Origin of the sequence: Paenibacillus sp. FSL H8-0259, assembly GCF_037963255.1 — a bacterium.
In the GTDB taxonomy this organism is placed as follows: domain Bacteria; phylum Bacillota; class Bacilli; order Paenibacillales; family Paenibacillaceae; genus Paenibacillus_AQ; species Paenibacillus_AQ phytohabitans.
In genome coordinates this window covers 173015-230685 of sequence record NZ_CP150147.1, presented here as the reverse complement: position 1 = coordinate 230685, position 57671 = coordinate 173015, and the positions used below count along the sequence as shown (strand labels likewise).

The window sequence follows — 57671 nt, the reverse complement described above, 5'->3', positions numbered from 1 at the left end:
AGGCTGTCGCTGACTCCGCCGAAAGCCGAAGCCGTCCCCGGCGTAACCAGCGGACTGCTCATTCCTTCGCCTCTGACAATGGCCGCCAGATCATGGTCGCTGAGCTGGGCAATGAACGTATTCATGCTGACTTTGCCTTCATGAACATCTCGCAAGGTATGGCCCTGATTGCCGGTCTGTACCAATGTCTCCGGAAGATTGCTTTCAATCCGCGCTGCCATATCTACCTTGCGTACCGGCACCTCAGCAGAGATCAGTTCATAAGAACCGTCTTCCTTCCGGGCCCCCGGTTTCATTCTCTTGAAGCTCTCAGTCGGTGCCATCGCCTCTTGCAGCTGCTCTACAACCTTAAGCTCATCCAGAACATAACCTGCTTGTCCATCTACGTTAACTTCCGTCACGGCTTTAACACTGGTTCCCACGTAGAAGCGGTAGGTTCCAGCTTCCAGTACATAAGCGGAAGGGTGCCCTGTCACTCCGGCGTCATCATACGAAGCCAGAGAATGGAGCGGGAAGCTTACCGTAAGGTGCTGGGACTCTCCCGGCTCAAGCAGCTTGGTCTTCCCGAATGCCGCCAGCGCTTTGGCTGGTTTGCCCAGTTGTCCCTGCGGCGCTTCATAATATACCTGCACCACTTCTTTACCGGAGTAGGTATCTCCTGTATTGGTTACAGTTACACCGATCTGAATCTGTGGTTCACCCGCCTGGTCCACCAGCTTCGCTTCCTCCGGCGCAAGCTCAAAGGCGGTGTAGGAGATGCCATAGCCGAATTCATACTGAACCTTATCCGGACAGAAGGTCTCGAAATAACGGTATCCTACATAGATATCTTCCTCATACAGGTTCTTGAACTCATTGCCGTAGTTGCTTGTGGACGGGTAATCCTCAATGGAATACGCGATCGTATCCGTCAGCTTGCCGCTTGGCGTCACCTCTCCGGCCAGTACATCGGCAATCGCATTGCCGCCTTCCATACCGCCATGCCAGGAATAGATCACAGCAGAGATGGGATGTACATATCCGGCATCGTTAACCCAGCTCATATCCATAATATTCGAGACATTGAGCACAACAACAATCTGTTCAAAATGAGCCGTAACCTGCGTAAGCATAGCCTTCTCATCTTCCGTCAACCGGTAGCTTCCCGGTGCATCGGCATTGTCCTGATCCTCACCGGCGGTACGTCCAATCACTACGACAGCCTTGGCCGACTGGCTTCTTGCTTTCTTCACCAGCTCATCCGTAAGCGGCATTTCCTTCTGGTTCCACGGCTCAGCCGCCCATACTTTTCCGCCGTCGTCAAACGGGTTAAGTCCGATCCAATCCTCGTAAGCTGCTGCCAGTTCTTCATTAACACTGATGTTCTTCTTGCTGCGCAGACCGTCGAGCAGGTTAGTCGTATATGCAACATGAACACTTCCGCCTGATCCTGTACCGCTGCGGTAGTAATTCACTTGTATTCTGCCAAAAATGGCAACGCTCTCGCCGTTTCCAAGCGGAAGCACCTGCCCCTCATTCTTAAGCAACACCGTGCCCTCTGCGGCTACTACCCGGCTAAATTCTGCAAAACCCTCTAACGGCACTCCGATATTCTGTGTACTCAATTGGTTTCCTCCTGTTTGTTCGTTTCCCAACGTGTATTGATTCTATAGATAACACCCTCCCTTACGGGATTCACGATATCTTGAACCTTTGTTGTTATTTATATAGCATATCCTTCTAAGAATAAAAGCTACAGCCCTAATATACAAGCTCTGCAGCTTAAAAAGCAAAACCGGGCAACCGCATTCTCTTCGCCCGGAACCCCTCTTAAGAACAAAATCGCCCGGAGGGCGAATCAGCACCTTACTACATTAGATTAGTTCCTTGATCACCGTTGCCGGCTAAATTCCCATTAAAATTAGTAGTGACATACAATGGTGGTCATAGGGGTATCATGCATTCCGCATAATTAATTGGAAAAACGTATCCTAATTTAGGTTTATTCGAGAGTTAGACGTAATTAAATGGATAAACGTCATTTATTCTGTTGCATTATCTCGACTCTGATCTATTTGTAGCCTATTAAGTGCTGTTTTTCCAACTGTTGCTTGGCAAAGGCTCTTACGTTCATTAGCAAGTGGACAAAATCCATCTATTTCTGGCCGCCGCCGCAGCCCTCCCCTCCAATGCTGTTTCCATCTAAGGTTTGGGGAATGGTGTAATTCCCCAAACCATGAAAAAAGACACCTGTGCGGGTGTCTTCAAATGTTCTCGCATACAATTCGTTTCACCCGGGGAACTTACGGACTTCTATTTATTTGCGGCGGCGGCTCTTCATCATACGGTTATACATTACAAGAGCGGCAACAACCATACCAAGCATGGCGACGCTGCTTGCCGATTCCTGCGACATCCCAAACATCAGACAAATACTTGAAACCAAGGTTCTCGTAAGCAACGCAACCGCAATCAGCATGATTGGCCGCCAAATGTTGTATCCTCTCATTCCCAGCAACACTCCTAACCCAATTTTCAGAAACAGTACAGTTCTAAATGCTATGAACCATTAGAAACTATTATAGCATAATAAGGAATGCGCATACATTCTGCACGGGTAACCGGCACATAGAGATGCCTTTGACAAGAACATACGTTCGTTATATACTTTCCTCTATGAGGGGGCTTGTGATCGTGGATGTTATGGAGAAACTTGAGATTCTGACCGCTTCGGCCAAATATGATGTAGCCTGCACTTCAAGCGGTTCAGACCGCAAAGGCCAGGCCGGAAGCTTGGGCAGTACTGCTGCAATGGGCATCTGCCACAGCTTTGCGGCGGACGGCCGCTGTATTTCGCTGCTGAAGGTGCTTATGACCAACGCCTGTGTATATGATTGTGCCTATTGCATTAACCGCAAATCCAATCCCGTCCGCCGGGCGGCTTTTACCCCCGAAGAGATCGCGGATCTTACCATGCAGTTCTACCGCCGCAATTACATAGAAGGGCTGTTCCTCAGCTCAGGGATTATGCGCAATCCGGATTATACAACCGAGCAACTGATAGCAGCACTGGAGCTGCTGCGGAATGTGTACCATTTCAACGGCTATATTCATGTAAAAGCGATTCCCGGATCTGACGACGCCCTGCTGTCCAGACTCGGACTGCTTGCTGACCGCATGAGCGTCAATATCGAGCTGCCCTCGCAGGAGAGTCTCGGGGTTCTCGCTCCCGACAAGAGCAAAGTATCCATTCTGAAGCCGATGGGGCTGATTAAAGACCGGATTACGGAGAACAGCTCCGATATCGTTAAATATAATCACGCTCCCCGCTTCGCTCCCGCCGGCCAGAGCACACAGATGATTGTGGGCGCCTCGCCCGATACGGATTATCAAATTCTGAATCTAACGGAGGGCCTGTACAAGAAGTACGCATTGAAGCGCGTGTTTTTCTCTGCCTATACCCCGGTGATCGAGGATTCGCTGCTGCCCTCTTTGGACACCGAACCTCCGCTGCTGCGGGAGCACCGGCTCTATCAGGCTGATTGGCTGCTGCGCTTCTACGGCTTTCAGGCAAGCGAATTATTGGACGAAGCCGTACCCAACTTCAATCCGCTGCTTGATCCGAAATGCAGCTGGGCCGTTAACCACCGGGAGCAGTTCCCGGTTGAGATCAACCGCGCTCCGTATGAAATGCTGCTGCGTGTACCCGGTATCGGCGTAAGGAGCGCACAGCGGATAGTGAAGGCAAGACGGGCGGGAACGCTGGATTTCCAAGCGCTGAAGAAGCTTGGCGTCGTGCTCAAGCGGGCCCAATTCTTCATCACCTGCAAGGGCAAACCGCTGGAAGGGCTGAAAGTCAGTGAACATACCCTGCTTCGTTCACTAATGTCCGGCCAACAGCTGGCCCCCTATCAGCCGCACCAAGTTGAGCAGCTGACCTTGTTCGACGACCACTACGCAGCGGCCTTGCCGGCTGCAGGAGGATGGGCGGAATTCAAGAAAGGAGCGGAAGCCTGATGTTCAAGCCGTCCGCTCTGGCTTATACCTATGATGGCAGCTTTGAAGGGTTGCTGTGCTGTGTATTTGAGAGCTATACCTGGAAGGAAATTCCGCTTGCTGTTCATTCAGAAGGTGCGGAGCAAGGCCTGCTGCTGGAATCGAAGTGGATCGAAACCGACAAGGCGAAGGCGGAGAGAGTCCTTAAGTCCATTCCGCTCCGCATCTCACCGGAAGCGGAGGAACTGGTCCGTCTGGGGTTCTGGTCAAACACACCGGGGAAGGAACTGCTGCTGCTGAATTTTCTGTATCTCGGCTTCAAGCATGGCCGCAAGGTGATGAATATGCTGGCCGATGATACGGTACACGCCTTACAGAAGGCGGTTCAGCAGCTTCGGCGGGAAGGTCATCTGTATCTGGGGTTTGTCCGTTTCTCTGTATACGGTCCGGTCATGGCTGCGGTTATTGAACCGCAGGGATATATCCTTCCGGTCATTCAGGAGCATTTCTGCGACCGGTTCCAGGGCGAGAGCTTCATGATCTACGACCAGACTCATGAAGTAGCGCTGATTCATGAACCCGGACGGGAGGCCATCATTCCGTTAAGCGGCTGGACCCCGCCTGAGCCGGATGAAGCTGAAGAGGCTTATCGCCGCCTGTGGACAGGGTTCTATCACGCGATCGGAATCAAGGAGCGCCGAAACGACCGCCTGCGCTCCTCGCTGATGCCCAAGCGGTACTGGAAGCATATGGTTGAGATGAACGGCAGTAATGGCGTCCCTGCACTCGCTGCTGCGCAGCGGAAAAAGGCGTTACAGCCGGAGCCGCCGAAGACAATCGGCCCGCTCCCGGCTTCACTCAGACAAACAAATACTCATACTTAAGCATTTGTGACCTGAGCACCTTGGACACTCTGCCCAGTTCCTTATCATTTTGCTCTATGAATTGCAGTACAGAGTAGCGATTAAACCGGAGGGTTGTATCAAGTGCACGGGCCTGTTTGGAGAAATCTTTGCTGAACGGTTTGGCTTTGACGCTTCGCAAAGCAACATCTATTGGCATACTTAAAGGATAATCTGCCGTGTCTGATAATAGACTTAATCCATGATCGAAATAGGGACAAAGCTGATATCCTGAATTCCCGTGAATAAAGGCGATATTGTTCAAGTCGGATAATCAACACTATCATTTTCTCTCAAAATGCATTGGTTATAATATTATCCAGCACAAAAAGAGTGCCCCGCAGTCATTATCATGACCACCCGGAGCACTCCCTTCTTGAGAACTTACTATTTAATTCAATTTACACGTGTGAACGTTAATTAATTCAAAGCCTTCCATACCCAGTTCTCAACCTCTGGAAGATCGATGCCTTCTTCACGGATGTATTGGTTATGTTTCTTCACCATGGCATCCATTTCATCAGCAATCGCCTGATATTTGCCGGCATCCGGCAAACTCAGCACAGCTTCCTTCGTGAGGTCGAAGCGGTCCATCTGGTTGAGTACGCGCATATCGAACGGTGTAGTGATGTCGCCATTCTCGCGGTAGCCATGTACATGCAGGTTATGGTTGTGGCGGTCGAAGAACAGGTCTTTGATCAGGCCTTCATAGCCGTGGAAGGCAAAGATGACCGGTTTATCCTTTGTGAAAAATTGATCAAACTCCTCGTCAGATAAGCCGCGCGGATCGAGCTTTTGGCTTCTCAGCTTCAGCAGATCTACCACGTTGATATAGCGGATTTTCAGCTCAGGCAGCTTCTCATGTAGAATCGAGATTGCAGCCAAGCTCTCCATAGTAGGTTCTGTACCCGACGAAGCAATAACCACATCCGGCTCTCCGCCCTTGTCGGTGCTTGCCCAGTCAATGATTTTGAGGCCTTTGTCCACCAGTTCCTGAGCTTCATCTGCCGAGAACCACTGCGGACGCGGGTGCTTGGACGATACAATCAGGTTGATCTTCTGACGGTCATTCAGGATGGTGTCGAAGACAGCCAGCAAGGAGTTGGCATCCGCCGGCAGATACTCACGGATAAATTCCGGCTTCTTGTCAGCCAGATGACCCAGCAGACCCGGATCCTGGTGAGTATAACCGTTATGATCCTGCTGGAACACAGTTGATGTGGCAATGACGTTCAAGGACGGGATATCTGCGCGCCAAGTTTGATCTGTAGCCTTGCGCAGCCATTTGAAGTGCTGGGTAATCATCGAATCAACAACTCGCAGGAACGCTTCATAGCTGGCGAAGAATCCGTGACGTCCGGTCAATACATAACCTTCGAGGAAGCCTTCCGCCTGATGCTCGGATAATTGGGAATCAATGACACGGCCGTAAGGAGCCAGGAATTCATCCTGCGGTTCCTGGATGGAATCCATCCACTGGCGTTTCGTTACCTCAAACACAGGTCCCAGACGGTTCGACATCGTTTCATCCGGTCCGAAAATTCTGAAGTTGCGGTTCTCTTCGTTGAGCGTTACAACCTCCTTCAGGTATTTGCCCAGTACAGCCATATCCTGCGCGATCACTTGACCCGGTACGGAATTATCCAGTGCATAGTTGCGGAAATTCGGCTTGTGCAGATCTTTAATCAGGTTACCGGCGTTCGTTACAGGGTTCATCCCCATACGTCTGTTACCAGTAGGCAGAATCTCAGCCAGATCAGCGTTCAAACGGCCATTCTCATCAAATAATTCTTCAGGTCTGTAGCTGTTCAGCCATTCGAGCAATGCAGGCGCATGCTTCATGTTCTTCTGATCTACCGGAATCGGCACCTGATGGGCCCGGAAGGAGCCTTCATTCGGCACACCGTCCCACGCTTTCGGACCGGTCCAGCCTTTAGGCGTACGGAAGACCAGCATCGGCCAAGCCGGGCGTGTGGTATCGTTATTTTCACGGGCATTCTTCTGAATCGCTTCGATCTTCTCAATAATGGTGTCCAGAACCTTAGCCATTTCCGGATGCATCAGATCAGGATTCTCGCCTTCCACGAAGAACGGTTCCCAGCCGCTTCCTGCAAAATAAGCCGTTAACTCTTCTCTGGACATCCGGGACAGAATGGTCGGGTTGCTGATCTTGAAGCCGTTCAAATGCAGAATCGGCAGCACCGCACCATCTGTAATCGGGTTAATAAACCGGTTGGAGAACCAGGAAGCCGCCAGAGGTCCGGTCTCTGCTTCGCCGTCACCTACAACAACTGCCGAGATCAGGTTCGGATTATCCAGAACTGCGCCCACACTGTGAGACAAGGAGTAACCCAGCTCGCCGCCTTCATGAATCGATCCTGGTGTTTCTGGGGCAGCATGGGAAGCCACTCCGCCCGGGAAGGAGAACTGTTTGAACAATTTCTTCAGTCCAGGGATATCCTGAGTGATCTGCGGGTAGATTTCGGTGTAGCTTCCGTCCAGATAGGAGTTCGATACCATAACCTGGCCGCCATGGCCCGGACCTTCAATATAGAACATATCCAAATCATATTTAGTAATTACGCGGTTCAGATGCGCATAGATAAAGTTCTGCCCAGGGATTGTGCCCCAGTGTCCGATCGGCTTCACTTTTACGTCTGCGTCCTTCAAAGGTTCTCTTAACAACGGGTTATCCTTCAAATAGAGCTGACCCACGGAGATGTAGTTCGTTGCGCGCCAGTAGGCGTCAAGCTTTGCCAAATAAGTTTTAGAAGAATAATCCACCTGTGCGATTGATAATCCCATTTCTTCCACTCCCTAATTTTTATCTTTGTATTTTGAATGTATCACTTCTACAGTTACATCATACTCCTGACTTTAATAAATTCAATCTTTTTAGCAATTGATACGGTCCAATATTGTGAAATTTTGAACATAGTATGAAATCGGGAGCAATAAATTTATATATAACCTTTATTTTATGATTTATGTAAATAAATTCTAATCAAATTTTCGATGAAAAAACTTCTAAAGCATCTCCCTTCTGGACATCACCATTCCAAATACGGTATCATTTTGTGGGAATTACTTACAAGTTTAAATCATAAGCATATCACCCAGCTGCTATCAGGAAGGAGAACAGATATTCGTGAGAACTTCATCCACCCCCTCCCGATCCCGTATTACGGTAAAAGTGACCCTTACAGGACTTATCCTTCTTGCCGCAATCGGCCTGTGCCTTTGGACAGGGTTCGGTTTATTCTTGGCCAAAAGCGGGTACCTTTATCAAAAAGGAATCGTCCGGGCCTTAAATGCAACCTATCAATCTGAATTTGTTATCGTGTCTAAAGAAGGATTAAATGAGGACGGGTATCAGGTGTTTAAGGCATCGCCGGCGAATGACCGCAGCTTGGTATTTACGGTAAGCCGCACCAACGGCCATGTGGATGGCGGTCTTCCGCTTAGGAGACAGCTCAGCAACAATTATGAGGAAACCGCTCAAAAGAAGTATTATCCTCTTCTGGTTAAGAAATATTTTGGCATTGAGCTGCAGGATATTCCTATGTCTATTTATCGGGGAACCCGTTCGTCCCGGGAGATATCTGATGAAAATTACGTAGCGGTGAACCGGGCGAATCTGGACGAGATCGCCTCCAAAGCCAAAGCATTCTTCAGTGAAGCAGAAAGCCACCGTCTAAAACAACTTTTTCTCCGCTTTGAAGATGACTTGGGCGTTTCCTCCGAAGATGCAGGCATAGCTATTCAGCGGCTTGAATTGCCGGGCTTTGATTTTAAAGTAGGAGAGCACTGGAAAAAAGGATTCCGGCTTTTGAGTGAAGAGGAGCTTAAACAGAAAATCGTAAGTCAGGCTGGACGGGGGATTGCCGATCGGGTGGCCTATACTTTTGATACAGAATATCCGGACTTCAGCGGGAATTTCGCAATAAAGTTTACAGGGAATGACCTGAACAGCTTTGAAGCCTATGTGTCCGCCCACACAATAACAGCAGAGAAAAGGGAAGATGCTCTTGCTGAAATTTATGAGGCCTACACCAGGGTGATTATGTTTATCCCTAAGCTGCCTCTTAACATGACCGCTCTTCACCTGAAGTACGAAACCAACACGGAGACAGAGTCAGTAACCCTCAAGAAAGAAGAGATAAGTAAAGTCAGCAGCCTGGCTGCCCTGAAAGAGCTGTTCAAGCATTCCCAACAAACCGTAAACCCTCGCTAAACCGAGGCTAAATTATATGCAGACCCCAAAAAGACCGGGAAATTCCCCGGCCTTTTTTTCGTTAATGAACAGACACGAACGTGTTGAATTTCAGATACTGGTAATGAAAGCGCATATGCGAGAATTCAAACGGCGTCCCGTTATCCAGGAAGAAGATCCCTTCCATGATTCCAACAGGCTCATTCTCCTTCAAGTGGAGCAATTCCTGATCACTAGGCAGGGAAGGCTCGGCAAAAATAGATAAAAAAGATTTGGTAACCGCCAGATTGCGCGACTCCTCCAGATAATGAAAGATCGATCCTTCGATAATCGCCATATCGAGATCCTGTACGATTTTAATCGGAATATATCCGGTCTCAATCATAAAGGGCTCCTCATCAAACAGGCGCAGGCGGACAATTTTATATACAAAATCATGGGGCTGCAAGAACAAATCACGCTGAAGCTCTTCTGTTGGCCGGATAACCTCGAAATTCAGTACTTTGATCTCCGGCTTCTTGCCATGCATCTGGAAGTTGTCGGAGACCCCCAGATTAGAGCCTTCGTAATTAAAAATCGAATCGTTTTTTATGTACAGCGGGTTAATAAAGGTTCCCGATCCGCGTTTCTTGAAAATAATGCCGTAGCTCTCCATCTTGGTCAGCGCACGCTTAATTGTACTGCGGCTAACCTGATACGTTTCACTGAGACTACGCTCATCCGGCAATCTCATATCAGCAAACCGTCCCGCAAAAATCTTCATTTTGAGGTCATCAATAATTTGCTTGTAGACAAATTGTGTCATGTAGTACTCCTTCGTCGGGTCGAGCCTAAACTTCAATATTAAATATATCATATTAGGATGAATGATAGCGCTCAAATTTCAAACCTGAAACCCCGCCTGTCAAACCGCGTACATAGAACTGGAAATAAATATATTACCAGGGGGAAATACAAAATGAAGAGAAAATTTGTTATCGGACTTATTATTGCTTTTATGGCACTAACGGGCTGTAGCTCAAATAAAAACACGGCAGAGCCATCGGCGACTACAGCAGCTGCTCCGGCAGAAACACAGGCATCCTCAATTCCTACCGAGGCGCCAACACCTGCACCAAAAAAATTGTCTGATACAGAAGCTGTGGCGCTTGACTACGTTAACATTTTCTTAAACGGATCGGATAGTGAAGCAAAAAAAACCTTCATTACAGACAACGTCTATCCGGATGCCCAGCCGCTGTTTCAAATGATTCAATCCGTAGAAACACCTGATGACCAGAAACTTAAGAATCCCCAGGTTCTCGAGTCTACACATTATTCTGATGAAGGCGGTATGAAAGTTGAGGCCGTGTTAATCCAAGGCCAAAAAGCCTCTAACCTCAAAAGCGAATTGATCGTTCTTATCAGTGACCTGAAAATTATCTGGGCAACAGATTCATCAGACCAGGAAACATTCGGCGAAGCAAGAAAGGTCTTCAAAGAGCCAGTCCCGGAAGCTTCGTTATCAACCGTACCTGCTCCTAGCGAAATGTTAAGAGAGATCCGGAATTTCGTAATCTCCGACGTGTGGAACGAGGGATTTGTTGACATCCATTCGTATATTAATAGCGGGACCGGCAGTACAGGACAGAGTCTGGATATCAATTTCACCGTTGAGCAGCTGGCCAAGACCATGGATAAGAAAAAGGAATACGACAGCTATATCACCGGTCTTGATTCCAAGTATGATTCTCTTAAACAGGTCTGGACGAAGCTTTCCTCCGAAACTGATCGTCTATACAGCCTGGTTCAACAGAATCCGCCCAAAGCCAACGATACCACCGCGAATTTTGATACCGGAATCTTCAATCAGTATTTGGAGGCCTTTGAGAAGGAAGTAGACGCCGCAATCAAATAATTGCTAATTAAAAATGCAGTCCATCTCCTTGGGGGGAAAGGACTGCATTTATCTATAGATGCTTATTGATCAATGCTCCCCATAATCATATCCATGAGATTACCCGGTTCCAATATAACAAACACCTATAAAAATATTATATTGTTTGCTTTTTACACTAAAAATTAGGGTTTCTTAGTAGGCCGAAACTGTCTTATAATGAGATTGGGCGGGAAATTCCAACCGTTTGTGAACGCGTGTTTACACTCCTGCCTGTCATCCACTTTGTAGGAGGAATGGTTATGCAATACGGTCATTTTGACGAAAAGAACAAAGAGTATCTCATCACGAAGCCTAATACACCTGCCCCTTGGGCCAACTATCTTGGCTCGCCGGAATACGGCGCGATTATCTCAGGAAATGCCGGAGGCTACAGCTTCGTGAAGTCCGGGGCCAACGGACGGCATCTCCGCTACCACTTCAACTCTAAGGACGAGCCGGGACGCTACATTTATGTAAGAGACCTGGAGAACGGGGATTATTGGTCCGGCTCCTGGCAGCCAGTGGGTAAAGATCTGGAACAATACCAATCGGTATGCCATCATGGAACCGGATACACGAACATCGTCTCGGATTACGATAACATCCATACGGAATCGTTATACTATGTGCCGCTGAACAAAACCTATGAGGTATGGCGGATGAAGGTGCGTAATGACGGCACCAAACCCCGGAAGCTGGCTCTCTTCGGATTTGCCGAACTGACCAACAATAACAACTACGAGCAGGATACCGTCAACCTGCAGTACACCCTGTTTATCTCACGCACCTACTATAAGAATAATATGATCCTTCAGGTCATCAACGAAAATATCCCCGAAGAGCAGAGCTGGAGATTCTTCGGCGCAGCCGGCGCGGAAGTTACCGGTTACGACGGCGACCGCGATACCTTCCTGGGCGATTACCGCAGCTACGGGAACCCGGCTTCCGTTGCGAACGGCGAATGTTCCAATTCACTCAACTACAATACCAATGCCTGCGGCGCCCTGCAGATCAATGTGGAGCTGCAGCCGGGAGAAGAGAAAGAAGTCGCCTTCCTGCTGGGACAGTATGATGAGCAAGGTGCGTCTGAGATTCTGAGTCACTACAAAGATTTGTCTGTGGTAGAGAAGGAGCTCGAAGAACTGAAGGCGTTCTGGCACAGCAAGCTTAACCGCTTCCAGGTTCAGACCCCGAGCGACAATCTGAACAATATGATCAACACCTGGAATGCTTACCAGTGCTTCATTACCTTCATCTGGTCGCGTGCTGCCTCCTTCCAGTACTCCGGTCTGCGTAACGGGCTCGGCTACCGGGATACCGTGCAGGATATTCAAGGCATTATCCATCTGGATCATGAGATGGCCCTTGAGCGCCTACGACTGATGATTTCGGCCCAGGTATCCAATGGCGGCGGACTGCCACTCGTCAAATTTGATCATAATCCGGGCCATGAAGGCACACCGGACGACCCGGAATACGTGCGGGAAACCGGACATCCCCATTATCGTGCGGATGACGCCCTGTGGCTGTTCCCGACGGTTATCAAATACTTAAATGAAAGCGGTAACTGGGGCTTTACGGATGAAGTAGTTCCTTATTCGGATAAAGGCGAGGATACCGTATATGGACATCTGCGCCAGGCCCTGCAGTTCAGCCTGGACCGCATGGGTGCACACGGGATGCCGGTTGGGCTGCATGCCGACTGGAACGACTGTCTGCGGCTTGGAGCCAAGGGAGAGTCTCTGTTCGTTGCCTTCCAGCTGTACATGGGCTTCAAAATATTCATGGAAATTGCCCGGAATAAAAACAAGCCGGAAGATGTAGAGTGGGCACAGGCGCTGCTCGAAGAGCTGGACGGCAATATTCAAAAGCATGCCTGGGAGAATGACCAGTTCGTCCGCGGGTTCACCGAAGACAACTATACCATCGGCTCCTGGGAGAACGATGAGGGCAAAATCTGGCTGAATCCGCAAAGCTGGGCGGTTCTCAGCGGCGCTGCCCGTCCGGAACAGGCCAAGCTCTCCATGGATAAAGTGTACGAGAATCTGCGGACCGATTACGGCTCTATGATTTTCTATCCGCCGTTCCGTAAATACGGTCTGCCTGTAGCGCTAATGGCCCTCTTCAATGCCTCCACCAAGGAGAACGGCGGGATCTTCAGCCAGCCGCAGGGTTGGCTGATTCTGGCCGAGACGATGATCGGCAACGGCGACCGCGCGTTCGAGTATTTCCTGAACTGCAGTCCGGCCAGCATGAACGATCAAGCCGAGGTCCGCAAGCTGGAGCCATACGTACATGGCCAGTTTGTTGAATCCAAGGACAGCCCGTACCAAGGCCGGGCACATGTCCACTGGCTCACCGGCACCGCCTCGACCGTTATGGTCTCTCTGGTAGAGGGCATTATGGGGGTTCAGCCGCAGAAGGATGGCCTCCGCCTGAATCCGTGCGTCCCTTCCGAATGGACAGAATTCTCTATGGTGCGGGAATTCCGCGGCAAGAAGCTGAACATCCGGGTTGAGAACAAGAACGGCGTGCAAAAAGGAGTATCGCATATCGTCATTAACGGCGAAGAAATTCAGGGCGACCTGATTCCGGTTACCCAATTGGCGGCAGAGAATGATGTGCTGGTTGTTATGGGATAACGTTTAGGGATAGACAAGGAGAGCGGACCGGTTACGGACGCTCTCTTTCTTTTTGCGGTATAGCAGACATTTCCTCTGTGGCCCCCGCAGACTCCGGTCTACTTCAATATCTTATTCAACTCCGCAGCTTGTTTCTTACTGTTCAATCTGGCATAGAAGTAGAACGCAATTGTATGCAGGACAACGGATAACAGCAGCATTGCAGGCAGCCATGGTCTGATATGGTTGAACATATCTACAGAGAACAGCCACACCATCCCCATTCCGCCTGCTATACTGAGGGTCGAAGAAATAAGAATGTTCCACAGCGGCCGTAGCGTGAAATGATTCCACAGCACATTGTACATAACTCCGAAGATCCCCGCAGCAATAACAGCGATACCCGCAAGCCGCCAGAGATACAGCATATCCAGCGATTGCTCCCGGAAGAAGACCGTAAGCAGCAGCATGATCCATAACGAAGTTAAGGTGAACACCTGAAAAAACGACTGTTTTAATTGATTAGCCATGATAACTCCTCCTGAAATTATTCATATAGTAACGGCTGACATAATAATATGAACCATCTGTCAAATTCACTTTTATCCGGGCATTATCTGTGGCTGAGAATTCTTTAATGTAGCTGGTGTTAATGATGGTCTGATTATTGATTTTCATGAACCGGGGTGAATCCAGCACTTCCAATGCGAATTTCAACCGTGTATTCAGCAGAAACATTTCACCGGTAATGACACGTACACTGCACATCCGGCCTTCCGGCTCTATAACTGCAATAGTGTTGGTCACAATCGAAACATTCCGGTCATTCTTGGCGTTGATTACCACGATCCGTCTCTCCGCCGCCTGAATGGCTGCTTCGATATTTCCCCATTGCCCCTGTTCAGCCGGGTGGGTGACTATTTTCGCAATTCCTTGCCCCATACCTGATTCCGCTTCAAAAATAATATCCAAGCTGCACTGCCTCCTCTCAGATTTCATATTAGTATCAAAAAGGAGCAATGACCACCATTCTACGTTTTCTTGCATATATTCGTCGGTTTGTTTCAGGAGAGATATTCCCCCTGCTCCCCAGACACAAATAAGACCGCCGGGATCTTCCCGGCAGTCTGTCTCACCTCCCGCTACAACCGCGGGTCCATCTCCTTCTCCTTCGTTACCTCAAACAACAGGTTGGCCGCAATCTGCTTGTAGACCTCGTTCTCAGCCGAAATCTCATCCAGCTTCACTTCCAGCAGTTGTCTGCCCAGCCGGTGCTCGGCTAAGGACGTGCGCAGCTTGGGAACGATATTCTTCTGCTTCATCAGCTTGGCATATTTATGCGGGAACTTGTAGTCATACCCGTAGATGATCGACAGGTAGCCGGGATTACGGACCTTCAGGTAAGGGACTACCCCTTGCTGCTCCTGCTCAGGCTTAATCACAATACCCTCCATACCCTTTTCCACCGTTACTTTTGCAAAATACGCCTCTGCCTTGATGTAGGCATCCGGCTCATTCAAGTCGAGCACCAGAATTTCGTCGTCATTTAGGAAACGGTATTGTTCCGAAGTCAGGCCGTCAGGTATCCGTTCATCTCCACTTTCCAGCACTTCCTTCAGGATGGCAAAAGGTTTATACTCCAGCTCCGCGTCACCCGCATACAGCTCCAGCTGCTGCTGGTATACCCGGTAAGCTTCGTCCCGCTGGTCCAGGTCCACGTAGGAATCTCGTATGTCACGGATATGCTTATACGTCTGGTACACATGAGCTCCATAGCTGCTGTTAAGCGCCTCTTTGGTCAGATGATGCTGATCCTGCTCAAATCCGCTCGCCTCATAATCCTGAATCAGCTTACCCAGCGACTCTTCGAACCCGTGTTGTCTTAAGAATTCCAGCTCTGTCTCCAGCGCCTTGCCGATCGGCTTGAACTGGCGTTCAATCAGCCCGTCGCCAAGCGCCTTCCACGGCAGCAGCTCCCCATCCAGCAGAAGCACACGAATGCCTTGCTCAGCCATATACGGTCCGAATTTCTGCAGCAGACCTTCGTAGATTGGAGCCAAGTCAACCGCCTTGACCTTATAGCCGTTACGGCTGACTGCATAACACTGCTCTATATCCCGGTAGAGGTACACACTACAGCGTGATCCCATGTACTTGGGCTGCAGGACAACTTCAGAAGCGCGCCGGTCAGCGAAATAATCCAGACCCTTACGCAGCGACTCCAGCTCACCGGCAGCCACATCCTTGTCCGCAGGTGACATCGTCCCGGAGATAAAGTTCACCCGGTTCCTCGAGGAATATTGCAGTCTGCGCACAGCTTCGTAATCCAGCTCCTGCAGCGATACGGGCTGCTCTTCATGGAACAACGTCGGCAGCTCTTCCTGCAGCACAATCTGGTGGGATTTATGGCTTTTGTAGAAAGGCTTGAACGACATGCGGACAGACGTCAGCCCATTTCCCTGTACGGCTCCAGTGTCGAGGTGGAGCTTGTTCTTGATCCGGAACGTCTGCTTGGCGGCAATGTGACCAAAGAGATGGAACGGGTGATTACTCACCGCCTCCTGCTTCAGGAAGTCAAGCTGCTGCTCATACGCAGCCTCACGGTCCAGCCGGAAGTTACGCTGATGGCGCAGCGAATTCGTATCCAGCTTCCCGATGTACTTATTGCGGCAAGGCGCGTGCGTAACATAGAAGGAAGGACCCTGCATACCGATATAGCGGTAAAAGGGCTTGGAATCCTCCACCAGTACCGAGAATTTACGGAAGAGCTCAGCGTCCTCTTTTAAAGCCCGGGTCGAATCGAAATACGTTCTTAGCAGCTCCGGATCGGTCCCTTGAATCTCACCCCGCAGGTATTTATAGACGAAATTCTCATGGTTGCCCATCACCAACAGGAAATGCTCACGATTCCCGTACAGGAACTCTATCGTCTCCCGGGTCTGCTTGCCCTTATCTATCCAGTCCCCTACAAGAATAATCTTTGTGTTACCCAGCTTATCTGTAGCGCTTAACTTACCTTCTTCTAGCTTATATCCATAGCTGCGCAGCAGCCCCTGAAGCTCTTGAACACACTCATGGACATCGCCGGCCACAATATACTCTTGATCCTGCGGAAGTACCGAGGCTGCGTAAGTCTCCCAATCCTCAATATTCACCCGGTAATCCGGGTTTGGCAGCCCTTGACCTTCAGCCTCCCCTTCCAGGAGGAAATCTTTGGCGCGCACCTTATGGATCTTGTTGTAGCCTTCGCGGGACAATACGGGCAGCACTTCTTTTCTCAGCCGGTTCAGATGGCCCGAAATCAGCTTCTTTGAGCGCTCCGAGGCATAATAATCCTCCCGCTTACGGTAATCGAACAGAATAACCTCGAGATTGTAATTATTCTCCTGGGCAATGGCGCGGACTTTACTGCGGTAATCTTCAGCCAGTCCTATCGTATCCATAATCACAAACTCCGCATTAATCGGCCAGGAGGTCACCAGCTTCAGCCGCTCAAACAGCAATTGAAACGTATGCGAGCTCGCCTCCAGCATCACCTGATCATATTTGTCGTAATCGTAACCTAAGATGTCCTGCCGGATGCTATCCGAGGACAGGTACTGCACATTCGTGCGCAGCCCTTTGGAGTTATCCGCAAGCTTCAGCTGCGGGATCAGGACTTCCTTGGCAAATGTCGTTTTTCCGCATTCCGTTGCCCCCACCAGCATGAATATCGTGTGTACCCTGGTTTGAATGTCCACTGTCTATTCCTCCTTTCTGCGCACAATCGCGCTTTGCGTCGTCCGGATCTCATCTACCCGGTCACCGACCATCCCGTACTCCGCCTCAACGGCCAGGCCTTGAATTGTATCTGTAAACCAATCACGGAACGCATCAATACCCATTTCCCACTTATGATCCTCATGACGGAATCCCTCCAGCTCATAATAGCGGTTGAAGTCGGCATTCGGCGTGGTCACAATCAGCTGTTCGAAATCCACACTTCCGATAATTTGCCGGATCAGCGCAGCCGCTTCATCCTCGCTCATATGCTCTACCACTTCGGTCAGAATCACATCGACCTGCTCCCCGTTATACGACTCCAGAAAATGATCCAGCGAGCCGAAGGTAGCGATGTTATCGATTTGCTTGGCCTTTGCCTTCCGGTTCACAACCTCCAGCAGCTCTGCATTGATATCCACGGCGTAGTAGGTACTCTCGATCTTCCCGGCAAATGGAATGGCATAGAAGCCCTCCCCGCAACCGATATCCAGAACCGGCTTATTAAATGGAAGCACACCTGAGATAAACGTCCGCCGCTGCATCGCCGTACCGCCATACTCCAGCCCGATGGAAGCCTGCTCCGTTTGCTCAATAGAGGCTTTGTAGCGCTTGAACAGCTCCCGGGTAGTAAGGAAGCTCCGTGCAAACAGACTGCGGATATAAAAAGGGGCATCAATCACATTCAGGCTGCGGATATATTTATCCAGAATGCGATCCGAAATATCGATATACTCATCCCCAAATATGGATAAGAACAGGGACAGCACCTGAGTCACATGCAGGAGGTGATACAGGCTTTTATGCGTGGTAATGGTCAGTGAGTAGCTCTTATGCGCCTGATGCTGCAGGGAGAAGGTATAATCCTTCAGATGCTTGTTGAAAAATTCAATATAGTGCAGCCGCTCCACCTGAACCATATGGATATAAAAGGTATGCTCGTAGCCTTCAATGTCCCGCTCGTCCTGCGCCTTAACAGGCGTGGAGAAGAACTCATTAACCGCATTCAGCGGAAACAGCGGGGTGTTATACCGGGAGACATTGAGATACTCAAAGCTGTCACTGTCGTTCTGCTTATAGGAGAGTTCATTATCTGCATCCTTGAAAAAAACGTTATAGGTCATATCATCCGAATACCAGCCATAGGCTATTCCTTTGCGGACCGGGCGAAGCTGCATGCCGCTCTGCGGATTCTTTTTGATCAAAAAGGTGAACTTCGGATTTGTAGATTTCAGTTGTACAATAGCCACTACGATCTTCCTCCTGTCAGTCGTTCTGTCTCAGTCACTTTCCCCATACTTCCTGCAGCGCCTCCCGGAATAGGGCATCCAGCTGCTGGTCCCGGTTATCCTCTTTGATACTCAAGGCCGCCGCTGCCACCTTCTCCAGCACTTGAAGCTGCTCTTCCAAATAATCGTTAATGGCGCTTAACCGCGGCTCAACATCCAGTTCTTCACCGGATTTCTTCCGTGCCAGCAATTGCTGCACTACCTGCCACAGCTCTCCATCCTGCGGAATCAGCCGGTCTACCAGCACATCGAACTCCATCGGCGGCATCTCTTCATAACGGTTAATCCATTCACAGGCCAGAACCGGGCGCAGCACATAAAAGTATTTCTTGATCTTGACCTGCCCGCCCTGCAAGTAATCGCGGTAATTGCCTTTAGCCATATTCAAGTAATGGTACATACAGGATTTCGGTGAAAAGGTATACGGCGATATCCCTCTAAGCTGTCCGGCTACACTGAATTTCTCTGCATACTGAATCGGCGATTGCAGCCACTCCAGCAGCGGCGGATTGGACTTACGGAATAAATTAAGCGCCTTACGTAAATCCCAGCCGTTGATATCCAGCATATTGTTAATCGGACGCTCTATGACATCCCGTTTATCGTAGATAGATAAATACCATTCCGGCTTATGCAGGTATATGAACCGCACATCATAATCACTATCCTGCGAGGGGAAACCCCACGCCCGGCTGCCTGATTCACAGGCATACAATATGGCAACCTGCTCCTCCTGTTCAATCTGTTCCAGCTGGCCGCGGATAAGTTTGTTTATAGGGGTCATTGTTATCACTCCAGTTCAACTCGGCTTCATGAACCTATCTTCCCTCATTTTCCCATTCACGAACAGGGCGGAAGTATGGCGGCAGGCAAAAAACCTTCCATTTTATTCAACTCTGGTGCTTAATATAAGTAGGTACTATCACTTCTAATGGATGCGCTACAGGCTGGAGGAATACAAATGGCCAAGGAAAGTTTCGATAAAGAAATTCAGTTTCTTCGCATGCTGTCTTTAGCCGGGGGAGCCTACAGCAGACAACAATTCGCCGACCGGCTCGGCATTTCCGTACATACCTACGACAAAACGCTGCGCAACCTGAAGGAAATGGTTACTGTCCTGCAGCAGGATCTGCCTGCTGAACAGGGAACCGAGCTCTCCGAGTGGCTCCGTTACAACTACTATGAATCTGCCGATCCGCTGCTGCTCTTCCTGTTCCGGGCGAAGTCGCTTAAGGAAACGGAGAGCATCCGGCTTACTCTACTCTTAACAGCACTCCAGACCCAGGAGCGGACTGCCAAGGATCTGCAGGATCTGTGCAGTGAGCAAATGCCCGCCGATTCGCCGCTGCCTGATGAGAAAACCATCCGGGGCGATCTGAAATATCTGGAGGAAGTCGGCGTCATTCTCCGTGTCAATGAGCGGCGTCCTTACCGGTACAAGGCTGCCAACGACCTGATTGACCAGCTAACAGATGACCAGCTTTTGGACCTCTATGACTACGTGGATGTCATCGCCAATACACAGATTCCGTCTGTACAGGGCTACCTGCTGCGCGACACCCTGAAGAAGGTTCTGCGGAAGCGGGGATTTAACCCCGAAGCTACAGAGACCCATAGATATAAATACAATTACCATTCACGTATTCTTGATGAGGCTCATCTCTACACGATATTCGGTGCTATTCAGCAGCGCCGGAGAATCCAGTTTCTCTATCTGTCCCCGAAAAAAGGAATGAACTACACCTCCCAGAACACGAACCCTCTCTTTGAGCGGGAGTCTGCGGGTATTACAGATAGTATCCTTCCGCTACGCGTCGTCTACGACCATCAGTATGGGCGGTGGTATTTAATCGGACATCATGCCCGGATGGGGATCAAGAAATTCCGGATGGAAGGCCTTACGCAGATTGAAGAGGGCGAACCCGTGGAAGAAGACGAATATACGGAGAAGCTTAAAGCTCTGGAAGCGCAGATGAAGAACAGCTGGGTTACAGATACCAACCGTGCGGTTAAGGTAGCTGTCAGATTCTATAACCCCAGCGGGTCCGGCGCTAATTTCATCCGGGAGCGGGTTGAGGCGCAGGGGCAATGGGGCGTGATTACAGAGGAGTCCGATTCAACGTTCCTGTACGAGATCGAAGTGAACGAAATTTATGAAATCAAGCCCTGGTTACGGAGCTTCGGTTCGAGCTGTGAGATCTTAGAACCCCGCTGGCTTCGTAAGCAATTTATTGCAGAATGGAAGGAGCTCCGGAGCTACTATGAATCCATTTGAGAAAATATTCAATTTCCAGATCATCTCACGCCTTGATGAAGCGGGGTCGCTTGCGCTGACCTCCCAGGAACGTTCCTGGCTGAAAACGATGTTAATACACCCTGCTTCAGAGGCGGCTTTTACACCGGAAACCTTAAATAAATTAAACTCTCTACTGGAGGCTGAAGCATCCATAGAAGTGCGGGAGATTATTATGGAGAAGGCCCGCAGTAAAGAGCGCCAGGTCTATCATCCGCTGCTCCGCACACTCCGCCGCATGATTATGCAGAATAAAGGCATCCTGATTACTTATCAGATTAAGCATGGCGGCGAACGAGCGGATCAGGCCGGTTTCCCTCACAAGCTGGAGTACAATATGTATAAGCGGGAGTGGTATCTGCAATGGTACAGCACCCGGCAGCGTTCGCTCATGTCCACCAAACTGCGCAACATGGTGTCGGTCGAAGTATTCCCCATCCCTGCCAAACGGATTGACGACCTGAAGGCACGGATAGCGCGCTTATTAGACGGTCTGAAAGAATCTGCCTGCATTCAAGTGATGCCTGTCTTTAATGCGGAGCTGTCACGTATCCTGTCTGCCTTCTCCTGTTTCGATAAGTCCGTGTCTTTTGATGAAGCCTCCGGCATCTACCGGATCCATGTCAACTACATGAGAGACGACAGCGAGTTCCTGTTATCCCGAATCCGGTTCCTTGGGTTACGTGTGAAAATTACCCAGGGCGAGCAGCTTAAGCGTCGTATGCTGAAAACGGCTGATATGGCGATTGAGCGGTATGGGGAGGATGTGAAGTGAATGTTGACTAGTCACGCATTGCTAAGCATCTACAAGGACTTCGATCATCATCGCCGTCCCGGCCTTAAACCCGGACACAAATGCAGCTGTCATCTCCAGCCCCTGTATTTGCGAATACAGTTCTAATAAAGACTCCAGCTCCTCAAACTCGCCTGCGGACAGCTTCTGCTTCCAAGTCTCTAGAGACTCGGTAATTTGCCTGTTGAGCGGTCGGTAATTGGAATCCTTAGAGATAATATCCTCGTTAGGGAATAGACTGCCATGATATAGTGATTCGAGTATGTTTGGCATAAGAGCCTCCTTTATCGGCTACATAATTATATTCGATAAAATCAGCGTAGCATATTTGCAGAGTGTACGTGGTACGCTTTGGCGTAATATCACAAAAATAAACAAGGATCAATCTTCGTGATTCTTAGGATAAATTTAAAAAGACACCTCTAAGGGTGTCTTTTATTTATGATTTTAAAACTATCTACTCCACCTTCATATAATACAAATTCGCAGTACTATCCTTCGTAATCGTATGCGCACCCGCTGCAACAGAGACCGTAGCAATACCATTCGTGATAGTATAGCTTGTTCCATCTACTTTTACTTTGGTTCCTTCGGAGTTGAACACTAATGTTAAAGTCGAGGCTTTGGCTGCTGTGAATCCAATGCTGGTTGCGCTCTCGATTTTCAGACATTGGGTTAAGGTCAGACCGCCATATACTACAGTTCCTTTACTCGTGGAGAGATTCCCGGAAATAGAGAAGAAGCTGCTCGTTGTTCCGGATGTGGTGAAGTTATGAACAATTGCCCCAGTAGTGGGCGTTGCAGTCGGCACCGGAGTTGCCGTTGGTGCAGGCGTTGCTGTTGGCGCAGGCGTTGCTGTTGGCGCAGGTGTTACTGTTGGCAACGGAGTTGCCGTTGGTGCTGGTGTTGCTGTTGGCGCAGGTGTTGCTGTTGGTGCAGGTGTTGCTGTTGGAGTTGGAGTCGGTCCTACCGGACTGGAATTACCTCCTACTGATACAAGACCCGTAATATAATTTCTGATTGCGGACATCAGTGCGGCATTCAGCGCATACGATGCGTCATCCACAGCGTCATTGAAAGCCCATGTGAAGTCTCCACCGCCCTGGCGTCCGGCTTCTGCCGTAACGACCTGTTCCACAGTGCTTACACTATCAGCATCTGAGGCACTAACTCCCGTATCAACGCTCGTATCGAAGTTGTTATACGCTGTCCCACCCACTAGAGCTTTGTATGAGCTTGGGACGGTCTCATTTCTCGAAGAAGCTAAGTAGGCATCAAACGAGGTAGCATTCGCCGGAGCCGTTCCGGTACTGGAGTTGGCATAGATCAGACTTGCCGCACCAGTAATACTGTTGTTGTAGGCTTTAATCACACCCCCGTTTTCGCCGGAGAACGTTCCTTCTTCCCCTATAGCATCCGTACCTTGCAAGGAACTAAGCATTGGATCTTTAGTATTTCTGAACACATTCGATTCTACAAAAGCCGAAGCTCCGGTTGTAACGCCGACACCATATTTCGAGACCCCATCATAGAAGTTGTTATAGACATGAACAGAAGCCACTCTAATCCGCGGATGACGGGAATCCGAATGATCGAACCAGTTATGGTGGAAGGTAACAAAGAATTCTGCAGATTCACTAAGTCCGACCAGAGCCGCTTTTCCGGAATCAAAATAGTGGTTGTACGAGATAGTGATATACGTTGAGCCTTTCTTGAGGTCCGTAGAACCGTCACCCTTAGCCTGGTCCGCGTCACCTCCTGCAGAGCCGTAGAAAATATCGTTATTATGCACCCATACATTCGCATTGCCTGTATCCATGGAGATACCGTCGTCAGGGAATAACATCACGCCCAGATTTCTGACTTCGACATTCCCGGTATATCTAAGCAGCATTCCCCAGCCGTAGGCATACGCATCTTTCCCGATACCCTCGATGGTAATATTCATTTCCGTATAATTGTTTTTACCTTTGACTTCAAGATAACCGCTGCTGTTGAGCTGTCCGCTTAGGTCAGCCGCTGTAACTTTTCCGATAATCCGGATGGCCAGCGGTGTTGTATCATAGCCTTTTTGTCTCAGTGTCAGAATTCCGCCAAGACCAACCCCGGTCTGTACGGTACCCGAGCTGCTGGTCTTCACGCCGAGCGTTACGGTTTGCGCATTCTGGGAGGTGATATACAGCACCTGTGCCCCGCTTTTGAGCGTCCCATTATCATTATAAGCACCTGAGCCTGTACCAAATTGCGAATTGGCTGAAAAAGCAAATCCGGACCGGTCATACGGCGCTACCGCCAGCGTTCCTGAGACTGCATTTGCCGTCACTGCGCCTGACGATACGGCCTCAACCTTCATTACATAACTTCCGGCTGCAAGCCCTACCGCATCAGCTCTCCAATAGGAAGAATACTTGCGGATCAACTCGTTATTAATCTGCTGATACTGGGAGTCCGCTGCGCCCGCTGCTTTAACATATACATTATATCCCGATGCATTGCTTACTGGTGACCACTCCACATAAGCAGCTTCATTTCCGCCTCCACTGCCCGTTATCGTAAGACCCGCAGCGTGTGCTACCGTAGTTCCCCATCCGCCGGCGATCAGAGATAGTGCAAGAGAAAATAACAAAACTATACTGGTTACCTTTGCAACTGTCCTTTTCATTTCATTGCCTCCTAATTTTAATTTGTTGCAGATCCTTCTGTAACCGCTTGCAATAATCTGTGATGCTCCTCTTGCACCTCCTCTTGTACCGGCTAATCCGAACCGTTGAAGCAGGATGAGATGAACCCTCTCGGACAACCCGAGCATATCAAATGTGAAAAGGGTGCTTAAACAATCATTTGCTCATATTGGCAGTAATTCTGCGGTATTATGAGTTAATGATTATTTCGCAGTGAGATGATACCCGGCATAAGCTTTGTTGAGCTTACAAGGGGCCGTTAGAGCCAGATTCGCATAAACAAAAAAGACACCCCCTAAGGTGTCTTTTTCTGAAATTTATTGAAATTTTGTATTGACGCGAATGGGGATGCTTTGTTGCTTGACTGGAGGTTTTTCGGGTTCTTGATTTAAATTTTGCCCTATTTCCGAAGCGTTTTTTTTGAATGTCTCTGTCACAGTCTGAATCACTTCACCCACATTGTGCGCAGATTCAAAAATCGGATCTATCGTTTTGATTTTACCTTTCACATCCCTGGTAACCTGATTAGCCGTATGAATGAGTTGTGTAGCTTCTCCTGTTAAGCCATGAATCGCATTTCTTACGTCAACCAGCGTCTTATTGGTCTCTGAGAGTGTAGTCATTCCTTTGCGCAGCGTAAGAATCAAGAAACCAACCAGACAGATAAAAGCAACTGCAGCCAAAGCAATACTAAGTTGGATAACCATGCAACACCTCCTGTAGTTCCACTGTATGTCCAACTTGTTGGGTTCATTCCTTCAATTGCCCTCAAGCAGGTTTTCCCGGCGAAATTTGTTCTACTTTCTATTCCTGATCCTTCGCTGCGAGCATTCTGAGCAGAACCGTGACCGTTTCCGCCCTCGTCGCGGCATCTTTCGGGAAGAAGCAGTTATTACCCTTACCCTGCATAATCCCCAGATTCTTCATCTCGGCTGCCGCTCCAACCGCCCAGACCGGGATGTCGCGGTCATCCGCGAATCCAGCGGAATGAGCTTTGGGTACAAGGTCTAATGCTCTCGCCAGCATTACGGCCATTTCCGATCTCGTCATAGGTGCATCGGGACGGAAGTTACTATTGTTATCGCCCTGGATAAGCCCCAGGCTTACAGCCCGTGCAACGGCTGCCTTGGCCCATTGCCCGATCCGGTCAGTGTCCTTGAAGGACAGGAGTGCTTCTTCATTCTGAAGCTTCAGCGAATTCGCCAGCATCACCGCGAATTCAGCGCGCGTTACCGTGCGATCGGGCCGGAACGAGCCGTCTGGATAACCTCTGATCATTCCCCTCTTCTCTGCTTCCAGGATATTGGCTTCGGCCCAATGACCGCCAACATCCGCGAAGGCATGACCGGGTACCGGAACGTCCGGTGTGTCCGAACCGCCGTTTGGATCATCGCTTGGATTAACGTTCGGATTATTGGGAGTTACCGGCGGACTCACGGGAGCTCCTCCTCCCGAATTACCTCCGCTTCCGCCGTTTGAACGTTCGTTTACGGAAACGTTTATTTTCCCCGTAACGGACGGATTTGCGGTCAAGACGGCTGTAATCGTCACTTCTCCTGCTACGGAAGGCGCCGTAAAGACCATGCTGAACCGGCCGTTCGCATCCGTGATTGTCTTTGAGCTTTGGAAGCTGCCCGACGAAGCCGCGACTTCGGCCTCCACGCCGGAGACCGGAAGATTGTCACTGTCGTAGACGATTCCCGCAACGGATACATCGTCTCCCACCGTCACGGCAGACGGCGTCGCTTGGAGTTCGATTAGAACGGGTACTTGTGCAGCCTTAATTACGGAGACGGTAATCTTATCCGTCACGGCCGGACTCGCAGTCAAGACGGCTGTAATCGTCACTTCTCCGGCTGCGGAAGGCGCCGTAAAGACCGTGCTGAACCGGCCGTTCGCATCTGTTACTGCTTTGGCACTCTCAATGCTCCCTGACGAAGCCGCAATTTCGACCTCTACGCCCGGGACCGGAAGATCGCCGCCGTCGTAGACGAGTCCCGTAACAGACACCTTGCCTCCAACCATCACGGAAGACGGTACCTCCTGGAGTTCGATCCGGGCGGGCACTTGTACGACCCCTTCTACGTAAACGGTAGTCGTCCCGCTCACAGACGGATTCGCGGTCAAGGCTGCTGTAATCGTCACTTCTCCGGCAGCAGACGACGCTGTAAAGACTGTGCTGAACCGGCCGTTCGCATCCGTTACCACACTGGCGTCATTGACACTGCCCGATGCAGACGCGATCTCGACCTCTACGCCGGATACCGGAAGATCGTCACTGTCGTAGACGGCTCCCGTAACGGACACGATGCCTCCGGATGTCACGGAAGACGGCGCTGCCTGAAGTTCGATTCGGGCGGGCACTTGTACGTCCTGGTTCACGGATACGGTAACCGTATCCGTCACGGTCGGACTTGCAGGCAGGACAACCGCGATCGTCACTTCTCCGGCTGCGGAAGGCGCGGTATAAACCGTGTTGAACCGGCCGTTAACGTCCGTTACTGCTTTAGCCGTTTCGATGCTGCCCGATGCAGACGCGATTTCGACCTCCACGCCGGGGACCGGAAGATCGGCGCCATCGTAGACGACACCTGTAACGGACACTTTGCCTCCAGCCGCCACGGAAGATGGCGTCGCTTCTAGTTCAACCCGGGCCGGAACCTTTTGTACGTTCTCTGGACCATACACTTTAAATTCCCAGAGCGAGTAGCCGTACGTGGTCGCTCTTTTCGTACCATACATCCGGACGTATCTTGCATTCACCGGTTCGAAGGAGATCTCATCAGTTTCTCCGTCTCCGGTGGTGGTACTGTATACTGTCGTCCAGTCCGCCGTGTTGTCAGAAACCTGGATTTGGTACTCCTTCCCATACGCACTTTCCCAATGCAGCATGACCTTCGCGATGGGCTGGCTGGAGCCAAGATCGGCGTAAATCCACTGCGGATCAGCATAGTTAGATCCCCAGCGGGTCGTCAATGACCCGTCAACCGCATTACCGGGAGACACGTCGGCGGCTCTGGCCGAGCTTGCCGTTACCTTCATGCCTTCGGCGAGATTGGGTGCCACCGCCTCAAACACATTAAATTCTGCAAGCGAATAGCCGTCCCCGGTGCCCTGCTGAACGCCAAGCATCCGGACGAACCTGGCATTGACCTTACCAAAGGAAAGTTCGTCGATTCCGCCATCCCCCATAGAAGTTGTATAAACGTCCTTCCAGGTGACAGCATCCTCCGACACTTGAATTTTATAGCTTTTTCCATACGCCTTTTCCCAATTCAGCCTAACTTTATGGATCATATATTGATCTTGCAGATCGACATAAATCCACTCGTTGTCCGAAGCACTTGAACTCCAATAGGAACTTCTGTATAGATCGGTTGCATTCGAGGCAAATTGCTTGCCTTGGCTGGAGGAAGCGGTCGCCCCTTTACTGTAAGCGAGATCGAACCCTCTGTCGTCGAGAGAGGTTCCCTCGTTTAGGGTCATACTCCGGCCGGTAAACGTATCCTTGCCGAGTCTATAGGTTGTTGTGGTTTTTTCTCCGTTACGGTTCAGCGTTACGTTCACTGTAATCCCCGGGGTTTCGGGATTAGCAACCGAGATGCGGACAGGTGTCACGGATTCGTCAATGATCACCATGGACGGTTGGTCAGCTGTGACCGTCAAGCCGTCTCTTAGCGTCACCGTCCCGGGTTGATAGAACAGCAATTCCGCAATGCCAAGGGAATTGTGCCGGACTGCCTGAACCGACGGTGTATTCGCAAGAATACTGACCGGGCTCGGGCTCACGCTTGCGTAGCTGCTGACCTCTTCAGGGGTTTTATTCGGCAATACGATATATTCATAGGAAGCGTTAGTCGGTTTCACGCCATGATAGAGCCATATTGAAAAAACCGGCTTGGTGATCGGCTCCGCCGAGCTTCCCGTGATGACATCGCCCCATTTTCCCGTCTTCGTCTCCCGCTTCACTTGAAAGCCGGTAGGATTCGGGAAAACATAGCCGGTCTTATCGTTATATGCCCAGCGCCCGTTAGCCTGCACCGTTCCGTCCGCTATTACTTTTCCGTCTACGAGCACATCCCCTGCCGCCAGACTTTGGTTCAATGTTGTATGGACCGGCGCAGCGTTAGTTGAAGCGATACCTGTGCCTAGCGCCACCATTTCATCATCGAAAAAGAAGTAGCCTTTTTTGCCGCTTGTACTCAGCTTGTTGAAATCAAACGCTGTGGCTCCATAACGCTCGTTGGTCACGCCGCCTACAAATGTTTTGGGATTGTTGAAATTCGCATCCTTCGTGAGTACATACGGTGCCGTCGTACCTGGAACATGAGCCCAGTCCATCAGCGGATAAACAGTCCTGTATTCATCCCCGGTTCTCTGAATGGCAGTGGCTCCTTGCGGCGTCCAGTAGAGCAGGTTATATCCGCTAGGATTAATGGTTCTCCACTCGCCGCCTTTGACCGTGCTGGAAGACATCTTGACCGTAATTCCATAATCATCCCGCATATGAGAGGAGACTAGCGTCTGCCATTGCGTCATATTGCTAGCATCCAGTCCGTTGCTCGTGCTCGTACCAATACTGCGGATGTTCTCAAGAAAACCCGCAAACTCGGCAGCGCGCTTCGGATTGGCCGCCTGCATCCACTGCAGCGGATCTTCATAGAAGGTCAAGGCTGCACTCGCATAATCCGGCCACTCTGGTCCATTCATCCCCATACCCAGATCGGCCACATCGCCTCTCACGAGGTACCTGGTGCCATCCAGCAGGTAGGACGATAACGAATCAATCGCCGCCTTGCTGTACGAGAATGAGGTGCCCGAGGTTACATATGCCCAGAATGACATATCTCTGGCAAAGCTTCTTCCATAGCCCGTCGTATAATTCGTTTTGCCATGCATGAAGAATGACATGTCTGACTGGATTCCCGTCACAGTCGCCGTCACATTGGACAGCACATTAAACGCTTCCACAGCGTTCCGGACGATCTGGGCATCCTCCAGCAATAAGCCGCGGATCATATAATTCTGATTGTACCAGGATGAGTTGGCTCCATCGACAGTGTGCGGGCTGCTGTCCAGCGTGCCGATTATATTGGAAGCTTGCGCTTCTGTTAAATAGCCTTCACATAAAAGCGCGATTTTCCCCAGCCTTAATTGCTTGCCGATTCCGGTCTCCCACCAGTTGGTGGAAGTGGGCTTCACCGTAAACCAATAGTCCAGCCCCTTTTGAATGCCTCCTAACAGGGTTTCATTATGATAGTATGGACCCTTCGGGTCAGCAAACGCCTGAGCCATCGACTGCAGCCGGTCTAATGCGAGATAAGGCGACCAGGCCCTCCCATTGGCACTGGAGGCTGTACTCGCATAATCTACATCTCCCCAGCTTCCATTGGAATTTTGATTGGTTAAGTACGTGCCGGCCTGAGATTTGTAGGTCCATTCGACCCGGCCGTTCGTTCCGTCGTTGATGATATCTTTGGAGACATAAAATGCCGCCGTCCGGTTTTTCATCAATTTTATTTCAGCGATCTCTGGAGAAACGTTGGCCGCCCCGGGCGTACTCGCCGATACAGGCGAATATAACCCTATGGATGATATCAACAAACAAACAATACCAAGACATGTCCATCTCTTTACAAACCTTTGCCTTTTGTCAGTCATGTACATGCGCTCCTTTGTCTATCTAAATTCAATCGTTTATGATAGCGCTTTCCTATATACGGATTGAAGAAGGCAGCTTGCACTGCCTTCAGCCTTCTACACTAGCATATTAAATATATCCTCCAGCGGTATGTCCGCCACTGCCATCACTTCGTCTGCGGCACCGTAATACATGCGGACCGTCTGATCCAGCAGCAGGGCTCCGCACGAAAACACGACCTTACCGAAGAATCCATTCACCTCATATGCAGCTTCCGGCTCCAATACAGGTACACGGGATCTCGCAATTACCTTGGCAGGGTTCTCCAGATCAAGCAGCACCGCGCCCATACAATAACGGTGCTTACTGTCCGCTCCGTGGTACAGCGCAAGCCAGCCTCGTTCGGTTCGAATCGGAACCGCCCCGCCGCCCATACGAGCCGAATCCCAGCCTTGTTCGCTTAGCCCCATCAGGAAGCGGTGATTCCCCCAATGGTCGAGATCGGGCGATTCGGCGATCCACATCTCGGGAGAGCCGAACGACTTGGGCACCGGACGGTGCAAAGCGTAATATTTGCCGTTAATTTTATCCGGGAAGATCATGACATCCTTATTCTCAGGAGCCAGCATAAGTCCGCGGCGTTTGAATGTCCGGAAATCCCGGGTCTCTGCCAGGCCGGCGCCAACGCCGCGGGCAGAAGCAGAGCTGTAAGTAATATAATAGATATCCCCGATTTGGGTCACACGCGGATCTTCAATTCCCCACGCTTCCAGGGCATTTTCCGGAAATAAGGCCGGATGCGGCTCCACATCGAAATGAATGCCATCCTTGCTTCGCGCCACCCGGAGATGAGATAAGGAGGTGAGCATGACCGTTCGTCCATCCTTTGCAACGAAGCGCGAGTCGGAGAAATCATAGCCCGGATCGGTCTTGTCGTAACGTTCTACAAGTACATCCGTACCCTCTTCATTCAGCCTGGGGACGAGCACTTCGTTCGCCCGGTCCGATAACGGCGCTTCTGCAATACGCAGTAAAAGGATCGTTTCATCCTTTAACTGCGCAACACCTGCATTAAACGCACCCAGCACCCGAAAATCGGGGCGGGAGGGGGCGACATCCCGGGCCCGTATAACAGGATTTTGCGCACTGCGCTGTATGTTCATATGAAGTACCTCTTTCAGTATTTTAAGTGCTTTTATTTACCGGCTGTGACCGCATCGATTTGCGCCTGAATTTCCTCGATTACTTTTTGTCCACCGAGGCTCTCCATTTTTTTGTTCATCATCTTCTTGCCTTCCTCAGCAGGCACCAGGCCCTGGCTAAACGGCAGGAAGGTCGAATCGTGAAGCGGAGTGATTTTGGCATATTCCGTCTTCACCTTTTCAGCATTAAAGTTGAAGCCCGCCGTTGGACTAAGTGTGAAATTGGCCGGGTTGGTAGAGAAGTCGAACCACTTCTTGTCATCCTTCATCATCGTGTCCGGCGTGCGGTTCAGCGTTGGCCGCCAGGTTAGCACGAACCCCGGGAATGAATAGCTGGACAGCACCTTATAGCTCGAATCCCCGACCGGTTCCCAGTCCTTCCCTTGAATGCCGTATTCCATCAGATCGTGGTTTTCCTTAATGGACAACCAATTGGCTACATCCATTGCCAAATCAGCGTGCTTGGAAGCAGCCGGGATACACAGGAAATTCCATTGCTGGAAAGCGGTATACGGCTTGGCTTTATCCCCGTTCGGAATGAAAATCTCAAGCTTGTCGCTGCCGTCTTGCAGCATTTCCGAATATTTCAATCCCTCCACACCATCCGCCGCATAATAAGTGGCCGCATATTTCCCCTGCTTGAACAGTGTCTCTGCATTCTGCTCCTGTGCGATGTTTTTGGAAATGATGCCATCCTTGTAGTATTGGGTGACGCGTTCATAACCATCAGCAATCACCGGGCTGGTCCATTGGCCGATTACTTTCTTGTCCTTGATGGAATAGGCAAACATGTTGACACCGATTTCGAGCACTTCATCCAGCGCCAGATTAGCAGATTCGCTCAGGATAAACGGAAGTTTATCCGCTTTGATGCCGTTAATGACGAAGGGTTTGACATCCTTCTCTTGTTCCTTGACCATATACAAGAATTTCTCCAAATCACCCAAGGTTTTCAACTCGGGAAGTCCATACTTCTCGCGCAAATCTTTACGGATCAGAAGACCATATAGCTGGCCCTGGGTGGTACCGAGCGGAATCCCCATAATTTTTCCGCCGAATTTGTTATACTCCCACATTTCCTCGGGAATAGATGCTTTGAGCTCCGGACGTTCGGCCACCGCGGCATCCAGTTCCATTAAAGAATTGCCCTCGATCATCTGATTCATGGATATCCATGGGGCATCCAAGTACATATCGAAATCTTCCCCGGCAGACATCTTCACGGATACCGCATTCCCGTAATCGGTCCACGGCAAGAAATTGATGTTCAAGGCCGCTCCGACGTTATCCGCTTTCAATTTATCATTGACCGCCTGTAGCACATCGTCAAAGCCCACCGGTTTATCCCCCGGAAAATAAGCTTTCAATGTCACCGTTTCCTTAGATGCGGGTGCAGCACTTTCCGTATTCTTCGGAGAACTCCCTTCATTGCCGCCAGTCTTCGTATTGCCTCCGCAGCCTGCCAGGATCAGTGAAGATACCAATACCGTTGCTGTTGTCGTGCCAACCCATTTTTTTAATCTCATTCCGTTACCCTCCCATATCTATGAACAAAATTCTGAAATTAACTGGGTTAGTCCGGTTAATCCCGGACATCCCCGTTTATCCTTTTACGGCTCCTACCGTTAGACCTTTGACGAAATACTTCTGAAGCATGGGATACAGCAGGACAATCGGGCCGATCGTCAGCACAGTTGTCGCCATCCGCACACCATAGGTCGGTGGAGTCACTGCAATTGCCGCTCCGGAGGGAATGAGATTTTTGGCAGCTTCCATATTGGATACCATCCGGCGAAGAATTAACTGCAGCGGGTATAACTTCTCATTATCCACGAACATCAATCCCATAAACCAGTCATTCCAGTAGCTCAGAGCATAGAAGAGACCGACGGAAGCCAGAATCGGCTTGGAGATCGGGATCATAATTTGATAGAAAATTCTCATTTCATTCGCTCCGTCTATTCTTGCGGCTTCCTCCAGTTCCTCAGGAATGGTGCGGAAGAAGCTCACGAGTAAAAATACGAGGAACGGCTGGCATAACATAGTTAAAATGAGTACCCAGATGGTATTCTGCAAATGCAGCCACTGACTGACCACAATATAAAATGGAATGATACCCCCGGAAAAAAGCATAGGCAGGTAGCAAAAGAACAGAAAAGGTGTTTGCAGAACATTCCGTTTGTTAGCCAGCGAATAGCCAAGCATTGCGGAAATGCACAACGCGCTTAATGCACCTACGACGGTGATAAAAATCGTGACCGCATAACCGTTGAATAACACATCCGATTGCAAAACCGCCTTATAAGCGTTCAGCGATAATTTTTGCGGAATCAAAGTATAGCCGTGCGCAATCAGTTCCTGTTCATCCGTAATAGAGCCGATAATCATCAGCAGAAAAGGAAACACACAAAATAGGGTGAACAACAAAATGAACGTATGGGCAAATATCGTAAACGTTCGATCCGCAGCGCTCTGTTTCTGTCTCATAGTTATTCTCCTAGAATAAAGCAGATTCTTTAGACACCCTTCGGGTTACCCAGTTGGCAGCAATGACGAATATCAGACCCATCACCGATTGGAACAGGCCGACTGCCGAAGACATGCCGAAGTCATGCAGCTGTCTCATGGAGCGGAAGACGAAGGTGTCAATGACATCGGTAGTCGGATAGAGCGATGAGTTGTCTCCAATGATGGCATAGATCATAGCAAAATCGCCATTGAAAATCTTGCCTACGGCCAATAAGGTCATGATCATGATGGTAGGAACGAGCAGCGGCAGCGTAATACGCATTACAATCTGCAGCTTGGATGCCCCGTCAATCCGGGCAGCCTCGTACAAATCCTCCGATATGCCTGTAATCGCGGCCAGAAAAATAATCGAAAGATAACCCGCACCTTGCCACACGCGGATAACGGTCAGAATATACGGCCAAAGCTTCGACTCAAACATCCAGTTGACCGGCTCCATACCGATATTTTGCAGCCAGTTATTGACCATCGGCTCTTCCCCGCCGAATAAGGATTGGACAATCATTCCTATCACAATCCAAGACATAAAATAAGGAAGAAAAATGAGAGACTGCGATATTCGTTTGAAATACTTATTGCGGATTTCGTTGAACATAAGCGCAATTAAAACGGCTGCGGCTGTAGTAAAGAAAATGAACAGTATGTTCAACACCAGCGTATTGCGCAGAATGGTCCAGAAATCACCTGAAGTAAAAAAGTAATCGAAATTTTTAAAACCGACCCAATCACTTCCTGTGATACCCTTGGCGAAATTATAGTCTTTGAAGGCAATCATAATCCCGTATATGGGAAAATAACTGAACACTAGAAAAAACAACAACCCCGGCACGGCCATAACATAAAGAAAAGGATTTCGGACAATATGCTTCAGTTTAGACCTTTTACTGGTGTTAATTGGGTATTGCATCTTTTTATATCCCCCCTTTCATCAAGACCGGCAATTGCATTAGCACGCCGTTATCTATGCCGTCACCTTATCAAGCCCTCACTGCTACGGCAATTCCGAAAAGCTCTAATCCTTCCTGCAAGCGCAGATTTACAAACTTCCCAAAAACAACACTATTGCGAAAACAAACGATTCTGAAGACGAAAATAATCGGTATGCTATAATAAATCTACAATTTATGAGCTCGGCAGTTATGATTACGGAGGTTCCAGCAATGAAATTCAGACGTCCACTCCTCGCATCGCTGAAGCAGCATCCTACTTATATGAAGCTTATTTTTTATTTCGTCAGTGCAAACGTACTGGTGCTGGGTATATCATTTGCGCTGCTCTATTGGCAGTCCTCCAAGACGCTTCTGGAAGAGATCGGCGATCATTCCGAATCCTTGCTGGTAAACAGCGCCCAGAACACCGCACGGCTGATGGAATGGGCCCTGGAATTTAGCTTCTCCTCCAGTGATGACAGCGCCCTCAAGGTATATGCCCTTTCAGATCAGTACAGCGATTTTGAGACTTTTGAGGTATGGAGCCGGCTTATGGACATCAAGAACGCCAATCCGTCTATCGATTCGGTATACCTCATTAACGATTACACGAATACGGTTGTTGATTCCAGACTTGGATTGAATGATGCGGAAACTTTCTACGATCAGGATATTATTAAGCGTTTACAGGATCCGGTTACGGCGAACCATAGCGTGCTCATTCCCAGAACCTTGTCCCTGCCACTTACCGGGAATACGCCCAAAGAGGTGATGACCATCATAAGATTTTACGAAAGAGGCAGTTCTATTTCCGCTTTCGTTATGAATGTAGATACAGATAATCTCATGACCCTGCTTCAGGACAATTCGAATGATGGCGACAGGTCAGTTGCGGTTCTGAATGACCGGGAGGAGACGGTTTTTAGCAGCACTTCTTTGAATCAGGAACAAACTGCGGAGCTCAGAAGCCACGTGATTAAGGGCGAGAGCGGATGGAAGCTCTTTCATCCCCGTGATCAGGGAGAACAGCTAATGGTTTACGCAGGCATCTCCATCAAAGGAATCCAGGATTGGACCTTTATCGAAACGATACCGAAGTCTGTCATTTTGGATAAAATTACGGTTCTTCGCAACACTAGCCTGAGCTTGTTCATTGCCCTGTTCGCAGCCTCCTGGACCGTTATCGTGCTGATCTCCAAACGGGTATACTCGCCCATTCAAGAACTGATTACCAGAGTAATGCGGCAGCATCAAGCGGAAAAGCCCGGTCTGGGATACAGCACATATGAACTTGACTACTTATCCAATGTGTTTATAGCCCAGCATAATCAGATTAACGAACTGACCGAGCAATGGCGGCTTAATAAATTTTTAGGCAGAGAGAGGTTTTTACGGGATTTTCTGGGGGAGACTTACCATTCAGCAGAGGAGATAGGTTCTCAATTTCTGGAGTGGGGCATTGACCTGCCGGTAGATCAGCTGTCGGTGGCCATCTTGCGGATTGACCACTTCTCGGAATTCTCGGAGACCTACCCGGAGAAGGACCGGCGTCTGCTCCGGTTCGCAATGTCCAATATTATTCAAGAGTCGCTGCAATCGTCCAAGCACAAGCTGCAAACGGTGGATATGGGTGACGATCACGTGGCCGTTGTCCTATCCGCCCCCTTGTCCGAAGAATATGCGAGGAAGCTGCAAGGCTCCCAACAGTTAATAGAGCAGTATTTGTCAGTTGGAACGACTGTCGCCTGGGGCAGGACGCTGCCCGGCCTGACCGACATGCATGAGATATATATGGAGACGTATGAACTGACGCAGGAACGGTTCAGGTTCGGACACAGATCGCTCATCGTGAAGGAATGGCTACCCGATGCGCCAGGAGAACTGTACCATCTGCCTGCGAACAAAGAGCGGCAGATCGCTCAGGCTCTTCCCAAGGGGAATGCAGATACGGTTCTGGAAGTCATACGCTCAGCCGTAGTCAAGCTGCGGGAAATGCCCTATTTTGAATGTAAAATGTCATTGATTACCCTGTTTATGGATATACGCAGGCTCATGCAGGAGCATTCCGCTCAGCCTCTGCCCAGTTCATGGGGGCTGACTTCTATTGAGAAACAGATTATTCAGCAGGAGACGATGGACAAGGTGGTGCCATGGATGGAAGCCTTGGTCACCAAGACACTCGAAGACATTGTAGCTGCCCGCGGGCTGTCCAAGAATGTGACTCTGATCGAGCAGGCGGACCGGTTCATTGAAGAACAATTAACCGATCCGAACTTGTCCGCAAAAATGCTTGCTGATCATTTGGGGTTATCCGTTAATTATTTCCGCAGTTTATATAAAGCGGAGACAAACCAGTCCATTACGGACAAAATCTCGGAGAAGCGCCTAAGCTTCATCTGTCAGGAGCTCATTGCCTCCGACTCGCCGATTGAGCCCATCGTCCAAAATTTCGGATTTTCATCGCTTAACACGTTTTATTCCAGCTTCAAAAAGGTGTACGCAATGACACCGGCCCAATACCGGAAGAAGTATAGAGGTGGCAATAGCATCGAGAAATAAGAATGCAGCTGCGACAAAAAAGCGATGGGGAAACATCCCTCATCGCTTTTTTCACATTACTGAAGCAACACGTTAACAGCAAATCCCCTGGCAGAATAAGGGTTATGCACTCATTCGCCCTTATAAGCCTTATGCAATTCCGCAAGCTCAAATTTCTTCATCTTAAGAAACGCCTCTGTAACACGCGCAAGCTGCTCCGGCGTACCCTTCTCCATCATCTCGTCCATTTCGGCCGGAACAATCTGCCAGGACACGCCATACTTATCTGTCAGCCAGCCGCATTGCTCGGCTTCAGGAACCGCTGAAAGCTGCTCCCAATAGGAATCAATCTCCTCTTGCGAGTCGCATTTCACCATGAAGGAAATGGCTTCGTTGAAGCTGAATTTATGATCATGTGCACTATCCATTGCGGTGAACCACTGATTCTCCAGCATGAAGTCAGCGAACATAATCGTTCCCTCTTGATCAGGTTGCATTCCAGTCGGGTAACGGGCTATAAGTCCTTGCCGAGAATCTTTGAATATGGACAAATAGAAGGACATCGCCTCTTCTGCCTTGCCGCAGTTATTACCGATGAACATAAATGACGGTATTATAGCAGGCCGCTCTTCACCTTCCGGATTGGTAAGAATCAACTGCCATGAGACGCCATACTTGTCCTGAATCCAGCCATACCGCTCACTGAACGGATATTTATCGAGCGGCATCAAAGCCATGCCGCCATCGGATAATTTGTTCCACACCTCATCTAATTTCTCTGCTGCGTTCTTATCGCGTGAGGGATCAAAATTAACGAAAAAAGACACGGACGGATTCAGCTTAAAATACGGCCCTGCACTGATCGCCATAAACTTCTGCCCCCAAATTTCAAAAGAAACCTGATCGCAGTCGCCTGACGGAGTGTCATGAAGTGTTGTAACACTCGTAACTTTGGAGTCCGGGAACACAGAAGCGTAAAAATGGGCAGCTTCTACCGCCTCCTTGTCATACCATATATGCGGAACGATTCTCTGATTGATGTTTGCCACAAGTTATTCCTCCCCGGGGACATTCACTTGAAAAGTAACGCCGAACTTGTCCTTCACAATTCCATACAAAGGGCTCCAATCCGTCTTCTGCAGAGGCATGATCACTTGACCGCCGTCTTCCAGTGCAGCAAAAATCTCCCGTGCGTCTGCTCTTCTGCAGGATGAATGGCAATCTGAACCGTATCCCCGTCCGCCTGATGTGACGTGCCCGGAAAAGTATCGGAGAACATGAGATCTGCATTACCGACCTTCAGATGCGCATGCATCACAAGCGTTTTCATCTCATCGGTGAGCGGATGCTCCGGATCTTCCGGCAGGTCTCCGAACGTCGTGATTGCGACTACGCTGCCATGCAGCGCTTTTTCATAGAAATAAAGCGCTTCTCTTGTGTTTCCGTTAAATACAAAATACGGGTTCAAACGGATTGACATCATTCTTCATCCCCTTTGGAATAAGCTTAACAGTCAGCCTTATTATACACCAAATTTGAAGAAAATATACGGTTTTTGCGAACGTATGGTCTTATTTTTATTTTGCTGTAGGCGACCCAACTTCTGGCCTAATCAGGAGCAGCTTATTACAAATACAATTCCAAAGCCGCCTAGCCCATTATCATCTAAAATCTCAATGCGGACTTCAGGTTCATTCTTTTCTATTCCCGTATTCTAAACATAAATTGTAAAATATATCCAAAACAAGACTTAGCGAAAGAACCATTTATTAAATTTGGCATATACCTATCTTGTGAATAAAATTACAAAAGAACGAAAAGGAGCTACGTTAATGAATCAATATCATAACCACTATCATTTTCACTATCCCTCAAGACCGGATCAGCCTGGAGATTCGCAATACTATTTACCACAAGAAACTTTAACGGAAGAATTTGATCTAGGTAGAGTGGGTCATTTTTATAAATCCGGGACCTCTACGATGGGAGAATTCACATTTCAATTTTTAGGAATTTCGCGTAATGGCATGGTTTCAATGAATATTTTTGATACCACAGCTACCCCGGTGAAATTTTTAGGCTTCAGAAAAATACATCGTTCTGATCTTGTCGGGCTAGAATATATTGGTCCAAACCTGACCTAAACAAAAACAGTCCGAAATAACCCACCTTTAATCCTTCATATAAAAGTCAGTCACAAACCCTGCTCCCTTGAGCGGAAATCAGGCGGCCCAATCTGTAATATTGCGTATTAAGCAGTAATATAATCTGCAACAGTCCTCAAGCCCACCGCCTTCGAAAAGCTGCTATAAACGAGAACAAGGACATGGATGAGCCCTCCAAAGTCCTTGTTTTTTATATGATCGATTGAAAGAATAGGAATGCTAAAAGCACTCCCTATGTCCAAAGCCATACTCCATGGCAATCACACAATCCTAACTGGTTAAATAATGCGTCCGTATACGCTACTTAGGGTCTTCTTCTTCCAGGTATCCTAAATAATCGCTATACAACTCCATCATCCCATCTCCGAACCCCAGATTTTTCATCATCTATGTCTCCATATGAAAGAGTAAAGTCTACTCCACATTCCACTGTAAAAATCATTAGCTCTGCAATTTGCCCTTTATTTGTTGAGACATTACTAAAGTCTTTTATTGCTTGCTTCATAATCTGGTATCGCAGAATCTCTCCCTTGTGGACCAATTCCTTCTCAATAATTTTCTTGTACTTGTCTAAGACTTCCTCACTATCAGGAAATAGTATTGAAAAATAGTGCTCCTGAATGATCGGATATATCTTGGTCATATTCAAGATTTCAGCCTCAAGCTCTTCCCTCGTTAGATTCTTTAAATGCTTTTTAATGGTTCAGTTACTTAGTTTCAGCATTACTATGATCTCCTTAATCCGGTTATAATCCCCAATATTATTACTCAGCAACTTACAAGGTATAATATAAATAAAACGCGAGGACCAATCAATGGACAATATCGAGGACAAATATAATGCAGCTCTGGCTCATATTGAGGAACTTAAGCTGGAAGTCACCCGGTTGAGAGGTCTACTATAAGCTCGCCCTGTATAAAAGTTATTTTCGCGGCAGAGACGATGTTTATCCGATTCGTTGGAGCAATAAACAAGGAAAGTCCGGGTATTCTCCGGCTTGCGCCAATGAATGGACTTCCGTTTGCAAGAAACCTAGAGTGAAATGCTCCGTTTGCAAACACCAGAACTTCATGCCCCTTACAAGCGAAGTGCTGTCAGCCCATTTAGATGCAAGGCAAGACCGGACGATTGGTATCTATCCCATGCTGCAGGACGAGACCTGCTGGTTTTTGGCTATGGATTTTGACAAACACGATTGGAAGCAGGATGTTACTGCCGTGATGGAGCTATGTAAAAGCCTTGAAATCCCCGCACTCTTAGAGCGTTCGCGTTCCGGCAATGGGGCGCATATCTGGATTTTCTTCAGTCGAAATATCGAGGCGGCTACAGCCAGAAGATTTGGAATGACCCTGCTGAGTCTTACCATGAACAACAGATATCAGATCGGCATGGAATCCTATGACCGCCTGTTTCCCAATCAGGATACACTGCCCAAAGGCGGATTCGGCAACCTCATTGCCCTTCCTCTTCAAGGCGGGCCGCGTAAGCAGGGAAACAGTGTTTTTGTTGACGAGCGCTTTGAGCCCTACGCTGATCAATGGGGATATTATCCGAACTTGGCAAGATGGGCGAAGACCAGGTGAAGCAATTTATATACACGCACGGGGAGCGTGGACTTTTTAGCAATGACAGAATTACTACGGGATCAGACCACGACTCAGATGGATTAATCTTATTACAAGGGAATCCGACTCAGATTGAAGAGGTTCTAATGGAATCTTTGCCTGCTGAAATACAGATTTTGCAATCGGATCGCCTTTATATCCTCAAGTCTGGACTTCCCTCAAGTGCAATTCATGCGCTGATCAAATTAGCTTCCTTCTCCAACCCTGATTTTTATAAAGCACAAGCGATGCGGCTCTCCACCTATGGTAAACCCCGGGTCATCTCATGCGCCAAGGATCTGGAGAATTACGTAGTACTGCCAAGGGGATGCTTGCCGGATTTGTTATCTTTTTTCGAGCAAAATCAGGTTAAGGTATCGCTTAAGGATCAACGTTCGTCTGGAACTTCTATCGAGGCAGAGTTCACCGGTACGCTGAGTACTCTTCAGGACACAGCAGCCAGAGCTATTCTAAGCCGGGATATAGGCGTTCTCTCAGCGGCAACCGCATTTGGCAAAACTGTCGTAGCAGCCAGCATTATCGCTTCAAGAAAGACAAATACCCTCATTCTGGTTCACCGACGGGAGCTTATGGAGCAATGGCAGGAACGTTTGCAAACCTTTCTTGAAGTTCCTAAACAAGCAATCGGTACGATTGGCGGCGGTAAAAATAAACGAACCGGCATCATCGACATTGCTGTCATTCAGAGCCTCAACTATAAAGGAAACGTTAAACCCTTCATAAGTGAATACGGCCAGGTGATTGTGGATGAATGTCACCACGTATCAGCCTACAGCTTCGAACAGGTTCTGCGGGAAGTCAAAGCAAAGTATGTATTTGGCTTAACAGCCACCCCTAAACGGCAGGACGGACAGGAAGCCATTGTACGGTTCCAGCTTGGACCTGTGCTATTAAAGGTGGATGCCAAAAGCCTAAGCAGCTCTAGAGGATTTTCATTAAGGGTGGTCCCCCGCTATACTCACTTTCAGATCAAGTCAGGGGAACAGGTTGCCGGAATTCAGGACATCTATCAGCAGCTTGTAGACAATGAGGAGCGTAACACGCTTATTTTTGACGATTTGTTAACCTGCTTAGATGAAGGACGTTCTCCACTGCTTCTGGTTGAACGGACCGCTCATGCTGAATATTTTGCAGAGAGATTACACGCCTTTGCCAAAAACGTAATTGTGCTTAGGGGCGGAAAGGGGAAAAAGCAAAGAGAAGCTCTACGCGCCCAAATTGCTTCTATTCCAGACGATCAGGAGCGTGTAGTCATCGCTACGGGTAAGCTAATCGGTGAAGGCTTCGATGACGCCAGACTGGACACCTTGTTCCTGGTCCATCCCATCTCCTGGACAGGCACCTTACAGCAATATGCTGGCCGCCTGCACCGGAGTCATGCGAATAAAGAAGAAGTGAAAATATATGATTACATCGATCTTCAGGTTCCAATGTTAATGGCGATGTTCAAGAAACGAGTGAAGGGATATCGTAAGATGGGGTACCGGGGGGCGGAGTTGTAGGAAAGTGCTTCAAAATAGAGTGGGCATGCTTAACTAGTTGTTTATATCCCAACAAAGAACGTCAGTTTAAGCTCCTGCCAATAGGAAAATTAATAACCGAATCACAAGACATCTACAAAAGATCAAACGGGAGCATCCGCTCATAGGATGCTCCTGCGTTTTTTCTTTCTCAAAGCATTGATCCCCTGCTCCGTTAACCTAGCAGCCTTCTATTATCAGCATAAAACAATCATTATAAATGAAAAAAGACACCTTAGGGGGTGTCTTTCACTGATACTCCATATGGAGCCGAGGGGAGTCCGCCCCCCTGTCCGAAGATAACGGCACATAAGATTCTACGAGTGTAGTTACAGTTTTGATGTCACCCGAGTATCGCCCCGTAACCGGCTATACGTTGGGTCAGCCTGATTGTCTTCTTCAGCTCACCCCAGGCGGAGATGAGACAGCGTATCCCACTACTTGTTAGCCCCTATCCCTGTCACATGGGCAATGCAGAGTAGAAGCACGCGCACAGTTTCTTAGGCTGCGAAAGCGTAGTTTGTTTGTTGTTTGCCGTTTAATAGGCTTTAGCGTTGATGAAACTTCTATCACTAAACAGGCAACATATTAAAGCTTGATAGACTTGATTTCATCTTCTCTAAGCCCTGTCGCCTTCGCTACAGCTGCATAATCCATCCCCATTGCCAGCAAGTTGCGAGCCACTTGAAGCTTACCCTCGATAATCCCAGCAGACTTTGCCCCTTCAACCATGGACGCTTCATCATGCAAATACTTCTGTCTAGCCTCATACAATCGTCTAGCATCCGAATCCTGACTCAAATATTGCAAGGTATCCATTGCCTTCTCCAACCCTGGCTCATTCATCTTCAGCACCTCCCATTGTGATGTATCGGCACCTTTCAGAAACAGTAACCAATTGATCAGTCCGCCTTCAGACGGAATACTACGTTCATCCAGCTTCGGCAATTCCAAGAAATGAACCTCGATGTCGTCAATCAAGGATATCCCTGTCCGGTCTTCCCGCAGATGAAATACGTTATGATATTGCTCATTCTTCAAGAACGCATAGTTTAGAATGTTAATCGTTACGCATTTCTTAAGCTCTGGATACTTCTCACCCTCACTGAGTTGACTTGCATACCGTTTGCTCCAATAAAAAAGCGTTCTTTTCTCTATGTCGTACTTATTAAACAGCTGCATCTCTATATCAATCAGTTTACCTTCAGAGGTCTTGGCGTAAACATCAAAGATGGATTGTTTGTCGAGCGGATCGTCTTTATCCGTATAAGGATTCATCAGAATGATCTCCGTCAGCGGCGGCTCGCCCGCTTCTGTGAAAATGCGGTTAAGAAACGCCAGCAGCACATCCTTATTGTTCTCGCTGCCAAATATCCGTTTGAATACAAAATCCACACGCGGGTCTAGCAAATCCATCGGCATCAGCTCCATTCATTATTATTATAGCATTTATCAATGGTTTTGAACCTTTTAAGGAGGTATAAGCCCTTCAGATTAAACTAACTATTATCAGCGTAAAACAATCATTATAACGAAAAAGACACCTTTCCAGGTGTCTTTCAATTTACTCCATATGGAGCCGAGGGGAGTCGAACCCCTGTCCGAAGATAACGGCACATAAGCTTCTACGAGTGTAGTTACAGTTTTGATGTCACCCGAGTATCGCCCCGTAACCGGCTATACGTTGGGTCAGCCTGATTGTCTTCTTCAGCTCACCGCAGGCGGAGATGAGACAGCGTATCCCACTACTTGTTAGCCCCTATCCCTGTCACATGGGCGATGCAGGGTAGAAGCACGCGCACAGTTTCTTAGGCTGCGAAAGCGTAGTTGTTTTGTTGTTTGCCGTTTAATAGGCTTTAGCGTTGATGAAGCGGACGCGTCCCCACTACTCGCTACTCATGCTCGAACTATCCCCGTCGAATCCAAGAACGGCCCCTCATTAGAAAGGGCGCTTCGGATTAACGGATCAATGATAAGCATAAATGCTGATCCGGTTCACAGCTATCTTGATCAAGATGGCTGTTCAGAAGCAATAAGTTTACTTACACAGTATAGCACATTTATCAACACTTTAACACGTAGGTTAAAGGAATTGAAGGTCGAATCTGGAACAATTGGGCGCCAGGTGGTTACCAGTCTAGCGGGCGATCTTCTGCTTGTCGCGCAGCACACGCTGGATATCACGCTGAGCATCACGCTTCGCGGCGGAATCGCGCTTGTCGTATTCCTTCTTACCTTTACCAAGACCGATCAGCAGCTTGGCATAGCCATTGCGCACATAAATCTTCAGCGGCACAATCGTGAAGCCATCCCGCTTCGAGGAACCAAGCAGCTTGTGAATCTGTTCCTTATGCATGAGCAGCTTACGTGTACGCGTCGGATCGGTAGGATTGGCACGGTTCCCTTGTTCAAAAGGGCTAATATGCATATTGTGAATATGAATCTCACCATTACGGATGGTAGCAAAAGCGTCCCCGATGTTAGCACGGCCGTTACGCAGCGATTTGATCTCTGTACCCGTCAGAACCAAACCCGCTTCATACGTATCCTCAATAAAATAATCATGGGAAGCTTTTTTGTTCTGGGCAAGCACTTTCCCGTCTGCTTTTTTACCCATGAAAGTCACTCCTTGAATCGAATTCCCGGCATCTTATGAACGGACACCAGGTCTATATTGTATCAAAAGCCAAGCAGGCTGCGCAAGGAAGGATCACCCTGTCCCGCAGCAATCATTTTGACATACGGGTGTCAGGAAGTGCTACGTTTCAGTTGAATAGAAGCACTTATATTCTAAAAAAGCACTGTCCCCCTAAAGGAACAGTGCCCTCTATTAATTCAGCCTAGGCCTGAGGTTTCTTCTTCCGCTTTCTGCGGCCGCCGCCTTCCGGATTGCCGCTCTTGTCGCCAGCGCCTGCCGGTGCCGGATTGGTGGTCTCCACGTTGCCTGGAGTCACAGAAGTGCCGATGAAGACGCCGCCTTTCTTCTTCTTGCGGCGGCTCTTGCCCTCCGGCGCCGCGCCTTCGCTTCCGAAGCCGCTGCCGAGGTCTTCGCGGCTGCGGAACCGTGTGCTCGCGTCCACGCCGCGCAGCTCACCGCCCGCCTGCTCGGCTCCGCCCCCGCTTGGCGCGCCGTAGCCGCCCTTGCCGGAGCCGAAGCCGAAGGCAATGCCGCGTCCCCCGGCACTGCCTCCGCCGTCTCCGCCGCGGCCTCTGCCGCGCTCACGCTCGCGCGGAGCACCCGAACCGCCGGCTTCGCCCCGGCGGTCCGCCTTCGCAGCGCCGCCCGCTGCGGAGGCGGCGGCAAGTGCACGCCGCGCTGCCGCTTCCGGCCCGCGGCCGCGCTTACGGCCGCCTGCTGCGCCGCCGTCTTCAGCCGGCGCTACGCCTGCGCGCGGCTCTTCACCAGCGCCAGCCTCAGCGGCGCCGCCCTTAACTGCCCCGCCAAAGACACCGGCGCCAGCGCTGCCGCTCTTGCCTTTACCTTTGGCGCCGAATCCAGCCGCACCGCCGTTCTTGCCCTTCCCAGCGCCGCCTTTACCCGCACCGACAGCCGCGCTGCCTGGTTTGCCTTTACGGCCCTTGCCCGCACCACCGCCGGCCTTACCTGCGAACGGCTTGCTGGCGCCGCCGACACCAGGGCGCCCGCCCTTGCCGCCGCGTCCGCCGTAGTTCCGGTGGTCGCCAGCCGCGCGTGGCTTCATATCAACCAGTTCGAAGTCGATCGTATGATCGTCCATGTTGACCTTGGCCACACGGATCTTCACCTCGTCACCGATGCGGAACACTTTGGAGGTACGCTCACCGATAAGGGCCATGTGCGCTTCATCGAAGTGGTAATAATCATCGCTCAGCGCGCTGAGGCGGATCAGACCTTCTACGGTGTTATCCAGCTCGATGAACATTCCGAAGCTGGTCACGCTGCTGATCATTGCATCGAATTCTTCGCCTACCTTATCCTGCATGAACTCCGCTTTCTTCAGCTGCTCAGTGTCACGTTCAGCCTCTACCGCTACACGCTCGCGTTCGGAGGATTGCTGGGCGATATCCGGCATCCGCGATGCCAGATACTCATGACGTTTCTCAGTCAGAGCTCCGCCATTCTCAAGCACCTCACGCATGACGCGGTGAATGACAAGGTCGGGATAACGGCGGATCGGTGAGGTGAAGTGGGAATAGAATTCTGCCGCCAGTCCGAAGTGGCCTGTACTCTCGGCATCATATTTCGCCTGCTTCATGGAGCGCAGCATCATCGTGCTGATCACCGTCTGCTCTTTGGTGCCTTGAATCTGCTCCAGCAGATCCTGCAGCGCACGCGGATGGACGGAATTGCCGCGACCCTTGACGTGGTAGCCGAAGTTAGCGGCGAAGGCCATGAAATTCTGCAGCTTCTCCGGGTCCGGATCTTCATGAATCCGGTACAGGAATGGCACCTTCAGCCAGTGGAAGTGCTCCGCTACAGTCTCATTAGCCGCGAGCATGAATTCCTCAATAATCTGCTCCGCCACGGAGCGCTCACGCTTCACAATATCGATAGCCTTACCTGCTTCATCCACGATGATTTTGCTTTCTTCAAAGTCGAAGTCAACAGCTCCGCGACGCATCCGGGCATCGCGCAGCTTCATCGCAATTTCCTTCATCAGGCGGAAATCACCGATCAGCGGAGCGTAGCGCTCCAGCAGCTCAGGATCTTCATCTTCAACAATTTTGCGTACATCGGAGTATGTCATTCTCTCCTTGGTACGGATCACACTCGTGAACACATCATGCTTCACAACCTTCATGTGCTCATCGAATTCCATTTCACAGGACATCGTCAGCCGGTCTACCTGCGGGTTCAAGCTGCAGATCCCGTTCGACAGCCGGTGCGGCAGCATGGGAATGACCCGGTCAACCAGATACACGCTGCAGCCGCGGTCATAAGCTTCTTTATCCAGCTCGGAGCCTTCGCGCACATAATAACCTACATCGGCGATATGAACGCCCAGCTTATAATGCCCGTTCTCCAGACGTTCAACGTTCACCGCATCATCCAGGTCCTTGGCATCCGCGCCGTCAATGGTCACAATGTTCAGTCCGCGCAGATCGCGGCGGCCCTGCTGGATAATCTCCTCGTCGGTAATGGAATCCGGTGCCTGCTCCGCTTCCGTCATCACCTCAGCCGGGAAAGCCTCCGGCAGCTGATGCTTGCGGATAACCGACAGAATATCCACGCCCGGATCATCCTTATGACCGAGGATCTCGATAATTTCACCTTCAGCCGCAGCACGGCCTTCCGGATAGTTCACAATGCGGACAACGACCTTTTCCCCGTCAACCGCTCCCTTGAAGGACTGCTTCGGAATGAAGATATCCCGGTTAATCCGCTTATCATCAGGCAGCACGAAGCCATACGTCTCCAGGCTCTGGAATACGCCAACCGTCTGCGACACGCCTCTGATCAGAATCCGCTCGACTTCGCCTTCCATACGCCCGCCGGACGGGCTTTTCGAGGTAATCCGTATCAATACGATATCACCGTTCATGGCGCCCTTCAGATCATTGGCATGGATGTACACATCCGGATGATCACGGTCATCGGGTATCAGAAAAGCAAAACCCTTCGCATGGGCCTGCAGCCGTCCGCGCAGCAAATCCATCCGTTCCGGCACGCCATAACGGCTATTCCGGGTAAGAATAATCCGGCCGTCCTTCTCCAGCTCAATCAGCAGGCTCTCAAAGGCTTTGAACGCCTCGCTGTCCTCTATTGCGAAATGGCTCACCAGTTCTTCATAAGTCAGCGGTTTATAAGCGGTCTCCCGCATGAAATCAAGTAGAATTTCTTGTGTTATCATCTTCGTCACCTCGGCCCTCCGCAGCATTCACATGCCGCTGGCATATATGTATGTCTTGTCCTATCTCACATCTAATAAATCCAAGTAAAATTTACCTTTATATACTTCATACCCTAGTATACACGAAATCAATCCCGGGCATCCCTGTTATGATGTGCAAACACTCAAATCTGCATACAAAAAAGCCCCCGCCTATTCCATTCAGAACAGAGCGAAGGCTTACTGTAGGCAAACTAATCAATAACAATGGCCACAACGATTGACATGATGAAGAATCCTGCAGCCAATCCAACTGTTACACGCTGCAACACAAGCTCCATACCGCGTGCTTTTGTTTTACCGAAGAGATGCTCAGCACCGCCGGAGATGGCACCGGAAAGACCCGCGCTTTTCCCTTTTTGCAGAAGAACGACCGCAATCAGACCTACGGCAAAAATCAGAAGCACCACTTTCAAAAAGATATCCATTCACTTCCACCTCCTACGTCCAAGCATCACTATCTATGCTAAATTGGAATTTCCGTTTCATAAACAGCATTCTTATTTTATCATAGCCATAGATTGAATACAACCTTACAAACCGCATTCTATCAATATGCTACTATTAATGTTCTCAGGTTTGTTTTCTATAGGAGACAAGAACGAGCAGCAACAGACCAGAGATTAATAATATAGGCACAGAGAAGAAGGCATACCCGATCCCCTCCCAGCCTCCAATTACAGTGAAACTTAGAACCAGCAATATCATACTGCCCAGTAAACCAGTGATCCCCGGATAAAAAACAGCTCTGCTCCGCATGCGCCCGGTCCGCGACAGCACCCAGCTGAGAATGATTAGAAATATCCCCACACCTATACCCGCAACAATAGCGTTCATGCCCACTCTCCTTCCAGTTATCTACAATTATAGAATAACCCACTAGAAGCATCCGAGGCAACCTCGCTGATCGCATTGCACTTTCGGATCTAGAATCCAAAAAAAAGACCTGCCGAAGTTCGGCAGGCCCTTTAAATATAGGGTCAAAAGAAATTATCTTTTGAGGTTGTAGAAGGATTTCAGGCCGTTGTATTGAGCCAATTCGCCCAGTTCATCTTCGATGCGAAGCAACTGGTTGTATTTAGCAACGCGGTCTGTACGGGAAGGAGCACCCGTTTTGATCTGGCCAGCGTTAGTCGCAACAGCGATGTCTGCGATTGTGCTGTCTTCGGATTCACCGGAACGGTGGGAGATAACTGCTGTGTAACCAGCACGTTTAGCCATTTCGATAGCATCGAAAGTTTCTGTCAGTGTACCAATCTGGTTAACCTTAACCAGGATGGAGTTACCGATACCTTTTTCAATACCTGTAGCAAGGCGCTCAGTGTTAGTAACGAACAAGTCGTCACCAACCAATTGGACTTTGTCGCCCAATTTTTCAGTAAGCAATTTCCAGCCATCCCAGTCGTCTTCGGACATACCGTCTTCGATGGTGATGATTGGGTACTTCTCAACCCATGAAGCAAGAAGGTCAACATACTCAGCGGAAGTGTAAGATTTACCTTCGCCTGCAAGTGTGTATTTACCGTCTTTGTAGAACTCAGTGGAAGCAACGTCCATACCGAGGAATACGTCAACGCCTGGTTTGTAACCGGCTTTTTCGATCGCTTCGATGATGGTAGTGATTGCTTCTTCATTCGAACCAAGGTTTGGTGCGAAACCGCCTTCGTCACCTACAGCTGTGTTCAGGCCTTTGGATTGCAGTACGGATTTCAGGTTGTGGAAGATTTCTGCACCTGTACGAAGAGCTTCTTTGAAGCTTGTAGCGCCTACAGGAAGAACCATGAACTCTTGAACGTCGATGTTGTTGTCGGCATGCTCACCACCGTTGATGATGTTCATCATTGGTACTGGAAGAGTTTTAGCGTTGAATCCGCCCAGGTATACGTACAAAGGAATATCCAGAGCTGCTGCAGCTGCACGAGCTACGGCCATGGATACTGCCAGGATTGCGTTAGCGCCCAGCTTGCCTTTGTTAGGAGTTCCGTCCAAAGTGATCATCAATTTGTCGATGCCCACTTGGTCAAGAGCGTCCATACCGATTACTTCTGGAGCGATAATTTCATTTACGTTCTCAACAGCTTTCAGAACGCCTTTGCCCATGTAACGGGATTTGTCGCCGTCACGAAGCTCTACAGCTTCATGAGCACCAGTGGAAGCGCCGGAAGGAACGATAGCGCGGCCTTTAGCACCGGATTCAAGATAAACGTCAACCTCTACTGTCGGGTTACCGCGGGAGTCAAGGACTTCGCGAGCATACACATCAGAAATAATAGTCATGTAAGTTTAATCTCCTTTTAACTTTGGTTTTAGTGTAACAATGTAACTTAGGGTATTACCTATTTGCGGCTGGCAATCATGGATTGTCCGGTCATTTCCGCAGGCTGCGGAAGTCCCATCAGATCTAAGATTGTCGGTGCTACGTCTGCGAGAATACCGGATTCGCGCAGTACTACATCTTCAGTCGTAACAATGAAAGGAACAGGGTTGGTAGTATGGGCTGTGAACGGACGGCCGTTCTCATCGAATACCATATCCGCATTGCCGTGATCGGCAATGATGATTGCAACGCCGCCTTTGGCAACCACTGCATCCACAACTTTACCTACGCATTCGTCCGTCACTTCAACTGCCTTAATAGTAGGCTCCAGCATGCCGGAGTGTCCAACCATATCAGGGTTAGCAAAGTTCAGGATAATGGCATCTTGTCTGTCTGCTTCGATCTCCGCTACGCAGGCCGCCGCCACTTCGTATGCGCTCATCTCAGGCTGCAGATCATAGGTTGCCACTTTCGGTGAGTTAATCAGGATGCGTGTTTCGCCGGGAAGCTCCTCATCACGTCCGCCGCTGAAGAAGAAGGTAACATGCGGATACTTCTCAGTTTCCGCGATACGCAGCTGCTTCTTGTTCTGCTGAACCAGCACTTCACCGAGCGTGTTGTCCAGGTTCTTCGGGGAGTAAGCCACGAAGCCTTGAACCGTCTCGCTGAAGGTTGTCAGACATACGAAGTGCAGACCTTCAGGGAACTTAGGGCCACGGTCGAAACCGCGGAAGTCAGAGTTCGTGAATCCTTGCGACAGCTGAATGGCACGGTCAGGACGGAAGTTAAGGAAAATGACAGAATCGCCGCTTTCCACTGTCGCAACCGGGTTGCCCAGGCTATCTACAATCACACTTGGCTCTACAAATTCATCATACACAGAATTCTGGTAAGATCCAGTGATTGCCTGAAGTGCATCGGTATATTTAGGACCTTCGCCATACACCATTGCACGATAAGCCTTCTCTACACGTTCCCAGCGTTTGTCACGGTCCATGGCATAATAACGTCCGGATACCGTAGCAATCGTACCTACGCCAACCTCTTCGATCTTGGCTACCAGTTCCTGAATGAACTTCTGTCCACTGTCGGGTGGTACGTCGCGGCCATCCATGAAGGCATGAATATAAACTTCATGCAAATCTTCTTTTTTGGCCAGATCGAGCATCGCGAACAGGTGGTTAATGTGACTGTGCACGCCGCCATCGGATACAAGTGCATAGAGGTGAAGCTTTTTGCCGGTTGTTTTGGCGCTTCTCACCGCAGCAACCAGCGTTTCGTTCTCGAAGAATTCCCCATCACGGATAGACTTATCGATGCGGGTCAGATCCTGGTATACGATCCGGCCTGCGCCGATGTTAAGGTGCCCTACTTCAGAGTTACCCATTTGTCCTTCCGGCAGACCTACAGCTTCACCGCAAGCGGTAAGTGTAGTGTTCGGATATTGTTTCAGGTAACGGTCGTAGTTCGGTTTGTTGGCTTGGGCAACTGCGTTGCCTTCATCCGTATTACGCAAACCGAAACCGTCCATGATGATTAGAGCTACAGGTTTTGGTGCTGACATTCTTATTTCGCCCCCTCAACGAGTGAAACGAAGGAAGCAGGCTGCAGGCTGGCACCGCCGACTAGAGCGCCGTCGATGTCGCTTTGACTCATGTACTCCGTTACATTCTCAGGCTTTACGCTACCGCCGTATTGGATACGGACAGCTTCAGCAGTTGCTTCATCGTACAGGCCTTTTACAAGGGTACGGATGTAAGCAATAACTTCATTAGCATCCTGGGAAGTAGAGGATTTACCTGTACCAATAGCCCAGATAGGCTCATAAGCGATAACTACGCTTGCTGCCTGTTCCGCGCTAAGTCCGGCAAATGCCGCTTCAGTCTGCACTTTGCATACATCTTTAGTCTGGTCCGCTTCGCGCTCTTCGAGCTTTTCGCCTACACAGACAATTGGAGTAATACCATGGCGGAATGCCGCATGCATTTTTTTGTTGACGATTTCGTCCGTCTCGCCGAAGTATGCACGGCGTTCGGAGTGGCCGATAATAACGTATTCCACGCCGAGATCTTTCAGCATTACACCGCTGATCTCGCCTGTGTAAGCACCGTTATCTTCGAAGTGAAGGTTCTGAGCACCAATTTTGATGCTGGTGCCTTGTACCGCTGCAACAAGGGCAGGCAGGTTAGTGAATGGTGCGCAGATTACAGTCTCTACGCCTTCAACTTCCGCCTGGCCTTTGATTTCAGCGATGAAGCCTTCGGCTTCCGGAACGGTTTTGAACATTTTCCAGTTGCCGGCAATGATAGGTGTTCTACTCATAGTAATGGAATGCCTCCTTCTACCTTCTACGTCTTACTTGTCGTTCAGTGCTTCTACGCCTGGAAGTGCCTTACCTTCCATGAACTCGAGTGATGCGCCGCCGCCAGTGGAGATATGATCCATTTGGTCTGCGAGGTGGAATTTCTCAGCAGCTGCCGCGGAATCACCACCGCCGATAACTGTGTAGCCTTCGGTAGTTGCGCAAGCCTGGGCTACAGCAATTGTACCTTCAGCGAAGATATCAATTTCGAATACGCCCATAGGTCCGTTCCAAACAACCAGCTTGGAGTTTTTGATGATATCGGCATAAATTTCACGGGTTTTAGGACCGATGTCCAGACCTTCCCAGCCAGCAGGAATTTCAGTCACATCTACAATTTTGGTGTTGGCATCTGCGCCGAACTTGTCAGCGATAACTACGTCAACCGGAAGCACAAAGTTTTTGCCGAGTGCTTTGGCTTTTTCGATAAATCCAAGCGCAGCATCGATCTTGTCATTGTCTACCAAAGAATTTCCGATTTCGTAACCTTGTGCTTTGGTGAAGGTGTAAGAAAGGCCGCCGCCAATCAATACGTTGTCAGCCAGAGTCAGCAGGTTGTCGATCACGTCAATTTTGTCTTTAACTTTGGATCCGCCGATGATCGCAGTGAAAGGACGTTCAGGATTGGACAGGGCTTTGCCCAGAACGGACAATTCCTTCTCCATCAGAAGGCCGGATACTGCAGGCAGGAAGTGAGCGATACCTTCTGTCGAAGCATGGGCACGGTGAGCCGCACCGAATGCGTCATTGACGAACAGGTCAGCCAGTTCAGCGAACTGCTTAGCCAGTTCAGGATCGTTCTTTTCTTCACCTTTATAGAAACGGACATTCTCAAGCACAAGCACGTCGCCTTCGTTCAGTTCAGCGATTTGTGCTTTTACCGCTTCGCCAATCGCTTCATCAGCTTTGGCTACCGGTTTGCCGAGCAATTCGGACAGACGTACAGCTGCGGAAGTCAACCGCATGGAATCGACGAATTCACCTTTAGGACGGCCCATATGGCTGGCCAGAATGACCTTTGCACCGTTCTCAATCAGGTATTTAATTGTTGGAAGGGTTTCGCGGATACGGGTATCATCAGTGATCTTACCGTCTTCCACTGGCACGTTGAAATCCACACGCACGAATACGCGTTTGCCTTTTACTTCTACATCACGGACACTTTTTTTGTTCATGATTAACATTTCCTCCACACCCAAAATTGGTTCATTCACGAATCCATTTCATTTAGAAAGAGCGGAAACAGACTTTCATTGTTTCCGCTCTATTGTACTGCCTATATAAAATCGGTATTATTGAGCAAGTTTAGCGAATTTTTCTAGAGTACGAACGAGCTGTGCAGTGTAGGACATTTCATTGTCATACCAAGCAACGGTCTTAACCAGTTGTTTGTCGCCAACAGTCAGAACTTTAGTTTGTGTAGCATCGAACAGGGAACCGAAAGTCATACCCTTGATGTCGGAAGATACGATTTCATCTTCAGTGTAGCCGTAAGTTTCCGGATCGGAAGCTTCTTTCATGGCTGCGTTGATTTCTTCAACAGTTACGCTCTTATCCAGAACAGTAACCAGCTCAGTCAGGGAACCCGTAGCTACAGGCACACGTTGTGCTGCACCGTCAAGTTTGCCTTTAAGTTCTGGAATTACCAGGCCGATTGCTTTTGCAGCACCGGTAGTGTTAGGGATGATGTTCTCAGCAGCAGCGCGGGCACGTCTGAAGTCGCCTTTAGCGTGTGGAGCATCAAGTGTATTCTGGTCACCTGTGTAAGCGTGGATAGTAGTCATCAAGCCTTCGATGATACCGAATTTGTCGTTCAGAACTTTGGCCATAGGAGCCAGACAGTTCGTTGTGCAAGATGCGCCGGAGATTACTGTTTCGCTACCGTCAAGGATGTCATCGTTAACGTTGTAAACAACAGTCTTCATGTCGCCTGTAGCTGGAGCGGAAATAACTACTTTCTTAGCTCCGCCTTTAAGGTGCTTTTCAGCTGCTTCTTTAGTTGTGAAGAAACCTGTGCATTCCAGGACGATATCAACGCCAAGCTCTCCCCAAGGAAGTTCTTCAGGGTTGCGGTTCGCCAGAACCTTAACATCTTTACCGTTAACTTTGAAGAAGCCGTCGTGAACTTCAACATCGCCTTGGAATTTACCTTGAGTTGTATCATATTTAAGCAAATGAGCAAGCATCTTAGCGTCAGTCAAGTCATTGATTGCTACCACTTCGATACCTTCTACATTTTGAATACGGCGGAATGCAAGGCGTCCAATACGTCCAAAACCGTTAATACCAACTTTTACACTCATTGAATAGTTCCTCCTAGATTTCGTTTTATTTATTCAAGACAAGCCGTGAGGCTCGTCAAGACAACAAGGTTAAGTATAATGCATAATACCTTTGCGCGCGTCCCATAAAATGGAATCTATAGGACCTCTTGCAATTGTTTGTCGATTTCTTTGCCGATTTCGATAGCAGCCGCCTCGTCTGTCACGAGAATATCCTCTTGGCCGAACCGCAGCATCGCATGAATGGCCTTAGCCTTGCGTTTGCCGCCGGCAATACCGATGACGACTTCTGTACGGATAATGTCTTCCAGGCGCAGCCCCATGGTCAGCATGGTATGAACCACCTCGCCATTCTCATTGAAATAATATCCGAACGATTCGGCTACCGCACCCTCGTCCTGAATCTCTGAGATTGTACCGGGGTCCAGCTTGCGGCGGTGAGTCATTTCAATGGCATCGCCAATTCCATGCACAATAATACGCGATCTGCGGATAATCTGCACAATCTCTCCAATATTGGAGTCCAGTGCGAGCGACTGATAGGCATCGCCGCTGAGCAGATCAGGCACATGCAGCAGACGGTAATTGGCACCAATCCGTTTGGCCATGGTCGAAGCAATGGTGTTGGCTTGGATCTCCATGCTCTCTCCCAGTCCTCCGCGCGCCGGAACTACCCAGGCGTTCTTATAGGAAAGGGATAGCGGCGGGGTCAACTGATCGGCCATTTCGGCCAGGGTCGATCCGCCTGTGACGGCAATCGTATCGTCACTGCGCAGTACACTGAGCAGTGCCTTCGAACCTGCACGCCCCAGTTCACGTTTGGTGAACAGCGAGGTCTCGCAGTCGCCAGGTACAACAACTACTTTACTGAGACCGTACGTAGTACGAATTTTCTCTTCCAGATCATCCAGGCCGAAGAGGCTCTTGGCGATCGGCTCCAGCAGGTCAAGCAGTCTGCGACCGGCTTCGCTAATGCGCATGCCGACGCTCTCGATCTCAATGAGCCCTTGCGATTTCAGAAGATCCGTCTCGGCGCGCAGCACCCGCTCGGTCATATCAAGCGAGGCGGCAAGCGTTCTGCGCCCAATAATATCGGACAGCATGATCTGATGTAGAATCGTATACCGTCTCTTAAGGGTTTCCATGAGATCAGGCAGAAGCTGCTTTTGGATTTCCAATAAATTACGCATGCTTTCACTCCTGCAACTTCGTCTTTCTCTTTTCCCTTGTTCGTGGTCTCAAAATGTCCCGGGTTAACTTTTTAAGTCCCACCCATATTCTACCCAAAACTGACGCCGAGTGCAAGTGTTCCGAGACTATAATTCTCAGACCCGTTTCATCTTATACATCTGCCGGTCTGTGAGAGGTAACCACGCCCTTAAGCACATGACTGAAAACCTCCATCACCTGACTGTCAAGTGGGAAGCTATCATCTGCCTGGGAGCCGGAAAAATATTTTTTGCACAACGGGTTTTACACGTTGCTTTTATGCAATAAGTGTATTATAATAATTTCTGTTGCGCCCGTGGTCCAATGGATATGACGTAGGCCTCCGAAGCCTGAGATCCAAGTTCGATTCTTGGCGGGCGCGCCATTATTTTCACTTTTGTACATAATTTAGCAATGCTTATATTATATTTAACCAAAGAGCCGCTTGATGGCTCTTTTTTTTGAATCTAAGTTTGACTTTCTTTGACTTTTTGTTTGAATTTGTTTATCATGTGGTTAATACGGTAACAGTAAAAAATGAACACATTCGAAGCACCAATTTCAAGGAGGTTTTCCACGTGAGTTATATTCCTATGGTAGTAGAACAGAGCAACCGCGGTGAGCGCGCTTATGACATCTATTCCCGCCTGCTGAAGGACCGCATCATTTTCCTTGGAACGGAGGTTAATGACGTGGTAGCCAATTCCATCATCGCACAAATGCTCTTCCTGGCTGCCGAGGATCCGGATAAGGATATTCACCTGTATGTAAACAGCCCTGGCGGTTCCATTACGGCGGGTATGGCTATATTTGATACAATGCAGTACATTAAACCGGATGTATCCACCATCTGTGTTGGGATGGCCGCTTCCATGGGAGCCTTCCTGCTGAACGCCGGCGCCAAGGGCAAGCGCTTTGCCTTGCCGAACAGCGAAATTATGATTCACCAGCCGCTCGGCGGTGCCCAGGGTCAGGCTTCGGATATCGAAATCCGCGCCCGCCGCATCATCAAGCTGCGCGAGAAGCTGAACCGTATC

The 57671-nt window shown here is 49.4% G+C and carries 42 protein-coding genes, 1 tRNA gene, 1 other RNA gene and 1 pseudogene (2 of these 45 running past the window's edge); 13 read left to right on the top strand and 32 right to left on the bottom strand.

The window, feature by feature from the left end; all coding sequences use genetic code 11:
• Positions 1–1604: the 5' portion of a glycoside hydrolase family 3 C-terminal domain-containing protein gene (locus tag NSU01_RS01090; protein WP_076243445.1), read on the bottom strand. Its footprint begins 1183 nt before the window's first position; 1604 of the gene's 2787 nt are visible here — the first part of the coding sequence; it begins with the start codon at positions 1602–1604; the stop codon falls past the left edge of the window.
• A gap of 692 nt (positions 1605–2296) precedes the next feature.
• Positions 2297–2488 carry a hypothetical protein gene (locus tag NSU01_RS01085; RefSeq protein WP_039296893.1) on the bottom strand — a complete coding sequence of 64 codons (192 nt, stop codon included), beginning with the start codon at positions 2486–2488 and terminating at the stop codon, positions 2297–2299.
• A 194-nt stretch (positions 2489–2682) separates the two neighbouring features.
• Here NSU01_RS01085 and NSU01_RS01080 point away from each other — a divergent pair, with 194 nt between their 5' ends.
• Positions 2683–3996 (top strand): putative DNA modification/repair radical SAM protein, encoded by a 1314-nt coding sequence (locus NSU01_RS01080; RefSeq protein WP_231575387.1) that lies wholly within the window; start codon positions 2683–2685, stop codon positions 3994–3996.
• Positions 3996–4859, top strand: a complete 864-nt coding sequence (locus NSU01_RS01075; RefSeq protein ID WP_076243566.1) for a TIGR03915 family putative DNA repair protein — start codon at positions 3996–3998, stop codon at positions 4857–4859. The genes NSU01_RS01080 and NSU01_RS01075 overlap by 1 nt, the downstream gene beginning before the upstream one ends.
• A 438-nt stretch (positions 4860–5297) precedes the next feature.
• Here the strand turns inward: NSU01_RS01075 and NSU01_RS01070 are convergent, their stop codons facing one another.
• On the bottom strand, positions 5298–7682 hold the full coding sequence (locus NSU01_RS01070; RefSeq protein ID WP_076243444.1) for a phosphoketolase family protein: 2385 nt from the start codon (positions 7680–7682) through the stop codon (positions 5298–5300).
• 343 nt (positions 7683–8025) lie between these two features.
• Between NSU01_RS01070 and NSU01_RS01065 the strand changes: the two genes are divergently transcribed.
• A complete protein-coding gene (locus NSU01_RS01065; protein ID WP_076243443.1) occupies positions 8026–9111 on the top strand; it encodes a hypothetical protein in 1086 nt (361 codons plus the stop codon).
• A gap of 61 nt (positions 9112–9172) precedes the next feature.
• Here NSU01_RS01065 and NSU01_RS01060 read toward each other — a convergent pair whose 3' ends face one another.
• On the bottom strand, positions 9173–9895 hold the full coding sequence (locus NSU01_RS01060) for a GntR family transcriptional regulator (protein WP_042132808.1): 723 nt from the start codon (positions 9893–9895) through the stop codon (positions 9173–9175).
• 153 nt (positions 9896–10048) lie between these two features.
• Between NSU01_RS01060 and NSU01_RS01055 the strand changes: the two genes are divergently transcribed.
• Positions 10049–10987, top strand: coding sequence for a hypothetical protein (locus NSU01_RS01055; RefSeq protein ID WP_076243442.1), 939 nt, complete (start codon positions 10049–10051; stop codon positions 10985–10987).
• Between the two features lie 281 nt (positions 10988–11268).
• Positions 11269–13650: a glycosyl hydrolase family 65 protein gene (locus NSU01_RS01050; RefSeq protein WP_076243441.1), complete on the top strand. Its 2382-nt coding sequence runs from the start codon at positions 11269–11271 to the stop codon at positions 13648–13650.
• 98 nt (positions 13651–13748) lie between these two features.
• On the opposite strand, the gene NSU01_RS01045 is transcribed toward NSU01_RS01050, so the two are convergent.
• The 5 genes from NSU01_RS01045 to NSU01_RS01025 form a co-directional block, all read right to left on the bottom strand.
• A complete protein-coding gene (locus tag NSU01_RS01045; RefSeq protein WP_076243440.1) occupies positions 13749–14159 on the bottom strand; it encodes a hypothetical protein in 411 nt (136 codons plus the stop codon).
• Positions 14152–14601, bottom strand: coding sequence for a LytTR family DNA-binding domain-containing protein (locus NSU01_RS01040; RefSeq protein WP_076243439.1), 450 nt, complete (start codon positions 14599–14601; stop codon positions 14152–14154). The genes NSU01_RS01045 and NSU01_RS01040 overlap by 8 nt, the downstream gene beginning before the upstream one ends.
• Before the next feature lie 170 nt (positions 14602–14771).
• Positions 14772–17369 carry a metallophosphoesterase gene (locus NSU01_RS01035; RefSeq protein WP_076243438.1) on the bottom strand — a complete coding sequence of 866 codons (2598 nt, stop codon included), beginning with the start codon at positions 17367–17369 and terminating at the stop codon, positions 14772–14774.
• A gap of 3 nt (positions 17370–17372) precedes the next feature.
• Positions 17373–18638 carry a class I SAM-dependent methyltransferase gene (locus NSU01_RS01030; RefSeq protein WP_076243437.1) on the bottom strand — a complete coding sequence of 422 codons (1266 nt, stop codon included), beginning with the start codon at positions 18636–18638 and terminating at the stop codon, positions 17373–17375.
• Between the two features lie 34 nt (positions 18639–18672).
• A complete protein-coding gene (locus NSU01_RS01025; protein ID WP_039296876.1) occupies positions 18673–19461 on the bottom strand; it encodes a nucleotidyltransferase domain-containing protein in 789 nt (262 codons plus the stop codon).
• Positions 19462–19638: 177 nt separating this feature from the next.
• Between NSU01_RS01025 and NSU01_RS01020 the strand changes: the two genes are divergently transcribed.
• Both NSU01_RS01020 and NSU01_RS01015 read left to right on the top strand, forming a co-directional pair.
• The gene (locus NSU01_RS01020) at positions 19639–20952 is read left to right on the top strand and encodes a WYL domain-containing protein (RefSeq protein WP_042132803.1); all 1314 of its coding nucleotides are present in this window, start codon (positions 19639–19641) and stop codon (positions 20950–20952) included.
• Entirely contained in the window at positions 20939–21745 is an 807-nt protein-coding gene (locus NSU01_RS01015) for a WYL domain-containing protein (protein WP_076243436.1), read from the top strand. The genes NSU01_RS01020 and NSU01_RS01015 overlap by 14 nt, the downstream gene beginning before the upstream one ends.
• A gap of 21 nt (positions 21746–21766) precedes the next feature.
• Here the strand turns inward: NSU01_RS01015 and NSU01_RS01010 are convergent, their stop codons facing one another.
• From NSU01_RS01010 to NSU01_RS00975, 8 genes are all read right to left on the bottom strand, one after another.
• Complete coding sequence (locus NSU01_RS01010) at positions 21767–22036, bottom strand: DUF6809 family protein (protein ID WP_076243435.1); 270 nt, start codon at positions 22034–22036, stop codon at positions 21767–21769.
• Between the two features lie 184 nt (positions 22037–22220).
• Positions 22221–24425, bottom strand: a complete 2205-nt coding sequence (locus NSU01_RS01005; protein ID WP_076243434.1) for a pectate lyase — start codon at positions 24423–24425, stop codon at positions 22221–22223.
• 336 nt (positions 24426–24761) lie between these two features.
• Positions 24762–25151, bottom strand: coding sequence for a DUF948 domain-containing protein (locus tag NSU01_RS01000; RefSeq protein WP_052421618.1), 390 nt, complete (start codon positions 25149–25151; stop codon positions 24762–24764).
• Between the two features lie 97 nt (positions 25152–25248).
• Complete coding sequence (locus NSU01_RS00995) at positions 25249–29955, bottom strand: polysaccharide lyase family 8 super-sandwich domain-containing protein (RefSeq protein WP_076243433.1); 4707 nt, start codon at positions 29953–29955, stop codon at positions 25249–25251.
• Positions 29956–30201: 246 nt separating this feature from the next.
• The gene (locus NSU01_RS00990) at positions 30202–31248 is read right to left on the bottom strand and encodes a glycoside hydrolase family 130 protein (protein WP_076243432.1); all 1047 of its coding nucleotides are present in this window, start codon (positions 31246–31248) and stop codon (positions 30202–30204) included.
• A 32-nt stretch (positions 31249–31280) separates the two neighbouring features.
• A complete protein-coding gene (locus NSU01_RS00985; protein WP_076243431.1) occupies positions 31281–32813 on the bottom strand; it encodes an extracellular solute-binding protein in 1533 nt (510 codons plus the stop codon).
• A gap of 76 nt (positions 32814–32889) precedes the next feature.
• On the bottom strand, positions 32890–33774 hold the full coding sequence (locus tag NSU01_RS00980) for a carbohydrate ABC transporter permease (protein ID WP_039296857.1): 885 nt from the start codon (positions 33772–33774) through the stop codon (positions 32890–32892).
• A 10-nt stretch (positions 33775–33784) separates the two neighbouring features.
• Positions 33785–34723 carry an ABC transporter permease subunit gene (locus NSU01_RS00975; RefSeq protein WP_076243430.1) on the bottom strand — a complete coding sequence of 313 codons (939 nt, stop codon included), beginning with the start codon at positions 34721–34723 and terminating at the stop codon, positions 33785–33787.
• Positions 34724–34976: 253 nt separating this feature from the next.
• Here NSU01_RS00975 and NSU01_RS00970 point away from each other — a divergent pair, with 253 nt between their 5' ends.
• Positions 34977–37304, top strand: a complete 2328-nt coding sequence (locus NSU01_RS00970; RefSeq protein WP_076243429.1) for an AraC family transcriptional regulator — start codon at positions 34977–34979, stop codon at positions 37302–37304.
• 110 nt (positions 37305–37414) lie between these two features.
• Here the strand turns inward: NSU01_RS00970 and NSU01_RS00965 are convergent, their stop codons facing one another.
• Positions 37415–38332 (bottom strand): VOC family protein, encoded by a 918-nt coding sequence (locus NSU01_RS00965; RefSeq protein ID WP_076243428.1) that lies wholly within the window; start codon positions 38330–38332, stop codon positions 37415–37417.
• A gap of 3 nt (positions 38333–38335) precedes the next feature.
• Positions 38336–38763: pseudogene (locus NSU01_RS00960) on the bottom strand (VOC family protein).
• Between the two features lie 352 nt (positions 38764–39115).
• Between NSU01_RS00960 and NSU01_RS00955 the strand changes: the two are divergent.
• A complete protein-coding gene (locus NSU01_RS00955; protein WP_042132795.1) occupies positions 39116–39427 on the top strand; it encodes a hypothetical protein in 312 nt (103 codons plus the stop codon).
• Positions 39428–39788: 361 nt separating this feature from the next.
• Here NSU01_RS00955 and NSU01_RS00950 read toward each other — a convergent pair whose 3' ends face one another.
• Positions 39789–40097 carry a hypothetical protein gene (locus tag NSU01_RS00950; RefSeq protein ID WP_076243427.1) on the bottom strand — a complete coding sequence of 103 codons (309 nt, stop codon included), beginning with the start codon at positions 40095–40097 and terminating at the stop codon, positions 39789–39791.
• A 422-nt stretch (positions 40098–40519) separates the two neighbouring features.
• Here NSU01_RS00950 and NSU01_RS00945 point away from each other — a divergent pair, with 422 nt between their 5' ends.
• Together NSU01_RS00945 and NSU01_RS00940 are read left to right on the top strand one after the other, a co-directional pair.
• Positions 40520–41032: a hypothetical protein gene (locus NSU01_RS00945; protein WP_076243426.1), complete on the top strand. Its 513-nt coding sequence runs from the start codon at positions 40520–40522 to the stop codon at positions 41030–41032.
• On the top strand, positions 41029–42576 hold the full coding sequence (locus tag NSU01_RS00940) for a DEAD/DEAH box helicase family protein (RefSeq protein ID WP_339302390.1): 1548 nt from the start codon (positions 41029–41031) through the stop codon (positions 42574–42576). Before NSU01_RS00945 ends, NSU01_RS00940 begins: the two co-directional genes overlap by 4 nt.
• 606 nt (positions 42577–43182) lie before the next feature.
• Here the strand turns inward: NSU01_RS00940 and NSU01_RS00935 are convergent.
• The 12 genes from NSU01_RS00935 to NSU01_RS00880 all read right to left on the bottom strand — a co-directional run bounded on the left by NSU01_RS00935 (position 43183) and on the right by NSU01_RS00880 (position 56615).
• Entirely contained in the window at positions 43183–44010 is an 828-nt protein-coding gene (locus NSU01_RS00935) for an Rpn family recombination-promoting nuclease/putative transposase (protein ID WP_083705455.1), read from the bottom strand.
• Positions 44011–44165: 155 nt separating this feature from the next.
• Positions 44166–44530: a transfer-messenger RNA gene (gene ssrA / locus NSU01_RS00930) on the bottom strand.
• A 201-nt stretch (positions 44531–44731) separates the two neighbouring features.
• A complete protein-coding gene (gene smpB / locus NSU01_RS00925; RefSeq protein ID WP_039296783.1) occupies positions 44732–45211 on the bottom strand; it encodes an SsrA-binding protein SmpB in 480 nt (159 codons plus the stop codon).
• Positions 45212–45434: 223 nt separating this feature from the next.
• Positions 45435–48425, bottom strand: coding sequence for a ribonuclease R (gene rnr, locus NSU01_RS00920; protein WP_076243565.1), 2991 nt, complete (start codon positions 48423–48425; stop codon positions 45435–45437).
• Between the two features lie 233 nt (positions 48426–48658).
• A complete protein-coding gene (secG, locus tag NSU01_RS00915) occupies positions 48659–48892 on the bottom strand; it encodes a preprotein translocase subunit SecG (RefSeq protein WP_042132758.1) in 234 nt (77 codons plus the stop codon).
• 145 nt (positions 48893–49037) lie between these two features.
• Positions 49038–49301: a YesK family protein gene (locus tag NSU01_RS00910; protein WP_039302437.1), complete on the bottom strand. Its 264-nt coding sequence runs from the start codon at positions 49299–49301 to the stop codon at positions 49038–49040.
• Between the two features lie 153 nt (positions 49302–49454).
• Positions 49455–50741 (bottom strand): phosphopyruvate hydratase, encoded by a 1287-nt coding sequence (gene eno / locus NSU01_RS00905; RefSeq protein ID WP_039302434.1) that lies wholly within the window; start codon positions 50739–50741, stop codon positions 49455–49457.
• A gap of 59 nt (positions 50742–50800) precedes the next feature.
• Positions 50801–52345: a 2,3-bisphosphoglycerate-independent phosphoglycerate mutase gene (gene gpmI / locus NSU01_RS00900; RefSeq protein WP_076243423.1), complete on the bottom strand. Its 1545-nt coding sequence runs from the start codon at positions 52343–52345 to the stop codon at positions 50801–50803.
• A 2-nt stretch (positions 52346–52347) separates the two neighbouring features.
• Positions 52348–53103, bottom strand: coding sequence for a triose-phosphate isomerase (gene tpiA, locus NSU01_RS00895; protein WP_039302428.1), 756 nt, complete (start codon positions 53101–53103; stop codon positions 52348–52350).
• Between the two features lie 33 nt (positions 53104–53136).
• Positions 53137–54318, bottom strand: a complete 1182-nt coding sequence (locus tag NSU01_RS00890; RefSeq protein WP_042132755.1) for a phosphoglycerate kinase — start codon at positions 54316–54318, stop codon at positions 53137–53139.
• A 117-nt stretch (positions 54319–54435) separates the two neighbouring features.
• Positions 54436–55446: a type I glyceraldehyde-3-phosphate dehydrogenase gene (gene gap / locus NSU01_RS00885; RefSeq protein ID WP_039302421.1), complete on the bottom strand. Its 1011-nt coding sequence runs from the start codon at positions 55444–55446 to the stop codon at positions 54436–54438.
• A 116-nt stretch (positions 55447–55562) separates the two neighbouring features.
• Positions 55563–56615: a sugar-binding domain-containing protein gene (locus tag NSU01_RS00880; protein ID WP_042132754.1), complete on the bottom strand. Its 1053-nt coding sequence runs from the start codon at positions 56613–56615 to the stop codon at positions 55563–55565.
• 329 nt (positions 56616–56944) lie between these two features.
• Here NSU01_RS00880 and NSU01_RS00875 point away from each other — a divergent pair.
• Both NSU01_RS00875 and clpP read left to right on the top strand, forming a co-directional pair.
• Positions 56945–57019: transfer RNA gene (locus tag NSU01_RS00875), tRNA-Arg, on the top strand.
• 193 nt (positions 57020–57212) lie between these two features.
• Positions 57213–57671 carry the 5' portion of an ATP-dependent Clp endopeptidase proteolytic subunit ClpP gene (gene clpP / locus NSU01_RS00870; protein ID WP_042132753.1) on the top strand. 138 nt of this gene lie beyond the right edge of the window, so 459 of the gene's 597 nt are visible here — the first part of the coding sequence; the start codon lies at positions 57213–57215; its stop codon lies beyond the right edge, outside the window.

What these genes read in the sequence shown, in the direction of transcription:
- NSU01_RS00995 (WP_076243433.1), bottom strand. Translation starts at nt 29,955, where the DNA reads ATGAAAAACCGGACGGCGGCATTTTATGTCTCCAAAGATATCATCAAC.
- NSU01_RS00990 (WP_076243432.1), bottom strand. Translation starts at nt 31,248, where the DNA reads ATGAACATACAGCGCAGTGCGCAAAATCCTGTTATACGGGCCCGGGAT.
- NSU01_RS01045 (WP_076243440.1), bottom strand. Translation starts at nt 14,159, where the DNA reads ATGGCTAATCAATTAAAACAGTCGTTTTTTCAGGTGTTCACCTTAACT.
- NSU01_RS00975 (WP_076243430.1), bottom strand. Translation starts at nt 34,723, where the DNA reads ATGCAATACCCAATTAACACCAGTAAAAGGTCTAAACTGAAGCATATT.
- NSU01_RS00935 (WP_083705455.1), bottom strand. Translation starts at nt 44,010, where the DNA reads ATGGATTTGCTAGACCCGCGTGTGGATTTTGTATTCAAACGGATATTT.
- NSU01_RS01060 (WP_042132808.1), bottom strand. Translation starts at nt 9,895, where the DNA reads ATGACACAATTTGTCTACAAGCAAATTATTGATGACCTCAAAATGAAG.
- smpB (WP_039296783.1), bottom strand. Translation starts at nt 45,211, where the DNA reads ATGGGTAAAAAAGCAGACGGGAAAGTGCTTGCCCAGAACAAAAAAGCT.
- NSU01_RS00945 (WP_076243426.1), top strand. Translation starts at nt 40,520, where the DNA reads ATGCCCCTTACAAGCGAAGTGCTGTCAGCCCATTTAGATGCAAGGCAA.
- NSU01_RS00880 (WP_042132754.1), bottom strand. Translation starts at nt 56,615, where the DNA reads ATGCGTAATTTATTGGAAATCCAAAAGCAGCTTCTGCCTGATCTCATG.
- NSU01_RS00890 (WP_042132755.1), bottom strand. Translation starts at nt 54,318, where the DNA reads ATGAACAAAAAAAGTGTCCGTGATGTAGAAGTAAAAGGCAAACGCGTA.
- NSU01_RS01020 (WP_042132803.1), top strand. Translation starts at nt 19,639, where the DNA reads ATGGCCAAGGAAAGTTTCGATAAAGAAATTCAGTTTCTTCGCATGCTG.
- NSU01_RS00955 (WP_042132795.1), top strand. Translation starts at nt 39,116, where the DNA reads ATGAATCAATATCATAACCACTATCATTTTCACTATCCCTCAAGACCG.
- NSU01_RS01085 (WP_039296893.1), bottom strand. Translation starts at nt 2,488, where the DNA reads ATGAGAGGATACAACATTTGGCGGCCAATCATGCTGATTGCGGTTGCG.
- NSU01_RS01080 (WP_231575387.1), top strand. Translation starts at nt 2,683, where the DNA reads ATGGAGAAACTTGAGATTCTGACCGCTTCGGCCAAATATGATGTAGCC.
- NSU01_RS01000 (WP_052421618.1), bottom strand. Translation starts at nt 25,151, where the DNA reads ATGGTTATCCAACTTAGTATTGCTTTGGCTGCAGTTGCTTTTATCTGT.
- NSU01_RS01015 (WP_076243436.1), top strand. Translation starts at nt 20,939, where the DNA reads ATGAATCCATTTGAGAAAATATTCAATTTCCAGATCATCTCACGCCTT.
- gap (WP_039302421.1), bottom strand. Translation starts at nt 55,446, where the DNA reads ATGAGTGTAAAAGTTGGTATTAACGGTTTTGGACGTATTGGACGCCTT.
- NSU01_RS00910 (WP_039302437.1), bottom strand. Translation starts at nt 49,301, where the DNA reads ATGAACGCTATTGTTGCGGGTATAGGTGTGGGGATATTTCTAATCATT.
- secG (WP_042132758.1), bottom strand. Translation starts at nt 48,892, where the DNA reads ATGGATATCTTTTTGAAAGTGGTGCTTCTGATTTTTGCCGTAGGTCTG.
- NSU01_RS01055 (WP_076243442.1), top strand. Translation starts at nt 10,049, where the DNA reads ATGAAGAGAAAATTTGTTATCGGACTTATTATTGCTTTTATGGCACTA.
- NSU01_RS01005 (WP_076243434.1), bottom strand. Translation starts at nt 24,425, where the DNA reads ATGAAAAGGACAGTTGCAAAGGTAACCAGTATAGTTTTGTTATTTTCT.
- NSU01_RS01050 (WP_076243441.1), top strand. Translation starts at nt 11,269, where the DNA reads ATGCAATACGGTCATTTTGACGAAAAGAACAAAGAGTATCTCATCACG.
- rnr (WP_076243565.1), bottom strand. Translation starts at nt 48,425, where the DNA reads ATGATAACACAAGAAATTCTACTTGATTTCATGCGGGAGACCGCTTAT.
- NSU01_RS01010 (WP_076243435.1), bottom strand. Translation starts at nt 22,036, where the DNA reads ATGCCAAACATACTCGAATCACTATATCATGGCAGTCTATTCCCTAAC.
- NSU01_RS00980 (WP_039296857.1), bottom strand. Translation starts at nt 33,774, where the DNA reads ATGAGACAGAAACAGAGCGCTGCGGATCGAACGTTTACGATATTTGCC.
- tpiA (WP_039302428.1), bottom strand. Translation starts at nt 53,103, where the DNA reads ATGAGTAGAACACCTATCATTGCCGGCAACTGGAAAATGTTCAAAACC.
- gpmI (WP_076243423.1), bottom strand. Translation starts at nt 52,345, where the DNA reads ATGTCAGCACCAAAACCTGTAGCTCTAATCATCATGGACGGTTTCGGT.
- NSU01_RS01075 (WP_076243566.1), top strand. Translation starts at nt 3,996, where the DNA reads ATGTTCAAGCCGTCCGCTCTGGCTTATACCTATGATGGCAGCTTTGAA.
- NSU01_RS00970 (WP_076243429.1), top strand. Translation starts at nt 34,977, where the DNA reads ATGAAATTCAGACGTCCACTCCTCGCATCGCTGAAGCAGCATCCTACT.
- NSU01_RS01025 (WP_039296876.1), bottom strand. Translation starts at nt 19,461, where the DNA reads ATGACCCCTATAAACAAACTTATCCGCGGCCAGCTGGAACAGATTGAA.
- NSU01_RS01070 (WP_076243444.1), bottom strand. Translation starts at nt 7,682, where the DNA reads ATGGGATTATCAATCGCACAGGTGGATTATTCTTCTAAAACTTATTTG.
- NSU01_RS00985 (WP_076243431.1), bottom strand. Translation starts at nt 32,813, where the DNA reads ATGAGATTAAAAAAATGGGTTGGCACGACAACAGCAACGGTATTGGTA.
- eno (WP_039302434.1), bottom strand. Translation starts at nt 50,741, where the DNA reads ATGACTATTATTTCTGATGTGTATGCTCGCGAAGTCCTTGACTCCCGC.